Source organism: Isoptericola sp. NPDC055881 (genome assembly GCF_053615895.1).
In genome coordinates, this window is the sequence record NZ_JBSHCR010000006.1 from 1 (window position 1) to 54,982 (window position 54,982).

Sequence of the window (54,982 nt, forward strand, 5' to 3'; positions counted from 1 at the left end):
GCCGGGGCCGCCCCGCGCGACCCGGCCCGACGTCTTTCCTCAGCGCGGGTCGTGGGGGCCGGCGGCGGGCCTCAGCGCCGGACGAGGACCGTGCCGGCGGCGCGGTCGTGCAGGCCGCGGCCGTCGCGGTCCCACACGACGGCGGGGATGACGAGGCACAGCAGCACCGTGCGGACCGCGCCGCGGGCGAACCCGGGCGCCATCCCCTGCGGCGCACCGGGCACGCGCACCTGCATGCCCAGCAGGCGATGACCGATGGTGAACCCGACGGTGCCGACCAGGAGGACGTTCTCCAGCGCGAACACCAGCAGGGTGGCCCACGAGTTCAGCTCGGCGAACGACGCCGGCGTCGTCACCAGGTACGCGATGAGCGTCGCCACCGCCCAGTCGACGACGAGCGCCACGACGCGGCGGCCGAGCCGGGCCTGGGACCCGGGACCGGACTCCGGCAGTCCCAGCCGCCCTGCCGCGTCCGGCGCGTCGTCCCGCCGTCCGCCCTCGAGCCACGACCCCATGTCCTCCCGCGATGCCATGGCTCAAGGCTACGCGGCGGCCCGGAGGCGTCCCCCGTAACCTGTTCGAAACAAAAGCGCCATGCCGGAGAAACGCCGCCGCCATACCGTCGTGGACGCCGAGCGGCGAGCGTGAGCTGGCCGCGCCCCATCCTTCGGAACCGTCCGGCGGCACCATGCGGACGGCACCATCCACGCAAGGAGCGCATGCATGTTCACGAACGCCGAGGAGGCCATCGCCTTCACCCGTCGCGAGGGGGTGGAGTTCATCGACGTCCGGTTCATCGACCTGCCGGGCGTGATGCAGCACTTCAACATCCCCGTGGAGCAGTTCTCGGAGGACTCCTTCACCGAGGGCCTCATGTTCGACGGGTCGTCGATCCGCGGCTTCCAGGCGATCCACGAGTCGGACATGAAGCTGGTCCCGGACGTCACGACGGCGTACCTGGACCCGTTCCGCAAGCGCAAGACGCTCATCGTGAACTTCTCGATCGTCGACCCGTTCACGGACGAGCCGTACGCCCGTGACCCGCGCACGATCGCCGCGAAGGCGGAGGCGTACCTCAAGTCGACCGGCATCGCGGACACGGCGTTCTTCGCCCCCGAGGCCGAGTTCTACATCTTCGACGACGTCCGGTTCTCGACGAACCAGCACGAGAGCTACTACCACCTCGACTCGGTCGAGGCGGCGTGGAACACGGGTCGCGAGGAGGAGGGCGGCAACCTCGGGTACAAGACCCGGTACAAGGGCGGCTACTTCCCCGTCTCCCCCAACGACCAGTTCGCCGACCTGCGCGACGAGATGTGCGCGGTCCTGGCCGAGGTCGGCCTCGACGTCGAGCGCGCGCACCACGAGGTGGGCACCGCCGGCCAGCAGGAGATCAACTACCGGTTCAACACGCTGCTGCACTCGGCCGACGACCTGATGAAGTTCAAGTACGTCATCAAGAACGTCGCCTGGCAGCACGGCAAGACCGTCACCTTCATGCCGAAGCCGATCTTCGGCGACAACGGCTCGGGCATGCACTCCCACCAGTCCCTGTGGCTGAACGGCGAGCCGCTGTTCTACGACGAGAAGGGCTACGGCGGCCTGTCCGACACGGCCCGCTGGTACATCGGCGGCCTGCTCAAGCACGCGCCGTCGCTGCTCGCCTTCACCAACCCGTCGGTGAACTCCTACCGCCGCCTGGTGCCGGGCTACGAGGCCCCCGTCAACCTGGTGTACTCGGCCCGCAACCGTTCCGCGTGCATCCGCATCCCCGTCACCGGCTCGTCGCCGAAGGCGAAGCGCGTCGAGTTCCGCGTGCCGGACCCGACGGCCAACCCGTACCTCGCGTTCGCGGCCCAGCTGCTCGCGGGCATCGACGGCATCAAGAACCGCATCGAGCCGCCGGCGCCCATCGACAAGGACCTGTACGAGCTGCCCCCCGAGGAGCACGCGCAGATCGCCCAGGTCCCCGCGTCCCTCGAGGAGGCTCTCGACAACCTCGAGCGCGACCACGAGTTCCTCACGCAGGGCGACGTCTTCTCCGAGGACCTCATCGCCACCTGGATCGACTACAAGCGCGCCAACGAGATCGACCCGATCCGTCTGCGCCCGCACCCGCACGAGTTCGAGCTCTACTACGACATCTGAGAATCGGTAGAACGGCTGCCTCCGGCAGGTTCGGACTAGTTCCGGAAACATAGCCTGACCTGGCCGTTCACCTTCCGGAAGTCACCGGGCACCAGGCGCTCGAAGTTGGCTGCCATGTGTACCGGATGTGTACCGAGGCCCCGTCACCCTTCATGGGCGGCGGGGCCTCGGTGTTGTAGCGGTTCCCGGTTCCCGACCCTTAGGTGGGAACCGGGAACCGCTGTGCGCGCTGGCCGGGTCACCGGGTGACAAGGATCGCCCTGACCGACCATCGATCCCGCAGCCCCGGAAAGGACCAGGGCGGGGTGACGTTGACGCGCTATCCCCCTGCTCTGGCCAGGGGGACGGTCAGGTGGTGCAGGCGGGCACCGCGGTAGGCCGGGACGGCTGTCCCGCTCGCGCCGTAGTCGGTGCCGTGGAGCTGGAAGATGTCGCCCTCCTGGTGCTCGTAGACGTCCCCGGTCGTGGTCTCGCGGGGGTCCAGGATGAGGCGGAACTCCCGCACGAGGACGAGGGAGCCGCCGAGGTCGGACAGGCCGGTGGTGCCCTGGGTGGGCTGGCACCGGAAGGTGCCTACCGGGGTCTCCGGGTAGTACACGTCGCCGGTGTCGGGGTCCGTGACGGGAGTGTCGCTGCGACGGACGATCGTGACCCGGTCCTTGAGCATCATGCGGTGCGCCTGCGGTACAGGTGCAGGATCGCCAGCTCGGGCAGCGTGAAGCCGTTGAGCACCGCGGGCGTCTCCGAGTAGTCGCCGGCCTGGAACCGCTGGGCCTGCTCCGGGTTGACCACGAGACGGGCGCACGCGGACTTGATGACGTGCCCCAGGTCGACGTTGGGGTCTCCGAGCTCGTCGAAGCCGTTGCCGCGCACGTAGGCCCGCACGAACGCGGTCACGACGGGCAGGTGCTCGCCGGCCAGGGCGACGACGGTGGTGTCCTCGCCCTGGCCGACGTAGGCCGCGACCTGCTCGGCCGTGGGAGCAGCCACGGTCAGCTCGCGGTGACCGGGATCTCGACGACGGCGTCCTCGTTGAGCGGGGCGACGTCGTAGCGGGCGACCACACGGAGGGCCTGCTGGTCATAGTCCGCGTAGCGCTCGGTGAGCACCTTCACGGACGGGGCCAGGTCGCGGGCCACGGCCACCTGGGAGAAGTCCGCCAGGATGATGGACTCCCCGTTGGTCTCGTCGGCCAGGTGCGGGGTGATGATGACCGGAGCGCCCAGGAGGCGGAACACGCCGTCGGCGGTGGGGTCGGGCTGCAGCTGGTAGCGCTGCTGGCCGTCCTTGACCTTGCGCAGGCTCGAGAACGTGGCCGGCGTCATGGCCCACCGCAGGGTGGTCATGTTGACGTTGGCCGCCAGGGCGAGCGCCCAGGCGTCGTGCAGGTCGTCCAGGGTGACCGCGCCGGCGGTGGCCGCGGTGGTCTGCCCGGCGTAGGCGCGGATGCCCTTGGGTTCGGTGCCGGACGCGCCGGTCGAGGCCGACCAGAACACGCGGTCGAGCGTGGTGGCGACGTCGGTCACGAGACGGTCCCGTAGGGCCGCGTCGAGGGCCACGACGGACTGGCGGGCCAGCTCGTTGCTGTAGCGCGTGATGGTCTTCACGGACTTGAGCGTCGAGGGCAGGAGCTCGATCTCGTCGAACGTGGGCGAGACCTCCCCGATCTGGGCGTTCTCCGCGACGAACGCGGGGGCCGTGGGGCCGCCGAGCTTCGGGACGCGCACGGGGCGTCCGGGGGTGTCGAAGATGCGCGGGCCGGCGGCCAGGAACGTGGACGCGGCCTCGAGCGGCTTCACGAGGATGGACTGCACCTGCTCGGTGGTGAGCTCCGGTGCGGTGGTGGTGTCGACTGCCATGGTGGTCTCCAAGCGTGAGGTGGGATGGTTCCCGCCTGGTCGCCTGGACCACGAGCGAAGGGGTCGGGCACCTGGCCCGACCCCTTCACCATACCCCTAGGGGGTGTCCCTCACCACTCTTGCGAGTTCTGGTTCCAGCGCTTGTCCTCGTCCCAGAAGCCCCATTTCGAGGTGGGCGGCTCGAGGCCCTCAACGCGCGCATGCCAGTGGTTGTGGCTCTGGAGAAGCGAACGCTTCACCGTTGCGTGGCAGCGTCCGCAGTCGAGCAGACCGCTCGGGTCGTTGTCGCCGGCCACGGCTAGTCAGCCACCGAGACGCGGTAGACGCGAGCCGTCGGCATCGCGAGCACCTTGGTGCGGTCGGGTGCGGTGAAGACAACGAAGGACCCTTCCTCGTTGTAGTCGGCCGCCTCGACCTCGACACGCTCAGAGAAGCCGTCGTTCACGACGAACTTGGTCATCGGACACCCCTTCCTAGTTCGCCCCGGCCCGGAGCAGACCGGCGAGGCTCACGCCGCCAGCGTCGCCCGATGCGCCCTGTCCGACGTCTCCGGTGACCCTACGGCTGGCCAGGTGGGGCTTGCGAGACAGGAGGTCGGAAATCGCCCGCTCGAGCGCCTCGGGGTCGTCCAGGTGGGCCTCGTTGAACGGCAGGTCGCTCGGGTCCGCGAGACGGCCCGTGGCGGCCACGAGGGCGTCGTGGAGCCTGCCGGCCAGGGCGTCACGGTCCTTGACCTTCACGCGGGCGTCGGCGGCCTCCTTGCGGAGCTTGACGACGTACTCGCGGGGGAAGGTCTCCGCGTCGTCCTCGGGCTCCTGGGCGTCGTCCTGGGGCTCGGTGGGGGCCTGAGGGGTCTCGTCGGGGGTGACGTCCTCGGCGGGCTCCTGGGGCTCGAGCTCGGGGGTCTGGGTCTGCTCGGTCACGTCCATAGCGGGGCGTTCCTCCTTCGTGCGCTGCGGGCCGCCTCGTTGGCGTTCCGCTCGGTCTGGTGGTTCCACGTCGCCTCGTCGACGACGGGGATCTGGGTGCAGGTGCAGCCCTTGTGCCGGGGCATCGGGTGGTCGTCCCGGAAGACGCGACCCTCGCGCCACCACCACGTGCACAGCTGGCACGGGTTGCCGTCCAGCCCGCGACGCCAGCCGCTCACCTGGGGTGCCTGCCGGATCGCTTCGGAGTAGCCGCGGGTGGCGGCCTCGAGGGGCTCCACCCGCCCCAGGCGGGCGACCCGCTCGGGTGTGACGCCGTCGATCGACAGGAGGGTCCGGGCGGCCTTGTCGAGCCGGGCCGGCGTCGACGGGTGGACGGTCAGCCCGTGGGCCGCGACCGGGGTCCGCAGCGTGACCATGAGCGTGGCGGCCAGGGACAGGTCCGCCAGGCTCACCGCGGCCGCGTTGGCCCCGGCCACGACGTTGGCCATGAGCTGCACGGCCTCGTCGGTCGTGAGCTCGCCCGCCTGCCACGCCTCGAAGATCCGCACGACGGCATCCTCGGAGCGCCAGGCGAGTGCCTCGAGCTCGGCCGTGTAGGTCACTGGACCACCCGTGCCAGGTCGATGCCGGCGACGTCGAGCGTGTCCCCACGCCGGGCGGTGCGCACCCGCTCCACCTGGGCCGGGCTCAGTCCCATGGTGTCCTCGAGCACGACCGACAGTGGCACGCCGATGCCCACGAGCTTGGCCGCCGCGTCGGCGGCCTGGGCCGGGGTGCGGGTCTCCGGGCTGGCCCACACGGGCTCGACGTCCAGGGTCGTGGGGTCGACCCCGTCGCGCACAGCCACCACGAGCCGGGCGACGTCGGCCCACGCGGTGCCGAACGTGCGGTGCAGCGCGTAGGCGCGGGACACCAGCGACGCCTCCGCCGAGCGGATCGCGTCCGCGCTGGCGGGCTGGTCGCCATTCAGGCCCAGGTAGTGCGGCGGGAGACCGGTCAGGGCTCCGATCTGCTGGGTGATGAGCGCGGCGGCGTCGGTGTACCCGTTCAGCCCGGCTGCCTTGAACTCCCCGAACTTGGTCTCCGGGGCCTCCGACTGCCAGATGTCGTCCATCGCCACGCTGAACGGCTTGACCGGGTTGCCCTGGTCGTCCTCCACGATCTCGAGGCCGGTCGCCCAGCGCCGCGGGCGGGCATAGTGCTCGGAGGTGACCATCATGTCGGCCACGAGCTTGTTGAGCGCGTCGGTCAGGTCGAGCACGTCGGCCATCTCCGAGACGCCGTCGACGTCCAGCAGCCGGCCGCGGTTCACGATCGGGACCACGGGCACGACGCCCAGCGGGTTGGGGATCGTCTCCACGAGCTCCCAGCCGGTGGCCGGCATCGCGGACGGGTCGGCCTGCCCCTCGGAGCGGAACCGCTGGATCGCCTCGGGGCCGTAGAGCACCGCGTGACCGCGCGTGCCGTCGGTCCACCGCTTGAGCGCGGCCGTGACCTCACGGGTCGCCGGGTCGCGCAGGACGGCCACCTGACGCGGGGACTCGACCGTGACGACGGGGCGGCCCGCCTTGTCGGCCCACACGATGACGAACGACCTGCCGTAGACCAGGGCGTCGGTGTGCGCCTGGGCCGATGCGTCCTCGAGGCCGCCACGCCGCCAGATGCGCCACAGGTCCGCGTCGGGCTCGGAGTCGGGGCCGTCGAGCCGGAAGCCGGTCAGCCGCAGCCGCTCGGCCAGGGACTCCACCGCCAGCCGGGGGAAGTTCACGGCCAGCGCCCGCAGCCGCTCCCCCAGCGCCTCGCGCGCCTCGGGGGCCAGGAACGCGGCGGGCTGCTGGCCGTGCCAGTACCCGTCCAGGCGGACCAGGGCCGGGTAGGTGGTGTCGAGCTTGTCGGAGAGCTGCTTGAGGGTCTCGTTCACGGTTACCTCCGGAAGGCGACGGCGCGCCTCTTGCTGGGTCGGTTGGTGTGCCAGGTCGCTCGGTCGAGCGCCACGATCGCCGCGACCGCGGCGTCGATCTTGCGCGGGGAGCCCCGCTTGTCCTTGCTGACGAGGTCGCCCATGGGCGTGCTCTTGGCGACGCAGTGGGCGACGTGGGACGCGAAGACGGGGTCGCCGTCGTGCGTCAGGGTCTTGGTCAGCACGGCCTGGTAGACGCGGTCGGTCGCCGGGGCCATGCGCGCCGCGTGCGCGGTGTTCCACTCCAGGACGCGCTTCTCGCCGTGCCGCTTGGCCCACGCCTCGATCTCCGAGCGCCAGCCCCACGGGTCCGCGGAGAGCTCGACGACGTCCCACCGCTCGAACGCGGCCAGGACGGCGTTGTCGACGTCGGAGCGCGGCACCCGCCAGCCACGGTCACCGGGGTTGGACCAGATGCCCACGACGAACAGGTGCGGATCCGGGCCGACCGTGCAGCCGACCAGCGCCGTGGAGTCCCCCGACGCCGAGCCGTCGAACGCCAGCGCCACCTTGGTCCCGTCCGGCACCTCGAGCTCCGCGGCCGCGCACGCATCCCACGCGCCCCACGGGAGCCACGTCTCCGACTGCCCCGTCCACTGCCCCAGCTGGTAGCGCCGGAACGCAGGCTCCCTCGTGGTGCGGCGGGTGGCCCGCATCGCGTCGACGAACTTGAAGTCGCCCAGCGCCGGGTTCGCGACCTTCCACGCCGCCTCGTCGTCCAGCGCGCACCCGTCCGGGGCCGCGTACTCCTTGAAGAAGAACGACGGGTCGTCACCCTTGCGGCCGTGCTCCACGAGCTTCCACATGATGCTCTCGGGCGTCTCCGCCGGCGTGGAGATCGCCAGGGTCAGGGACGTGGCCCGCTTGCCGGCCGCGGACGTCACGGCCTCCCACACGTCCTCGGTCACCACGTGCAGCTCGTCGACGATCATGAGCGACGGGTCCCAGCCCTGTAGCGCGTCTACGGCCGCCGGCAGGGGCCGCAGCTCGGAACCGGTGTTCGGGACCACGATCCGGTCCCGGTAGATCTGCACCTGCTCGGCCAGCCGGTCGTCCAGCTCGATCATGCGCTGGGCCGCCTTGAACACGTGCCCCGCCTGCCGCTCGTCGGAGGCGACCACGAGCACCTGGGCCGACTCGACGTCGTCCGCGAACAGCCCGTAGACGCCCAGCACCGCGGCCAGGGCCGTCTTGCCGTTGCCGCGCGGGATGCTCAGCAGACCCTGACGCGGCCGCAGCCCACGAGCCGGGTACAGGCCCCGGATGATGTCCGTCTGCCACTTCCGCAGCCGGAACGGCTCCTTGGCCCCGACACCCTTCGGCACCCGCAGGTACTCCGCCGCGAACGCCTCGATCCGCCGCCAGTCCAGCGGCTCCGGAAGGTCGTCGAACGCCAGCGCCTCGGCCGTCACCGGGGCCTTGGGACCCGCCTTCACGACCCACCGCCAGGGTGAGACCCGGAGTGAGACGCGAAGTCTGCCTTACCCCAGGGGTCCTTAGACCTACCCGTGGGGGGTACCTCCCCTGGTCGTGCTCGGCCTCGCTTGGCATTACAGGATCTACAGACGACGTCGATGTCAGCGAGGCGGATGGGCAGGCCGGCGTTGTACCTCTCCCAGGCCATGCCGGAGTGGTCGCCGGTGAGGTCCTCGGTGGTCCCGCAGTCGGTGCAGAACGGCTGCAGGCGTCGTGCTCGCTGGGAGAGCTTGGACCAGTTGGCGTTGTAGCCGCGCTTGGTGGCTGACCGCTTGGGTCGTGCTGGCAGCTGGTGCTGGTCGCAGCGGGAGCCGTCGGACGGCTCACCGCACACGAGGCATGAGGTCATGGTCACGACGCGCTCCCCTCTGCCTTCATGCGCCGGTAATGCGGGCAGGTGTCGTCGTGCCTCACGAGCATGTAGACCAGGCCGGGCACGTCGGCGTCGGGCTTGAGCTCGGTGTCCGCGTCGCAGTCGGGGCACGCGCCGCTCGAGGGGATATATGCCGCGAAGAGGTCGCCGGTCATGCCGCCACCTCGCAGGTCGGGTGCGTGTCGCCGGCGGCCGGGTCCATCGGCTCGCGGCACACGGGGCAGGTGGAGCGGTCGAGGCGGCGGAACTCTCGCAGGGCGTCGGCCGCCCGCTGCCTCCGCCACGTCATGCGCTGGGCAACGTCCGTGACTGACGATGGGGGCGGGTCCATCTGCCGCAGCTCCGCGACGTCGTCCATCACGTTGGACTCGGCAGGCTCGGACCCGGTCGGTGCGCTGACGGTGTACCGGCTGTCAGGGTGCAGACGGAACATGGCGGCCAACGGCTCGTTGTTCCCGGTCGCAGAGGGCCGGTAGGCCCGGAGGCCCCCGTGACGATCCTTGGCGATCGTGACGCGCGCGGAGCCGCCCTGTCCCTTCACGAACTGGTCGACGACGGCGACGCGAAGACTCACGCCGCCAAAGGAGCGCTTCTTGGCCGCGGTGCCGGTCGCACCCATGGCGCGGGAGTCGGTGTTCTTGGCGAGGTGGTCGATCACGATGACGGCCGCGCCGGAGCGGGCCAGCGGGACCAGGGTCGCGGTGTTGACCTTGGTGTAGTCGTCCGGGGAGTTGGACGACGCTCCGAAGAGCGGCAGGAGCTCGCCCAGGGAGTCGACGACGATGACGTGCGCTCGCCAGCTGGCGAGGTCCGAGACGATCGCCAGCAGATGCCACCTGTCCTCGGGCTCGGCGTACCGGAACCGGGCAGGGTCCGCGAGCGCCTCCTTGGACGCGCCCAGGTCGACCAGGCGGGAGACGGTGGCCGCCATGCCGTTGTGGTCCAGGTCGACGACGGCCGCTCGACGTCCTGCCGCGAGCTCGGAGGCGACGGCCGCGAGGCAGAGCCACGTCTTGCCACTCTCCGGGTCCCCGAACACGTGGTTCACCTGGCCCGTGTAGAAGAGCGCGACGTCGTCAGAGCACGCGAGCACGGCCGGCTCAGGTGGCGCAGGGATGCCACCCGCCAGGAGGGCCGCGACGTCTCCGTAGAGCGGGCGTCCGGCGTCCGGTTCCGGGTTCCTACCTAGGGGTGCGGAACCGGGAACCGCTGCCAGTTCCGTGGTTCCCGACTGGTTCCGGGAACCGGGAACCTCGGCGTCGTAGGTGTCGGCCGCGAAGTAGTCCGGTGCCTCCGTCGTCACGCTGCCTCCGTCGTGTCGTCTCGGACTTCTCCGAGGATTCGCGCCCCGCTACCCATGAGCCGGAGCGTCATCTGAGCTGTCTCGTGGGCCGCTGCCCACACGGCCTCGTACTCGCCCTCTGCTTGGCGTCGCCCCAGCTCGATGCCGGCCATCAGGCCCGCCTCGTATGCCAGGAGCTCCGCCTCGGACATCTCAGGCGGACGCCTTCCGCGCGGCGTCGGTGAACATCTGGTCCAGGGCCTTCTCGACGTCAGCTCGACGCCAGACCCGTCGGCGGCCAAGCTTGACGCTCAGCGCCCCGATCCCCTCGCCGCGGTATACCCAGTCCGTCAGCGTCGCCTCCGACACGCGGAGCATCTCCGCCACCTCTGCCTTGAACATGAGCTCGGACATCCTGACTCCCCTCCGTAGTGCTGGATGACTACGTTTCAGACTCTTCCCGAACCAGTCCGTAGTTGTCAAGCACTCCGGAATGGAGCACCATGGGGTCCATGACCGAGAACGAAGCAACCGGAACCAGCCAGCAGTTCGCGGAGGGTCTCTTCGTCGAGTCGCTGCGTCGGGCGCTCGACGCTGGCAACGGACCGCACGCCGGGCTGACCCAGAACTCGCTGGCCAACGCCATGCGCGCCCGAGGACACAAGTTCCACCAGGCGACGATCTTCAAGATCCTGAAGGGCGATCGGAAGATCACGCTTGGGGAAGCGCTCGACATCGCGTCGATCCTTCAGACGACGGTCGAGAAGATGCTTCAACCAGGAGACCCGGTTGTTCAGCGGGTCGTCCGGGAAGTGGAGAACGTCGACGCAGCCGCCGGCGCAATGGAGCGCTGGCTAGATCAGACCCGCGTCAGCCAGCGAGGCCTTCATGAGGCGATGGCTCAGCTTCACAGCGAGATCCGCAACCTCACGCCCAAGGATGTACTCAACCGCGCTGCCCACTATCAGGCGTGGACACCGTGGCTCTTCTGGGTCAGGAGTGACATCGGCCCCGTTGAGAAGGAGTACCTGGTCAGCGCACTAGCAAAGTGGGTACGTGCAGACTCGCTTCACGAGGAAAGAGACGAGGATGCCGTCACCAGAGACCTACGTTGACCCTCGCAATGGGCGGACGCGCTACCGGGCGCGCTACAGGGACCCCGAGGGCGTGCAGCGCTCCAAGACATTCGATCGGAAGCGCGACGCCCAGGAGTTCCTCGACGACGTCACGGTGTCCGTGCGTCGTGGCGCGTACCTGGCACCGGACGCCGGCCGCGAGACGTTCAAGGCGCACGCGGAGGCATGGCTGGCGATACAGACGTTCAACGCCTCAACGCGCGAGGCCGTGACGCAGCGGCTCACGAAGCACGTCTACCCCGTCCTCGGGTCCAAGCAGCTCCGGCAGATCAAGCCCTCGACGATCAAGGCATGGCTGGCCGGGTTGAAGGTCTCGCCGTCGTACGCCCGGACGATCCACGCCAACGTGTCGTCGATCCTCGCGGCCGCCGTGGAGGACGAGAAGGTCGCCAAGAACGCCGCCAGGACGAAGTCGTCCCGACCAGGGAAGGTTCAGCGCCGGAAGGTCGTGCCGTGGACCGCTGCCCAGGTCGGTGCCGCCCGCGGTGCCATGGCGGAGCGCTACCGGGTCCTCGTCACGCTCGGCGCGGGCCTGGGGCTGCGACAGGGCGAACTCTTCGGCCTCTCCCCCGACGACGTCGACTTCCTCCGCGGCGAGGTGCACGTTCGACGCCAGGTGAAGGTCCTTGCCGGAAACCGCCGCGTGTACGCCCTGCCGAAGGGCGAGAAGGTCCGGGACGTGCCGCTGCCACCGTCAGTGCGCGAGGCGCTGGCACTGCACCTGGCCGCGTTCCCCGCCGTGGACGTCACGCTGCCGTGGAACGGTGCCGGCGGACCTGATGGGGAGCCGGCGACCGTGGCTCTGGTGGTGACCTCGAGGGAGCATGGGGCGTTGAACCGGAACCACTTCAACGGGTACCACTGGAAGGCGGCGGCGGATGCCGCGCAGCTCGAGGACGGCCAGGACACCGGGATGCATAGCCTCAGGCACTTCTACGCCTCGGTGCTGCTCGACGCCGGCGAGTCGATCAAGGTGGTTGCCGAGCACCTGGGGCACTCCGACCCAGGCTTCACGCTGCGGACTTACACGCATCTCATGCCGAGCGCGAGCGACCGGACACGGAACGCCGTGGACGCCGCGCTGGCACGTGTACCGGATGTGTACCCGGAGGCCGCCACGACGCCGTGACCTGGGGAAGCGCCCAGACCTACGACATCTAGATTTCGCGATTCCGGGACCTGCGGCGATGCGTCGAAGTGCCCGTGACCTCCAGAAACGTCCCGCACCGGTTCGCACCGGTGCGGGACGTTTCCCGTTGGCTGAGTAAATCACGAGCACATCGATGCGCGGTGTCGGAGGGGGCTTCAGGCCGCCTCCCACCACCCTCGCCGCCCATGCCAGCGCCTCGACGGGCGCGCGGGCCTGCTCGGGGGTGAGGCGCAGCGCGACGACGGCGTCGACGTCGAGTTGGACGGTGGGCGGTATGGCCGGCCCCGCCTTGGCGACGGCCCCTTCGCAGGCCTCAAGACGGCCGACCGTGAAGCGGCGCCGATGGACGGCGGGCAGGCCAGCACGCTGTAGTACCCGTCGGCGTCGGTGCACCAGGGCTAGCAGGTGATGGGCGCGAGGTCCGCGACCGCGTCCACTTCCTCGAAGGTCGACTCGGTGCCGTGACCGGCCTATGCCCTGGTCCAGGAACCGCCAGTCGCGAGCATCCGGGCAGCTGGCGAGTGCGCAGATGAACAGCTCGCGCTTCTCGCATGCGTTGCGGACGACGTCGAATTACGGATCATGGCGGCATCAGAGGCAGGCGGGAAGCCTTAACACCGGTCCCATGGTGTCGTCCGGGACGCCGTTCGTGCCATGACGTCGTTGACGATGCGCTGGGTGTCTCGATCGAGCACCATTCGATCCCTCCAGCGTCCACCTCGACTGGAGACGGTCCCTCCTGCCCTGGATGTGGGTGAATTTCGCTCGGGCAACGCAATCAGCCTCCCCCGACGCTCGCCGGTTCGCGTGCCCACGCGCCCGCATCGGGGGTACTTTCCAGGGCATGGCCAACGATGCCCAGTGCCGCCAGTGCGGCGCCCCGGTTCGGCTCGTTCCGATCCGACAGCCCTCCCTGGCGAACAACGCCACCCACTCCACCGAACCCGTGCGGCGGTGCACCAACCGCCAGTGCATCTCGAACTCGTCTGAGCGATCGCTCGCCGGCGACGAGCCGTAGACCAGGGCGGAGCCTGCGATAGGTCAGCGCCCCGGCGAGGCAGGCATGCCCTCACGTGTTGTGTCGCACGTGGGTCGCGGGCAGGGTGCGGCGCCCCAAGACAACGTCGAGGCGCCCAGACCTAGGCCCAGATCCTGGCCGACGACGCAGACGACGACTGCATAACCATCGAAGCCCGCAAGACATACCGTGAGCTCGACGCGTTGGGACTCGAGCGAACACCGCTGGCACCGCGCCCGCACGCACGCCGCGCGCGGGCGCCAGTCGGCACCATGGCTGGCCGCGCCCACCGTGGCGAGCCACATACCTCAGGGCACGACCACGGCCCCGGTCTCGGCATCTGATCTGACACCCGCCCGCCACGGGCACGCCACCCGAGTCGATCCTGCGACCCGGATTAGCCCAGCGACGAGCCGTGTTCGCAGATGCACGAACCGGCTAACGGCAAGGACCGTCAGAGGTAGTGGTGCACGGTCTTCCGGATGTGCGCGGCGTGCTCGTAGATCTCGTCGAGCGAGTTGATCGGGTGACGCGTCTCGACCTTGCCCTCGTCGAAGAGCCCGAGATACTTCTGACCGGTGTTGAAGTGCAGGCGGGCGATCGGCTTGCGGTTGTTGTCGTCGAGCAGGATGCCCATATAGCTCTTCGTGTCGCGGTGGATAATTCGCACCGGCGTCACCTCGCTGCAGGCAATGGCGCGCACGATCTGGTATCCCTCAACCTCCTCGAGGGTGGTCTCGATGCCGCGGTCGTCGGCGGCCTTGGCCTCGGCGACGCTCTCTACGGCGGCCTCGGTCCCCGTCAAGGGCGCGGTCGCGTCGGTGTAGGTCTGGCCCCCGAGCGCTGCCTTGAGTCGGTCGTTGACTTGGTCGGCGAGGAACTGCTTCATCGCCTTGGCGACCAGGACGCGGAACTGCTCCTTGACCCTCTGGGTGAACGACCCGTCGTAGACCTGGTTCGTCAGGGCCTTGATCCACTCGTCGTCCGGTTCGCGGAACTGGGCGGCCAAGGCGCGCTTGAGCGCGCCGATGTACTTGAGCTCCTCGGCTGCGCTGACGATCGAGTCGAGGTCGAAGGCGTCCTTGGTGAGCTTCTGCACCTCCGGGATGAGCATCTCGTCCAGGTCGAGCAGGTCCAGCTGGAGGAACGGCTTCTCGTCCATCCGGTTGGGCTTGTCGAGATCGGTGAAGAAGTGAAAGTGCTGCCCGTTGGTCAGGATCGCGATGCGTGCGTTTGTCGTCGCGAAGTAGCGGAACAGCTGCGAGGCATGGTTCAGGCTGAGCGGGGATCCGACGGCCTTCGCCTCGATGAGCATCTGCAGCTCGCCATCCTTGACGATGGCGTAGTCGATCTTCTCGCCCTTCTTCGTCCCGACGTCAGCGGTGAACTCCGGGATCACCTCGCTGGGGTTAAACACGTCGTACCCCAGGACCAGCGAGATGAAGGGCATGACGAACGCGTTCTTCGTCGCTTCCTCTGTGCCGATGGACGCCTTCTGCTGCTCGACCTTCGTCGCCAACGACGCCAGCCGTTCGCCGATCTCCACGTTGATACACACCCCTTGCTCCGGACATCTTTGCCCGGAGCATAGTAGCCTCAACATCGTTGAAACAGGGTCTTCGGGCGCCACAGCGGGTGATTTAGTTCCAGGGTGGCCGCCCGGTCGGCGCTGCCAGAGGTCGTTCACTCGCACATTGGCTACTCGTCGCTACCGGCCGCCGACTCGTCGATCTCGTCGTACGACGACGGCTTGATCCGCTCGCGGTCGAAGCGCCCACGCGGACGCCGATCCGGACGCCGATCCGGTTCAACGGGCGCGGACGGCGCCCGATGCCGAGGATGTAGCGCACGTCAGGCCGTCCGCCAGGATCGGTTTGGTGCCGGTTGGGGCGGTTCGACGCGGCCGCCGGCCAGGTCACGTTCCGGGAGTCCGCGGGCCACGGGGCTCGCCGCCCAGACCTTCGATACCTCCGCCTACGCCGCCGTGGAGCTGCGGCCGCAAGTCTGCGCCATCCCGACGCTCCGCGACAGAGCGAGTAAACGAACGGACCGGGATGCCATCGCCGCCCCGGGCCAGTTGAGGGCGAAACGCGCTACCCCCTCGGCGGCGACTCCCGCAGGTTCGACGCGAACGCCGTGAGCAGTCCTTGCCGCGATCGCCCGGCCGCCTGCGCCCACCGAGGCACGACGGGTGAAGCCCATCGTCAAGGCCCTTCGCGCTCGCCACGAACCGGATACTGTGCGCAGCACACATGGGGCAAACGGCTCCGGTGGGAAGGAGGCGACGAGTGACGTTCGACAGCGAGGACGCGATCAAGGAGGAGCTCGGCCTCGACTCGTGGCGCAACCTCTCCAAGGACAAGGTGATGCGCTTCGCGGCGATGATGCCCGACATGGACACCGAGGTCGCCGTTCGGGTCATCGAGCAGTTCCCGCAGTTCAAAGCGTTCGCGCTCGACGCATTGAGCGTGCTGGAGAGGGAGCACGAGTCCTCTCTCAAGGCCAACACGCACAGTCAGGAAGCGGTCCACCAAGCGTTCCAGGACACGCGCGACATCATCAGAGGTCAGCTCGACAAGGGTGACCCCACTCCGGAGGAGCGTCGCCACCTCATCGAGTGCCTCATGGAGATCGCCAAGCTCGAGTCGGCCATGGACACTGAGAACAAGAAGTTCATCGACGGGCTCCTCGGCAAGGTGCTGACAGGTGTCGGCTTTGCCACGGCCGCAGCAGTCCTTGTGCTCGGAGGCAGGTATATCGCCGAACAAAAAGACGGACCCGTCAACGGCGCGTGACCGCGCCGGCCCACAGCCACACGAAGCCCTCACGGCCGTGGCCGTCCACATAGCGCACGTGCACCTGGCTGTCCGTCCACGCGGTCGCCTCGCCGTCGACGAGCTGCTCGCCGGACTGACGTGACGTGATCCACGCCCGCACGGGGATGCCGCGGTCCGGCCGCGTGACGTGCGCACCCTGGCGGGACTTGCCCGGCGCGCCCTCGGCCGCGTCGCGCAGCGGCACGCGGTCGACCGCACCCGACGGCCGCCCGCTCGGCCGCCCCTCCCTCTGTCCCACGCCACAAGGATAGCCGGGTCTCGAACATGCGTTCGAACAATGGCCGGTGGCGCACCCGAGCCGCCCGCGGACGTGAGGGTTCACCCTGAATTCCCCCTGAACGGCGGCGTCGAGGGGTTCCCGCGGCTGACCTGCGGGGCTACGGTCGGGCTCGTGCCAGTCATCACCACCGATGAGCTCACCAAGCGGTACCCGCGGGTCACGGCGCTCGACCGGCTGTCGATCGAGGTCGGGGACGGCGTCACCGGCCTCGTCGGCGCCAACGGGGCGGGCAAGTCGACACTGATCAAGATCCTCCTGGGCCTCGCCGCGCCGACGTCCGGCACGGCGACCGTCCTCGGGCACGACATCCGCGCAGACGGCGCCGCGCTCCGCTCGCGGGTCGGGTACATGCCCGAGCACGACTGCCTGCCGAGCGACGTGTCGGCCACCGAGATCGTGGTCCACCTCGCCCGCGTGTCAGGGCTCCCCGCGGACGCAGCCCGCGAGCGCGCGGCGGACACGCTGCGGCACGTCGGGCTGTACGAGGAGCGCTATCGCCCGGTCGGCGGGTACTCCACCGGGATGAAGCAGCGCGTGAAGCTCGCGCAGGCCCTGGTGCACGACCCGGACGTCGTCTTCCTCGACGAGCCCACCAACGGCCTCGACCCGGCCGGCCGCGACGAGATGCTCGACCTGGTCCGCCGCATCTACGACGAGTTCGGCATCTCCGTGCTCGTGACCTCGCACCTGCTCGGCGAGCTCGAACGCATCTGCGATCACGTGGTCGTGGTCGATGCGGGCGTGCTGCTGCGCTCGTCCACCGTCGCCGACTTCACCCGCGCCAGCGCGCAGCTCGCCGTCGAGGTGACCGCGGACGCCGACGACGCGGCGGCGGCGCTGACGGCCGCCGGGCTACGGGTCTCGCGCGAGGGCGCGCTGCTCCTCGTCGGGCTTGACGGCGACGCGACCTACGACGTGGTCCGTGACGTCGTCGCGGACCACGGGTACGGGCTGGTCCGGCTGACGCCGCGCCGCCACCACATCTCCGAGGTGTTCGACCAGGAGGTTGACGATGCCGCCGTCTGACCCGCCCGCCGGCGTCATCCATGACATCGGCTACCGCGAGTACCAGGGCCCGCGGCTCGGCCGACGCGGGATCACCCTCGGGCTCTACAGCCACACGCTGCGGGGCGTCTTCGGTCTGGGCCGCGCGCCGCGGTCGAAGGTCGTGCCCATGGGCCTGGTCACCCTGATGCTGCTGCCGGCCGTGATCATCGCCGTCGTCACCGTGGTCCTGGCCGGCCAGGGAGCGATCACCGGCCCGGTGCTGCCGTACACGCGATACGCGATGGTGACGCAGGCCGCCGTCGCCATCTTCCTTGCCGTGGCCGCGCCGCAGGCCGTGTCCCTCGACCTGCGGTTCCACACCCTGCCGCTGTACCTTGCGCGGCCGCTGGAACGGGTGGACTACGCACGCGCGAAGCTCTCGGCGGTCGCGACGGCGGTCTTCCTCCTCCTCGCGGCGCCGCTGCTGGTCATGTACCTCGGCGCGCTCGCCGCGGGCTTCGACGCCGGCCGGCAGACGGTCGACCTGCTCGAGGCGCTGGTCGGCGCCCTCCTGTTCGCGGCGATCCTCTCCGGCGTCGCGGTCCTCATCGCGTCGTGGACGGCGCGCCGCGGGTTCGGCGTGGCCGCCATCGTCACCGTCCTCGCTCTCACCTACGCCGTCGTCACCAGCCTCCAGGCCCTGGTGGCGTTCGACGCCGACGACCCGGCCACCGCCGGGTGGATCGGCCTGTTCTCGCCGATGACGCTCGTGGACGGCGTCCAGGTCTGGGCGTTCGGCGCCGAGCCGTCGTCCCCGGCCGGGCCGTCCGGCGGCGCCGCCGGCGTCGTCTTCCTCGCGGTCACCCTCGGGGTGATCGCGCTCTGCTACGCGGCGGTCGCCGCCCGATACCAGAGGGTGCGGCTCTGATGGCCACGCTGCGGATCGACGCCTGCTCCCGCTGGTTCGGCAACGTCGTCGCCGTCAACGACGTCACGATGTCGGTGGGCCCGGGCATCACCGGACTGCTCGGGCCCAACGGCGCCGGCAAGTCCACACTGATCCACATGCTCGGCGGCTTCCTGCCGCCGTCGGCCGGATCAGTGACGCTCGACGGGGTGCCCACCTGGAAGAACCAGGAGATCTACCGCGCCCTCGGGATCGTCACCGAGCGGGAGGCGACGTACGACTTCCTCACGGGCCACCAGGTCGTGCGCGCGAGCGCCGAGCTGCAGGGCCTGCCCGACCCGGGCGCGGCGACCGACCGTGCCCTCGTCACCGTCGACATGGCGGACGCCCAGGACCGCAAGGTGGGCGAGTACTCCAAAGGCATGAAGCAGCGCGTGAAGATGGCCGCCGCGCTGGTGCACGACCCGGCCGTGCTGCTCCTGGACGAGCCGTTCAACGGCATGGACCCCCGGCAACGCCTGCACCTCATCGGGCTGCTGCGCACCATGGGCGACGAGGGCCGCACCGTGCTGTTCAGCTCGCACATCCTCGAGGAGGTCGAGCAGCTGGCGCACCAGATCGAGGTCGTCGTCTCGGGCCGCCACGCGGCGTCCGGCGACTACCGCGAGATCCGCCGGCTCATGACCGACCGGCCCCACCGCTACACCATCTCCTCGAGCGACGACCGTACGCTCGCCTCCGCCCTGGTGGCCGACGGCTCGACCGCCGGGGTCAGCCTCGACGGCGGCGGGCTGCGGGTGCAGGCGAGCGAGTTCCTGCGGTTCGCCGCGCTCCTGCCCCGCGTCGCGCGCGACGCCGGTGTCCGCCTGTACGAGGTCGCTCCCGCCGACGAGTCGCTGGAGAGCGTGTTCTCCTACCTCGTGGACAGCTCGTCCCGCACCACCTCGACTGCACGGAGGGACCCGTCGTGAACGGCACCGTCGTCCGCCTGACCGCCCGCGGGATGCTGGGCGGCCGGCGCGTGTGGCTGCTCGCGGCCCTCGCCCTGCTCATGGTCGGCATCGCCGTCCTCGCGCGCGTCCTGGTCCCCGTCACCGAGGCCCAGGCGGCGACCCTGCTCCAGGGCGTGACCTTCGGGACGTTCCTGCCGCTGTTCGGCCTCGTCGTCGGCACCGGCGCGATCGCCCCCGAGATCGACGACGGCTCGATCGTGCACCTGCTGGCGAAGCCGGTCTCCCGGCACACGATCGTCCAGAGCAAGCTCGCCGTGGCGCTCGGGGCGGTGCTCGCGTTCGCTGTGGTGCCGACCGTCGTCGCGACCTTCGTGCTCGGCCTCGGCCCGCGGGCCGCGCTCGCGTTCGGCCTGGGGGCGCTCGCTGCCGGCGCGGTGTACGCCGTGCTCTTCCTGCTCCTGTCGGTCCTCACCCGGCACGCGGTGATCATCGGCCTGGTGTACGCCCTGCTCTGGGAGAGCCTCGTGGGCAGCTTCGTACCCGGGGCGCGGAACCTCAGCGTGCAGCAGTGGGCCCTGTCGTTGACGGGGTCGATCGCACCACCCGGCCTGGTCGCGTCCGACGTCGGCACCGGCCTCGCGCTCGCCCTCGTGGTCGGCGGGTTCGCCGCCGCGACCTGGTACGCCGGGCACCGTCTCCGGCTGCTCACCCTCGCGTCCGCCGAATGACCCTCAGCGGGTCCGGTCGTCGCCCTCCGGCGCGTCGTGGCCCGTGGCGTGCTCGGTGTCCGTCGCCGGCGCAGCGTCGTGCCCCTCGTCGTGCCCGTCGTCGTGCGACTTGCCGAACGGCAGCACGTGCATCACCGCGACGACGACGGCCCCGACGATGACGCCGACGAGGGCGGAGAAGAACGTGTTGACCAGCCAGCCGAGGAACCCGCCGATGCCGGGCACCGCGTGCGCGACGGCCTCCTCGAGGTGGTGGACGAACTCGTAGGGCGCGTGCCAGCCGAGCTCGTCGGTGCCGGTCAGGAGGATGTGACCACCCACCCACAGCATCGCCACGGTGCCCACGACGGAGATGACGGCGAGGACCTTGGGCATCCCCGCCACCAGTGCGCGGCCCACCCGCTGGCTGGTGCGGGAGTCGCGGCCCGCGAGCGCGAGCCCCATGTCGTCCATCTTCACGATGAGGCCGACGACGCCGTAGACCACGACGGTGATCACGAGCGCGACGACGAGCAGGATCACGAGCCGGGAGAAGAACGGCTCGTGCGCCACCTCGTTGAGGGCGATCACCATGATCTCGGCGGACAGGATGAGGTCGGTGCGGACGGCGCCAGCGACGAGCGTCTTCTCGGCCTCCGGCCCGACGGTCGCGGCGGGTGCGTCGTGGCCCTCGTGCCCGCGCAGGCGGCCCCAGATCTTCTCGGCACCCTCGAACGCGAGGTACGTGCCACCCACCATGAGGATGGGCGTGAGCAGCCACGGAGCCCACTGGCTGAGGATCAGCGCCACCGGGAGGATGTAGAACACCTTGTTCCGGATCGAGCCCCAGGCGATCTTCTTGACGATGGGGATCTCGCGGCTCGCGGCGACGCCGTGCACGTACTGCGGCGTCACGGCCGTGTCGTCGACGACGACGCCCGCAGCCTTCGCCGTCGCCTTCGCGGCCGCGGCTCCGACGTCGTCCAACGATGCGGCGGCGAGCTTCGCGATCGCGGCGACGTCGTCGAGCAGTCCGAGCAGTCCGGCGCTCACGCGGCCGCCCCCACCCGGTGCTGGCGGGCGGGCGATGCGCCCACGGGCGGCTTCGAAGGCTGGTTCATGGACCTATCGTGCCGTACCTGCGGACCTCCACAGGTCCCCTGTCCGGACCGGTGCGCGCGCAGGTCACACCTCGCCGTAGAAGACGCGCTCCACGACGGCACGGGCGCGCCGCGCGGTGCGCAGGTACAGCTCTTCGAGCTCGCCACCTGTGCCGACGTCCCCGAGCAGTCCGGCCACTCCGGTGAGGTCCCGGGAGTCGTGCGGCAGCTGGTCGACCTGGGTGCCGGTGGTGCGTCCGGACCACAGCACGACGGCGGACCGCAGGCGCGAGGCCAGCACCCAGGCGTCGCGCAGCTGTGCCGCGTCGTCGATGTCGAGCAGGCCGGCCTGCGCCGCCGCGTCGAGGGCCGCCACCGTGCCGGTGGTGCGCAGACCGGGCACGGCCGCGGCGTGCTGGAGCTGGAGCAGCTGCGCGGTCCACTCCACGTCGGCGACCCCGCCCCGGCCGAGCTTGAGGTGCCGCGCCGGGTCGGCGCCGCGGGGCAGGCGCTCCGCCTCGACGCGCGCCTTGATGCGCCGCACCTCGCGCAGGCGGGCGTCGTCGAGCCCGCCGTCCGGGTAGCGCAGCGGGTCGACCATCGCCTCGAACCGAGGCCCGAGGGCGTCCGGGCCGGAGACGTCGCCCGCCACGGGGCGCGCGCGCAGCAACGCCTGCGCCTCCCAGACGCTGGACCAGCGACCGTAGTACTCCGCGTAGGACGCGAGGGTGCGCACCAGGGGCCCTTGCCGGCCCTCCGGCCGGAGGTCTGCGTCGACGGGGAGCGCGGGCTCCGGCCCCACCTCGGACAGCAGCGCCCGCAGCCGCGTGGCCACCCGTGCCGCGAAGTCCTGGGCGAGCTTCGGCTCGGCGTCGGGTTGCGGGTCGTGCACGAACATCACGTCGGCGTCAGATCCGTACCCCATCTCCCGCCCGCCCAGGCGTCCCATCGCGACGACGAGGAGCCGCGTCGGGTTGGCGTCGGGCGAGGCCCCCAGGCCGAGCTCCGCCCGGGCGGTGTGCTCGGCGACCCGCAGGCCCCCGACCAGCACGACGTCGGCGGCGTCGGAGATCGCCGCCGCGGCGTCGACGGGCTCCAGCAGCCCGAGCACCTCCGCCGCACCGGTGCGGGCCAGCTCCCGGCGGCGCAGGGCGCGCAGCCGTTGCGCCGCGGGCTGCGGTTCGTCGGCCCGCGTGAGGAGCGCGTCCACCTCGGCGGCCAGCCGCTGCGGCCCCCGCGGCTCCAGGCCGGAGGTGTCCGCCAGCCAGCGCACCGACTCCGGCGACCGCGCCAGCGCGTCGGCGAGGTAGGTGGACGATGCCAGGAGCTGGGTGAGGTGGTAGGCGGCGTTCTCGGAGTCGCGCAGGAGACGCAGGTACCAGGGCGTGGTGCCGAGCTCCTCGGAGAGCTTGCGGAACGCCAGCAGGCCCGCGTCGGGATCGGCACCCTCCGCGAACCAGCCCAGCAGCACGGGCAGCAGCTGGCGCTGCAGCGCCGCCCGCCGCGACGTGCCGGAGGTGAGCGCCAGCACGTGCCGCATCGCGCCGTCCGGGTCCCGATACCCCACGGCCGCGAAGCGTTCGCGCGCCACGTCGGGCGACAGCGACAGCTCGGCGTCGGACAGCTGCGCCGACGCCGGAAGCAACGGCCGGTAGAAGACCTCCTCGTGCAGGGCGCGCACCTCGCGACGCGTCGCGCGCCACCGCTCCAGCAGCCCCGCCGCGCCCTCGGAGCGCATGTTCAGCGACCGGGCGAGGCGGCGCAGGTCTTCCTCGGCGGTGGGCAGCAGGTGCGTGCGCCGCAGCCGGAACAGCTGCACCCGGTGCTCCAGCGCCCGCAGGAACCGGTAGCAGACCGCCATCCGGGCCGCGTGCTCCCGCCCGACGTACCCCCCGGCCGCGAGCGCCGCCAGCGCGGCCAGCGTGTGCGGCGAGCGGATCTGCGGGTCGGCGCGGCCGTGCACCAGCTGGAGCAGCTGGACGGTGAACTCGACGTCGCGCAGCCCGCCCTTGCCGAGCTTGATCTGCCGGTCCGCCTCCGCGGCCGGCACGTGCGCCTCGACGCGGCGCCGCATCGCGCGGGCGTCCTCGACGAAGTGCTCGCGGTGCACGGCCGACCAGATGAACGGGTCCACCGCGGCGCGGTAGTCGCGGCCCAGGGTCGTGTCGCCGGCGATCGGCCGCGCCTTGAGGAGCGCCTGGAACTCCCAGGTCTCGGCCCACCGCTCGTAGTACGCGACGTGGCTCGCGAGCGTGCGCACCAGGGGGCCCTGGGCGCCCTCGGGTCGCAGCGCGGCGTCGACGGGCCACAGGGCCGGCTCCGCGGACGGCGCGGAGCACACGCGTTGCAGGCGCGTCGCCAGGCGGGTGCCGACGGCGAGCGCCGTCTCCTCGTCGAGGGTGCCGCCGCCGGGCAGCTCGCCCGGCTCGCACACGTAGACGACGTCGACGTCGGAGACGTAGTTGAGCTCGCGGCCGCCGGTCTTGCCCATGCCGATCACGGCGAGCCGGACGCCGCGGCCGTGGTCGGCGAGGTCGGCTCGTGCGACGGCGAGCGCCGCCTCGAGCGCAGCGGAGGCGAGGTCGGCGAGGGCGGCGGCGACGACGGGCAGCCGGGTCAGCGGCTCGCCGGCGGTGAGGTCGTCGGCGGCGAGGGCGAGGAGGCGCTCGCGGTAGGCGCGCCGCAGCGCGTCGGTGGTGGTGGCCGCACCGGCGTCGGGCCACGCGACGCCCGGTGCGCCGTCCGGGTCGGCCGCCACGGGCACGTCGGCCTCGGGGTCGGCGCCGACCGCGCGCAGGAGCGCCTCTCGTACGGCGACGGGGCCGGCGACGGTCCGCGGGCCGGGGTCGCCGTCGGCGGCGGGGCTCTCGCCGTCGCCGTCCGGGTCGTCGGTGGGACTGGCGGCGCCGTCGGGGACGGCGACGACGTCGAGGAGCTCCGGCCGACGGATCACCTCGTCGCCGAGGGCGGACGACGCACCGAGCACCGCGAGGAGGCGGGTCCGGCCGTGCGGCGACGGGGCGTCGAGCAGCTCGCCCAGACGCTCCCGCGCCGCGGGGGTCTCCACGAGGCGGACGAGCTGCAGGAGGGCGAGGTCGGCGTCGGCGCACGCCCCCAGCACGGCCAGCAGGGCGTCCTCGCGGCCCGGCACGCCGAGCACCTCCTGCAGTGCGGCGTCCGCCCAGAGCGTCCCCGACCGCGTGAGGTCGGCGAACCCGGCGTGCAGCAGCCGGCCGGTGAGGGTCGAGCGCCGGGCGGTCACAGGAACTGCAGGAACCGGCGCAGCTCGTAGGGCGTGACCTGGGCGCGGTAGGCGTCCCACTCCTGCCGCTTGTTGCGCAGCACGAAGTCGAAGACGTGCTCGCCCAGCGTCTCGGCCACGAGCTCGGAACGTTCCATGAGCTCGATCGCCTCGTTCAGCGACTGCGGCAGCGGGGCGATGCCGAGCGCGCGGCGCTCCCGGTCGGTCAGCTCCCACACGTCGTCGCCGGTGGCCTCCGGCAGCTCGTAGCCGTCCTCGATCCCCTTGAGGCCTGCGGCCAGGAGCACCGCGAACGCGAGGTAGGGGTTGGTGGCCGAGTCGAGGGCGCGGTACTCCACGCGGGCGGAGTTGCCCTTGCCCGGCTTGTACATCGGCACGCGCACGAGGGCGGAGCGGTTGTTGTGCCCCCAGCAGATGTAGCTCGGCGCCTCGGCGCCGCCCCACAGGCGCTTGTAGGAGTTCACGTACTGGTTCGTCACGGCCGTGATCTCGGCCGCGTGGACGAGGAGGCCGGCGATGAACTGGCGCGCCGTCTTCGAGAGCTCGAACTGTGCGCCCGGCTCGTGGAAGGCGTTGCGGTCGTCCTCGAACAGGGACAGGTGCGTGTGCATGCCCGAGCCCGGCTGGTCGACCATCGGCTTGGGCATGAACGACGCGAAGACGCCCTGCTCGAGCGCCACCTCCTTGACCACCGTGCGGAAGGTCATGAGGTTGTCCGCCGTGGTGAGCGCGTCCGCGTACCGGAGGTCGATCTCGTTCTGGCCCGGCCCTGCCTCGTGGTGGGAGAACTCCACCGAGATGCCCATGGACTCGAGCATCGTGATCGCGGCCCGGCGGAAGTCGTGCGTGCTCCCGCGCGCCAGGTGGTCGAAGTAGCCGCCGTTGTCGACCGGGACGAGGGGCTCCTCCGGGGAGGAGACCTGGTTGAACAGGTAGAACTCGACCTCGGGGTGCGTGTAGAAGGTGAAGCCCCGGTCGCTCGCGCGTGCGAGCGCGCGCTTGAGCACGTTGCGCGAGTCCGCGAGCGACGGCTCCCCGTCCGGCGTGAGGATGTCGCAGAACATGCGGCCCGTGCCGTGCCGGTCACCGCGCCACGGCAGCACCTGGAACGTCGTCGGGTCGGGCTTGGCGATCATGTCCGCCTCGTAGACCCGCGTCAGCCCCTCGATGGAGCTGCCGTCGAACCCGATGCCCTCCGTGAACGCCTGCTCGAGCTCGGCCGGGGCGACCGCCACCGACTTCAGCACCCCGAGCACGTCGGTGAACCAGAGCCGGATGAAGCGGATGTCGCGCTCCTCGACCGTGCGGAGCACGAACTCCTGCTGCCTGTCCATGAACCCATCCTGCCCGAGAAGTGTTAACGGCGGATGTCGTGCGCCCCGGTCCGGGCCTGCGGACCCCCGACCTCGGCGGATACCCGGTACCGCCGGTCGGAGGCATAGGCTGACCGCCATGTCGAACCCCGGTCACGACGCCGCCGCCGACGCCGCCGCGCCCTCCCCTGCCGCCGACCTGACCCGCCGCCGCCGCGTGCGGGTCCACCACCTGGCCGAGGCCAAGGAGCGCGGCGAGAAGCTCACGATGCTCACGGCGTACGACGCCGTCACGGCGCGGCTCTTCGACGCCGCGGGCCTGGACCTGCTCCTCGTCGGCGACTCGATCGGCAACACCATGCACGGGCACTCCACGACGCTGCCCGTCACGCTCGACGACATGATCCCGCCGGCCCGGGCCGTGGCCCGCGCGGCCGAGCACGCGCTCGTCGTCGTCGACCTGCCCTTCGGGTCGTACGAGGCGGGAGCCGAGCAGGCGCTCGCGTCCGCCGTGCGGATCATGAAGGAGACGGGCGCCGCGGCGGTCAAGCTCGAGGGCGGACGGCGTTCTGCCGCCCAGATCCGGGCGCTCACCGACGCCGGCATCCCCGTCGTCGGGCACCTCGGCTTCACGCCCCAGTCCGAGAACCTCCTCGGCGGCCCGCGCGTGCAGGGCCGGGGCGACGAGGCGGCCGAGGCGCTGTGCGAGGACGCGCTGGCCGTGCAGGAGGCGGGCGCCGTCGCGGTGGTGCTCGAGATGGTGCCGGTGGAGGTCGCGGCACGCGCCACCGAGATCCTGCGCATCCCGACCATCGGCATCGGCGCGGGGCCGCGCGTGGACGGGCAGGTCCTCGTCTGGACCGACATGGCGGGCATGACCGACTGGTCGCCGCGGTTCGCGCGCCGGTTCGCCGAGGTCGGCAACCTGCTGCGCCAGGCTGCCCAGGACTACGCCGACGAGGTCCGCAAGGGCAGCTTCCCCGACGCCGCGCACTCCTTCGAGCGCTAGTCCCGTCGGGGCGCGGTCGCCGACCGCGCGGCGGTACGTGATGCTGGCGTGATGAGCGGAGCCTTCCTGCTGGTGGTCGTGGCGGTGGTGGCCGTCCCCGGTGCCGACTTCGTGGTGACGCTGCGCAACACCGTCGTCAACGGCCGTGGCCGCGGCGTGGCGACGGCCTTCGGGATCGGGGCGGCCTCCCTGATCCAGGGCACGCTGGCGTCGATCGGCGTGGGTGCCCTGATCGTCCGGTCGCAGCCGCTGTTCACGGCGCTGCGGTGGGTCGGTCTCGCCTACCTCTGTTACCTGGGAGCGCAGGCGCTCTGGTCGGCCTGGCGCGGGGAGTACGGCCCGCCACCGGCAACCTCGCCGGCCAGAGGCCGCGTCCGGTCGTTCCGCGAGGGGTTCCTGACCAACATCACCAACCCCAAGATGCTCGTGTTCTACCTGTCCCTGCTGCCCCAGTTCGTCGGCGCCCACGCCGCCGTCGGGGCCTGGCTCGTGCATGCCTGGACGCTGCCGGCCATCGGGACCGCGTGGCTCCTCGTCGTCGTCCTCCTCGGGAGCGCGCTGCGAGAAAAGCTGCTCCTGCCGACGGTCCGCCGCATCACGGACGCCGTCTCCGGCCTGGCGCTGGTCGGGTTCGGGGCCAGGCTCGCCCTGCAACGCCCGTAGCATCTCCCCCGGGGGGCGGGGCGCACCGCCCGGAGCGCGACGGCACCGGACCGGTGCGCGCGTCCTACGACGCGCCCCGCAGGTCGAGCATCGCCGCCGCGACCCGGCCGACGTCCCGCTCGGGGATCGCGGTCGACGCGTCCTCGAGGACCAGCAGGCGCGCTCCCGGGATCTCGCGGGCCAGAGTCTCCCCGTTGCCGACGGGGAAGAACGGGTCGCGGCGCCCGTGCACGACCAGGGCCGGGACCGCGATCTCGGCCAGGCGCGCGCGCCAGCGCGGCGCGCAGTCGAGCCGGGCGAAGACCGTGCCGAGCTGGTTGGCCAGGTGCACGGCGGGCGTCGTCGCCGGCGTGCGGTCCCACACGCGCCCCGCGAGGGTGCGCGCGGCGTCGGGGTCGTCACCGAGGATCTCGGCGCCCCGGGCGGCGTGCTCCGCGACGGCCTCACGATCGGCCCAGTCCGGCATCGGCAGCGCGAAGGCCCGGCCCATCGTCGCCCCGTCGTGGTCGGGCAGGTCGTCGTCGACCGGGCCTGGCGCGACGGCGCGCGTGCCCACGAGGGTCAGCGCGGCGAACGCCTCCGGGTGATCGAGCACGGCGACCTGGGCGACCATCCCGCCGACGCCGATGCCCGCCAGGTGTGCGGGACGGTCGTCGAGCACCCGCGCCAGGGCTGCGGCGTCGGCGGCGAGGTCGCGCAACGTGTAGGCCGGGTCCTCAGGGTCGCGGGTGGTGGACGCGCCGGAGTCGCGCAGGTCGTAGCGCACCACGTGGCGCCCACCGCGCGCGAGGGCGTCGCACAGGGCGTCCGGCCAGGACAGCATCGTCGTGCCGCCCGCGCAGAGGACCAGCGGCGCCGCCTCGTCGCCGAGGTGCTCCACGCCGAGCGTGACGCCGTTCGCCTCGACCGTCGCCGTCCGCGGCACGCCCGCACCCCTGCCGGCGGGGTCCTCGCCGCGCTGCGAGGTCACTTGCCGCCGCGCCAGTCGGCGTCCTCTTCCTCCCACGTCTCGTTCCGGCGCTGCGCCGAGTCCAGGGCGTTGCGCGCGGCCTCTCGCGAGGGGTAAGGGCCCATGCGGTTGCTCCAGCTGGAGCGGTCGCGGCTCTCCTCGACCTCGCCTGTCTTGGTGTTGTACCAGTACTGCACCGGGCTTGTGTCGCTCATAGGACGATCCTGCATCAAGATGGGGCACATGGTGGAGGCAACGCAGCCGGTCGCGTTCGGCATCGACATCGGCGGGTCCGGGATCAAGGGGGCGCCGGTCGACCTCACGACCGGCGAGTTCGCCGCGGAACGACGTCGCATCCCGACGCCGGACAAGTCCACCCCGGACGCCGTGGCGAAGGTGCTCGCCGAGCTCGTGGACTCGTTCGAGCTGCCCCGGCACGTGCCGGTGGGCGTGGCGTTCCCCGCCCCGATGGACCACGGCGTCGTCCGGTTCATCGCGAACCTCGACCAGTCGTGGAAGGGCGTCGACCTGCCCGCTCTCGTGCGGGACGCCACGGGCCGCGAGGTGATGGCCGTCAACGACGCCGACGCCGCGGGCGTCGGCGAGCAGCGGTACGGCGCAGCCCAGGGGCGCGACGGCGTCGTCCTGGTCGTGACGCTGGGCACCGGCATCGGGTCGGCCCTGCTCGTGGACGGCGTGCTCGTGCCCAACACCGAGCTGGGCCACCTGGAGATCGACGGGCACGACGCCGAGTCCCGGGCGGCGGAGTCCGCCCGCGAACGCGACGACCTATCCTGGGAGCACTGGGCGCGACGGCTGCAGCGCTACTTCGAGACCGTCGAGATGCTGCTCTCCCCCGAGCTGATCGTCGTCGGCGGTGGCGTGAGCAAGCACCACGAGAAGTTCCTGCCGCTGCTCGACCTGCACGCCCCGATCATCCCGGCCACGCTGCGCAACCGGGCCGGCATCGTGGGGGCGGCAGCGCTCGCGGCGAGCGGCCGCGACCACTGAGGCGGTCAGCCCGCCAGGCTGTGCGGCGCCGTCGGCATCGGTGCCGTCGGCGTGCGGCCCCAGTCGACCGGCGTGTCCGGCGGCACGTCGAGGTCGAGCATCCGGAGCACGTCCAGCACGGCCGCCGGCGGCCGGTGCAGCGAGACCCGCAGGCCCTCGTCCCTGCCGATGCGGCAGAGCTGGACGAGGAAGGCCACGCCGGCAGAGTCGATGAAGGTCACCCGCGAGGTGTCGACCACCACGGGAAGGTCACGCTCGAAGGCCCGCGCGAGGGCCGCGCTCGCCTCGTTCCGCAGGGCGATGTCGATCTCGCCCCACATGTCCACCACGCTCACGTCGGTGCGCTCCACGAGGGCGATGCCCCCGGCCTGAGCCTCGTCGGTGAAAGTCACTGCCACACCTTCGTCCCACGTCCCACGTCCTGCGCGCCTCGGGCTCGAGCGCTGCACTGCGGACCCGCGACCTCGTCGTCGCGACGCCCGTAACGCTACACCTCCGCCAACCAATGGCGGAACCTCGGCATAGAGATTCTTTACGTACCGTTCACACTCGATGAAGCCCCTTGTCGCGCCTTCGGCAGGTGTCCGCCGAGGTCAGCCGTCCGGGTCCACGGTGAACGGTAGCCGGAGCGACAGTCGCCCGCCTCCGGAGGGATTGACACCCAGTTCGAGGGAGCCGCCCCGGTGCTCGGCACGCTCCCGGTGGCGGCGCAGCCCGTGCAGGGCGGGCATGGGCTGCGCGGGGCCCGTGCCGTCGTCGTCGACCTGGGTCACGAACACCCAGCGGTCGGGATCGTCGGTCGGCTCCGCGTCCGCACGGACCCGGACCGTGCTCGCCCGGCCGTGCTTGAGGGCGTTCGTCACAGCCTCCTCGACGGTGTAGATCACCACGAGGCGCTCGGCCATCGGCATCCGCAGCCCGTCGTGCGAGACGAGTCGCCGGTAGTTGTCTCCCAGCTCGATCGAGGCGTCGATCTGCGGGGGCAGTCGTCGCAGGAGCAGCTGGATCGCCTGCTGCGTGCCCAGGTCGGCCCCGGAGGGAAAGACGGAGTGGCTGAGGGAGCGGACGTCCTGCTCGCGGATCTCCTCCAGGGTCTCCGCCCAGTGCCGCAGGTCCGAGGCCCGGGCCGCGTCCCCCGCGTCCTGGAGCTGCTCGGCCACCCGGTCGAGCCCGGCGGTCACGGTGACGAGGTGGAACTGCAGCGTGCCGTGCAGCTGGTCGAAGACGTGCCGGCGTACCCGGATCTCCTCGTCCTGCAGCTCCTCCACCGCCCGCGCCGCGCGTCGAGCCTCTTCCTCGCGCCGGTGCTGCTCGGTCCGCGCGCGGTCGACGAGCGACGCCGACAGCAGGCCGGCGGACATCCCCACCACGCCCGCCAGCAGTCCCAGCGTCCCGACCGCCACCACGTACGCACCGCCGGAGGGCGTGCTGCTGAGCGCCGCGAGCGCCAGGATCCGGGGCACCGAGGCCACCGCGGCCACGCAGAAGACCACGAGGACCCGTGCCGGCCACGGGCGCGACAGGGGGTGCAGGGCGAGCGTGCCGGCGATGACGACGGCACCGAAGACGAGGTTCACCAGGAGCACGACGACGCCGTCGATCGCCACGCCGACGACGCCGCGCTCGTGCGTGATCGCGGCCTGCAGGCCGCCCCACCCGGCCCAGCCGGCCAACGAGACCAGCGAGTACAGCACGAAGTTCGTGCCGCTGACCAGGATCGCGACCCGCGTCGGCTCGCGGGCGCGCAGCACCGCCCCTGGCTCCTGGGGGGCGGGGCCCGGGTCCCGCGCGGTCCCGGCGCTCATGCGCGCCAGGACCGTCCCGTCTGCTCGAGGAACGCGAGCACCGCGGCGACCCGTCTGTTGTGGTCGCCGCCCTCGACGCCCAGCCGCTGGTAGATCGACTTGAGGTGGCTCTCCACGGAGCGCTCGTTGATGCCGAGGCGTTCGGCCGCCGCGTGGTTCGACAGCCCCTCGGCCACGAGCCGCAGCACCCCGAACTGCGCGGGGGTGAGCTCCGCGACGGCCGAGCCGGGACGCGGCGTGGAGCGCTGGACGAGGTACGGGTCGAGCACCACCTGCCCGTGCGCCGTCGCCGCGATCGCACGGACCAGGACGTCGCGCGCGAAGCTCGACCGCTTGGACAGGTAGCTCCACGGCCGGGTGGCCTCGTCCTGGACGGTGGTGAACATGCCCATGACGTCCTCGCTCGACAGGAGCATGATCGCCAGCCGGGGGTCGGCGCGCTGCAGCGTCAGGCCGAGCGCCACCCCGTTGCCGTCGGGCAGGTTCACGTCCAGCACCGCCACGTCGCAGGACCCGGGGGTGAAGACCAGCCGCGCTTCTGTGACGCCGGGCACCGAGTGCACGACGCGCAACGACTCCTCGGCCGACAGCGTCTGCTCGAGCATGCCCCGCATCAGCGCCTCGTCCTCGACGATGCCGACCCGTGTGACAGGGGCCACCATGTCGCGATCCTAGGCAGGGGGGACGCGATCCCGCCCGTGCACGCCGCGGTCCGCCGTCCCGCCCGACGGGCGGCTCAGCGACGCGGGACGAGGACGGGGCAGTGCGAGCGGCGCAGCACCGCCTGGCTCGTCGAGCCGAGGACGAGCCCTCGGATGCCGCCCCGGCCGCGCGAGCCCACGACGAGGAGGTCGGCCTCCTGGGAGGCGGCGACCAGGACGTCGACGGCGTGCCCCTCCACCACGTCGGTGGTGGTCACGACGTCGGGATAGGTCGTGGCGAGACGCGCGCGCAACCGGTCGGTCTCGTCGCGCGCCGAGGACATGACGCTCTCCCGGAAGCCGGTGTCGAGCCACGGCGAGTGGCTCCAGCCGACCATCGTGACGGCCCGCACGACGGCGACCTCCGCACCCCAGGCCTGCGCCTGTGCGACGGCGGTCTCGACCGCGGCCTCCGAGGGGCGCGACCCGTCCACGCCGACGACGATCCGGCGCGTGCGACGCGTGTCCGTCGCGTCGCCGTCGCCGTCGGCGTCCTTCGCGTGCAGCGGGACGACCACGGTCGGGCACTGCGCCCGGACGGGCAGGTTGGCGGAGACGGTGCCGAGGAGCCGCTCGACGAACCCGCCGGCCCCGCGGGCGCCGATGACGACGAACCGGCGGCCGGCTGACCGTTCCGCGAGCACGGACGTCGCCTCGCCGGTCGTCACCTCGGTGGTGGCCGGGACGCCGACCTCGACGACGCGCTTGTGCGCCCGGACCAGCAGGTCCTCGACGTAGCGCCGCGCGTACGGGTCGTCGACCATCGGGATGTCGTGGGCGAAGGAGTAGCTGCCCGTGAAGCCGGGAAGCATGAAGCTGCTGACGAGGTGCAGCGTGCACCCGGTCTCCCGGGCGTACGCGGCGGCCCACTCCATGGCGTGGAGGCTCTCGGCGGAGCCGTCGACGCCCACCAGGATGCTCTGCTGTTCGGTCATCTCTCGTTCCTCCGTGTCAGGGTCGCGGGCATGTCGCCCGCGGTGCGGTCCTTGCTGCGTCCACGGTCCCCCGGCACCAGCCGGGGACGGGCGGGGTCTGCGTGGTACCTCGCATGCCGGGTCCGGGTGGCCCGGTCGTGTGCGTGCCGGGTCAGGCGCGGTCGTCGCGGGTGCGGACGACCGGCACGGCGTCCTCGAGGCCGACGAGACGGAGCACCGTCATGACGGCCGGCGCAGGATCGAGCAGCGCCAGCGGCGCACCCGTCGCGCGGCACACGCCCCGAACACGCTCCAGGAGGGCGATGCCCGAGGAGTCCATGAAGGTCACGTCCTGCGTGTCGAGGAGGACGGGCAGACGCCGGTCCGCGGCGTCGAGCACCGCGAGCACGCCCGGCAGGTCGGCGAGGCATGCGGCGTCGACCTCGCCCGTGAGCCGGACCAGCACACCCGTCGCGGAGGACGTGGCGAACATCCGGGCGCGTGCGCCGGCGAGCGCCTCGCCCAGGGGATCGTCCAGGAGGTTGTCCAGGACGTCGTGGAACGTGTCCTGGAAGGGGATGCCGGGCAGTGCTCGAGGTTCGGCGGCGGGGCGGGCAGGCAGGACGGCGGTCACGGTGGGTCCCTCCGGGGCACGGTGAGGTGGACGTCCTTCATCCCAGACGACGGCCGCCCGCCACGGCCGGGCACGTGCGTGGTACCACGCACGTCCGGTCCGGGAACCCGCGGCGTGCGGCGTCCGACCCGCGCATACTGGCCGAGATCCCGTCCCGCGCGACGCCCCGGAGGTCACCGTGCAGCCACAGCCCGAACCTGTCGCCGGTGGTCCCGCGCGCATCGCCGTCGTCGTGACGCTCGGGCTCGCGCTCGCCGGTTTCGCCGCTGCGGCCGTGCTGCCGGTCTACGCTGGCACCACGACCGAGAGCACGACCAGCGGCTCGGTCACCGGCGCGGTCACCACGACGACGACGGACGCCACCGCCACGCTGGCGCAGGTGAACGGGCCGGGCGTGCTCGTCGTCCTCGCCGTCCCGGTGCTCGTCGCCGCACTGCCCCTGCTCGCTCGCCGCGCGAGCGCGTTCCGGGCCCTGCGCGTGACCACGGCGGTGCTGCTGCCCGTGCTCACGCTGGTCGGGGCCATGTCCGTCGGCGTCTTCTTCGCCCCGGCCGCCCTGGCTGCCGTCGTGGCCGCCGCCCTGCCCGGCCGGAGCGCAGCATCCTCCGCGCCGCCTCCCCCCACCACGCAGCCGGCGTGACCCGCAGTCCGACCTGAGGCACCCGCGGGGTGCGGCAGCATGTCGGTGTGCGCATCACGACGACGGACGACGACGAGACCTGGTTCACCTTGGCCGACGGCGCCGACCGGTCGACGGTCGAAGCGACGGTCCGCGCCGCCCTGGTGGCACAGCGCGACCGGCTGGACCGGGTCGAGATCGACATCGTCTCCGACGACGACTGGCCCGTGGCCGTCCTCGACGCCGTCCGGGCCGCCGAGGCTCGCCTGTCCGCCCTCCGCAGCCGCGGGATCTCGCTCACCCTCGATCCCCGCCGCGACGCCGACTTCGGGCTGGCGCTGACGCTCGCGCCGTTCAGCATCGGCTGCTCGGGGTACGACGACGGCGGCGGGGGGCCCGTGTGGAGCGTGAATGACACCGGTACCAGCGCGACCTTCCGGCTGACCGCCGCCGAGGCGTCGGCGGTACGCCGCGCCGTCCACGGAGGCGGGGGCGACACGGAACGCCTGGTTCCCCTGGCCACCCACCACCTGGGCCGTCGGGACCTCAGCTACGACGTCGTCGGCGGCACCGCTCCCTCGGACGAGCGGTGGCGTCCGCCCGACGGCTGGCGCGCACACGAGCGCACGGTCCGGCTGGGCGACGGAGCCGACCTGTGGGAGGACGCGTCGAGGGCGGTGCTCTCCTGGGGAGTCAAGACCCGCAGCGGGTTCGCCGTCGACCCGCCGCTCGAGCCCGGGCAGGTGGTGCGCGACGGCGAGCGCTTCTGGCTCGTCGCACGGCTGGGTCCGCTCCGGGTCCGTGAGCCGGTCCAGGTCGTCGAGGTGGTCACCACCGGACGCCGGGCGGCGCTCGCCTACGGCACGCTGGAGGGCCATCCCGTCGCGGGCGAGGAGGCGTTCATCGTGAGTCGCAGCGACGACGGAACCGTGAGCCTGACGCTGCGTTCCCTCACACGCGCAGGCAGCGGCCGCTGGCGCGCGCTCTTCCCGCTGGTGCTGCTGCTCCAGCGGCACTACCGCCGCCGGTACCTCCGAGCGCTCACCCTGGGCGCGCGCTGACGGCGCCGGACCTCAGGCGCTCTCGCGCTGCTCCGCGGCCAGCTCCAGCTCGGCCACCGTGCCCGACATGATCGTGCGGACGTGCCGGGTGACGTGCTCGAGCGGCCAGTCCCACCACGCGACGGAGAGAAGGCGTGCGACGTCCTCCGCGTCATAGCGGGTCCGCAGGAGCCGGGCGGGATTGCCACCGACGACGCCGTAGTCCGGGACGTCCTTGGTGACCACGGAACCGGCGGCGACGATCGCGCCGTGACCGATCCGGACACCGGGCAGGACCGTCGCACCGTGACCGAACCACACGTCGTTGCCCACCACCGTGTCGCCCCGACCGGGCAGCCCGGTGATCAGGTCGAAGTGCTCGGCCCAGGCGCCGCCCATCGTCGGGAACGGGAACGTGGAAGGCCCGCTCATGCGGTGGTTGGCGCCGTTCATGATGAACCGGGTGCCCGTCCCGAGGGCGCAGTAGCGGCCGATCACGAGACGCTCCGGACCGTAGTGGTACAGCACGTTGCGTGTCTCGAACGACGTCGGTTCGTCCGGGTCGTCGTAGTACGAGAAGTCGCCGACGTCGATCAGCGGGGAGGTCACCAACGGTCGGAGCAGCACCACCCGCGGATGCTCGGGCATCGGGTGCAGCACGGTGGGGTCGGCGGGACCAGGCGTCATCGCGGCGGCTTCCTCTCGGAGGGTCAGGAGTCGACTGGCGCCAGGGTGCGCAGGACACAGAACTCGTTGCCCTCGAGGTCGGCCATGACCACCCAGCTGCGGCCGTCACCCTGCCCGACGTCCACGCGGGTGGCGCCGAGCCCGAGCAGCCGGGCGACCTCGTCGGCGGTGCTGCGGTCGACGGGGCTGACGTCCAGGTGCAGCCGGTTCTTCACGGCCTTGCCCTCCGGCACCTGGACGAGCACCACCGTGGGCGGCATCTGGCGGGCACGGACGTCCTCGACGATCGGTTCCCAGGAGGCGATCTCCACCTTGCCCTCGCTCCGGTCGATCACGGTGAAGTCCAGGACCGCGCACCAGAACGCCGCGAGGCGCTCCGGGTCGTGACAGTCGACGACCAGCTCGGTGAACCTGCTTGCCATGACTCTCCTTCGAGGTGGGGGCGCGCGCGAGCGGGTGAATTTGGTGACCTGCCGCGCCCGACGGTGCGCGCCTTTCTATCGTGTCTGCTGGCGCTCGTCGACTCTTGAGAGGACCCCGGCCATGAGCTCGGAAACCCCCGCCAGCACGAAGCCCGACCCCAAGCCCGACCCCAAGCCCGACACCGTCGTCCTGATCCACGGCCTCTGGATGACGCCCCGCAGCTGGGAGGGCTGGGTCCAGCACTTCCAGCAGAAGGGCCTGACCGTCGTGACCCCGGCATATCCGGGGTTCGAGGTCGAGGTCGAGGCCCTGCGGGAGAACCCGCAGATCATCGCGGACCTGACCGTGCCCGAGACGGTCGAGCACCTGGCCGGCGTCATCACCGCCCTCGACCGCCCGCCGATCCTCATGGGCCACTCGTTCGGGGGCGCCCTCACCCAGATCCTCCTGGCACGCGGGCTCGGCGCTGCCGGAGTCGTCATCGACTCGGCGCCCACCGAAGGAGTCCGGGTCACCCCGCCCTCCCAGGCGAAGTCCCTCTTCCCCGCGCTCAAGAACCCCGCCAACCGGCACCGTCCCGTCGGGTTCACGCCGGAGGAGTTCCACTACGCGTTCACGAACACGCTCTCCGCCGAGGAGTCCCGCGCGGTCTGGGACCGCTACGCGATCCCCGCGCCCGGCAGCTGGGTCTGGGACTACGGCCTCATCGCCAACTTCAAGCCGGGCCATCAGGAGACCTGGGTGGACTTCGGCACCGACCGGGCACCGCTGCTGTTCATCGCCGGCGAGAAGGACCACATCATGCCGCCGTCGGTGAACCGGTCGAACGCCAAGCACTGGGAGAAGTCGCCCGCGCTCACCGAGTACTACGAGTTCGAGGGCCGCGACCACTGGACGTGCGCCGCGCCTGGATGGGAGAAGGTCGCCGACCACGCCCTCACCTGGGCGCTGGAGCACGCGAGCGACGCGGAGCCCGCCACCGCCTGACGGAAGCCCGACGCTTGGCCGATCGGAGGCAAGGGCGGACGAGCCGGTCTGTACGCCGGGTTCTGTTCCCGCGCCTGGTCACCCCGGCACGGGCGACGGTCATCCATCTAGGCCCTGCGTTGCCGCAGGGCTCGAGCGGTCTACCCGACTGTGCTTCTCCGAGGAGAATCGGGCGGGCCGCCCTCCAACACAGTCTGTCTGACCTTGCTCCAGGTGGGGTTTACCTAGCCGCGACCGTCACCGGCCGCGCTGGTGGTCTCTTACACCACCGTTTCACCCTGACCGCCACCGGTCGCCCGGCGACGGCGGTCTGTTTTCTGTGGCACTGTCCCGCGGGTCACCCCGGGTGGCCGTTAGCCACCACCTTGCCCTTCGGAGCCCGGACGTTCCTCGGCGACGACGCCCGAGGGCACCGCCGACGCGACCGTCCGACCGACTCGTCCGCGTCGCACAGTCTAAGCGGTCCAGGGGGCTTCCCGACCCATGCCTCAGACGTCGACGCGGTAGCTCAGCGCCAGCTCGTCCCCCGACCGGCCGCGGATGCCCCAGCTCTCCGCGGGCGACTCGATGACGACGAGCTCGACGTCGTCGGCCGAGACCCCGAGCGCGGGTGCCACGTCGTCGTAGAGGCGGCGGACCAGCTCACGCTTCGCCTCCCGCGAGCGCCCGGCGAACGCGACGACCTCGATCATCAGGTAGTCGTCCGAGCGGGGCGCCACGAGATCCCCGTCATCCAGCAGCAGGAACCGGTGGAACCGCTTGTCCTCGGGGATCTGCCAGGCGCCGACCAGCGCCGCGTGCAGCGCGTCGGAGACCTCCGCGCGCCGCTGACCCCACACCCGACGGTTGCCGTAGACCTTCACCTGGACCATGCCCGGCGACGCTAGCGGTGACCGACCGCACCGTCGCCCCGGGTTCCGCGTGCCGAGACCCGCCGTAGGGTGTCCGGGTGCTGATCTGCCTGCCGCCCTCCGAGGGCAAGACCCCCGCGCCCGACGGCGCCGCCCCGGTCGACCTCGCGCGGCTCACGGCGGCAGAGCACCTGACAGCGCAGCGCCGTGCGGTGCTGGAGGCGCTCGCGGCCGCGAGCGCCCGACCGGACGCCACGGACCTGCTGGGTGTGGGCGCCTCGCTCGGCGCAGAGGTCGCCCGCAACACCGAGCTCAAGGCGGCCCCCGCCGCTCCGGCGTCCCGCGTGTACACGGGCGTCCTGTACGCCGCGGCCGGCCTGGGCGACCTGCCCACCGAGGCGGCGGACCGCGCCGCACGCGACGTGCGGGTCTTCTCCGGCCTGTGGGGCGCGGTCTCCCCGGCCGACGTCATCCCCGCCTACCGGCTGTCCATGGGTGTGGACCTGCCCGGCGTCGGCAAGCTCGCCACGTCCTGGCGGCCGCACCTCGCATCGGCCCTGGACGCGCGGGCTGCGGGCGACGTCGTCGTCGACTGCCGCTCCGCCGCCTACCTGGCCGCCTGGAAGCCGGCCACCACCGGCGACGCCGCGACCGACTGGGTCACGGTGCGTGTGGTGCGCGAGTCGGACGGGAGGCGCACAGTGGTGTCCCACAACGCGAAGCACACGCGGGGCGTGCTCACCGGGCACCTGCTGCGCCGCTCCGGCCCGGCCCCGACCAGCGGCGCTCAGCTGCTGGACGCCGCCCGCGAGCTCGACGGGCAGGTCATCGGCACCGAGGTCGGGACCGGCCTGTCGTACCGCATGGTCGAGGCGACCCTGCACGACGCCGCGACGCGCCGCGGGCCGCGCACGCTCGAGGTCGTCATCGCCTGACCGGGCGGGACGCCGGTCGTACGGCGCACACTGGCCGCGTGGCCTACGACGAGGATCTCGCCGCGCGGGTGCGCGACGCCGTCGGCGAGCGCGCCGACTTCACCGAGCAGAAGATGTTCGGCGGGCTCGCGATCATGGTGCACACCCACATGGCCGTCGGGGTCACGCGCGACGAGCTGATGGTGCACGTCGGCACGGACGGGTACGACGCCGCCCTCGCCGCCGGCGCGCACGAGCTGCGGATGGGCGAGCGGATCATGCGGGGCATGGTCGGGGTGCCGGCGACGGTCACGGCCGACGAGGACGCGCTCCGTGCGTGGGTGCACCGCGGCGTCGACCTCGCGCTCGCGTCTCCCCCGAAGCCCGCAAAGCCCGCGAAGCACTAGACGTACCGACCCTGCGGGCGGTCTCAGACGTCGGTCGGGAACCCCGCCACCGTGATCTCCGCCAGAGCGGGCTCGCCGCCGTCGACGTCGGTGCCGAACCGCAGGACGGTGAGCGAGCACGGCGGCACGCGCAGCCGCGGCCACGAGGCGGGCGGCGCGCCGAGCGCACGGCCCGTCAGCGCACGGATGGTCACGGTGTGCGCGACGACGACGGTAGAGGCCTCCGGATCTGTCGCGGCCACGACGTCCCGCAGCCCGGGCCAGGCGCGCTCCCCCACCTGCACGTACGACTCCCCGCCCGGGGCTGGCGCGGTGCCGGTCGCGGTCCAGGCGGCGAGCTCGTCCGGCCAACCCTCGGCGATGCGCTCGGGTGTCAGGCCTTCCCAGGCACCGAACCGGCACTCGGCGAACCGGTCGTCCGTGCGCACGTGCTGCCCGATCCGGCGCCCGACGGCGGCCGCCGTCTCGACGGTGCGCACCAGGGGCGACGCGACGAGCGCGCCCGCGCGCGGCAGGTCAGGCCACAGGTCCTTGCCGATCCGGAAGACGGCGTCGGCGGCCCGTGCCGCCTGGGTGCGGCCGCGCGGGCTGAGGGCCGGGCCGGGGACGCTGCCGCCCGAGTAGGCCCGGGCCTCGGTCAGCGCGGTCATGCCGTGCCGGACGAGGACGACGGTGCGGGTGGCGGCGGGGTCCAGCGGGCTCGCGCCGGACGGGCGGACCATCAGGCCGGGACGCCCTCGTCGGGCAGGCGGACGAGGATGCGGCCGCACTCCTCGCAGCGCACCACCTGGTCCGCCGGCGCCCGCTTCGCGGCCGCGAGGTCGCCCGGGTTGAGCTCGAGGCGGCACCCCTCGCAGCGGCTACCGCGCAGGGCGGCGGCACCCGTGCCGCCGAGCTGTGCCCGCAGCTTGTCGTAGAGGGCCAGCAGCCCCGCGTCCAGGCCGGCGGCGGCAGCCTCGCGCTCGGCCTTGACCTTCGAGCCGATGCCGTCGATCTCCGCCCAGGCGGCGTCGCGCTCCGCCGTGGCCGCCGCCTTGGCCGCCGCGAGCTCGGCGTGGGCGGCCTCGACCTCGGCCAGCGCGCCCTGGTGCGCCTCGAGGCGCTCCATGACCTCCAGCTCGGCGTCCTCCAGCACGGACTGCCGGCGGGCGAGGGACTCGAGCTCGCTCACCAGGGCCTGGGAGTCCTTCGCGGACAGGGCACCGGAGTCGAGCCGCTGCTGGTCGCGCTCCGCGCGCGTGCGCACCTGGGCGACGTCGCCCTCGGCCTTGGCCACCTCCCGCTCCAGGTCACCCACAGCCGTGCGGGAGTCGACGAGCGAGGTGTGCAGGTCGCCCATGCGGCCGTCGAGCTCCGCGATCGTCGCGAGCGACGGGTGGTGGCGCCGCTGGTGAACGAGCTGCTGCAGCCGCGTGTCGAGGGCCTGGACCTCGAGCAGTCGGCGCTGGTCCTCGGACGGTGCAGTGGCCACGGGCAGGTCCTCTCGCGTGTGTTCAGCTGGTCGGGCGGGCGCCGCCGTCAGCGAGCCGCGCTCGCCACCCGCAAGGTCCACGGGTCGGTGCCGGTCGTGCTCACCCTGGTGGTCACCGTACCCTCTGGCAGCCGCGCCAAAAGATCCTCGGCGGCGTACCGCAACCAGGGCCACTCGCTGGCGAAGTGCGCCACGTCCACGAGGTACGGCGTCGCGGCCGCACCGCCCGTGCCGCGGGCCTCGAACGCGGCGCGCTCCCGCAGCTCGGACGCCGGGTGGTGCCGCAGGTCGGCGGTCACGTACACGTCGACGGCGGCCGCGCGGACGGCGTCGAACAACGAGTCCCCGGAACCGCCGACCACGGCGGCCGTCGCGACCTGCGCCTCCAGGTCGCCCGCCACCCGCACGCCCTGCGCGGTGGCCGGCAGCACCGCGGCGACGTGCTCGGCGAACGCCCGCAGCGTGGTCGGCTCGGCAAGCCGCCCCACGCGCCCGATGCCGCGCTCCACGCCGTCGGCGTCGTCCCCGGCCACGAGCGGCCGACGGTCGGTGATGCCGACCAGGTCCGCCAGCGCGTCCGCCACGCCCCGCGGCGCCGCGTCGGCGTTGGTGTGCGCGACGTACAGGCCGCAGCCGGCCGTCAGCAGTCGGTGCACGACGTCGCCCTTGAACGTCGTCGCTGCCACCGAGTGCACGGCCCGCAAGAACAGGGGGTGGTGCGTGACCAGCAGGTCGGCGCCCCAGGCGATCGCCTCGTCGACGACCTCGGCCACCGGGTCGACGGAGAGCAGCACCTTGCGCACCGGCGTGGCCGGGTCGCCGAGGACGAGCCCGACGGCGTCCCAGCTCTCCGCCGTACCCGGCGGGTACAGGTCCTCGAGGACGGCGACGACGTCGCGCAGGGCGGGGGTGCTCGGCCTGTCGGTGGTCATGGCCCGACCCTAGAGGCCCCGGACCTCGTCGGCGGGCGCCTACTTGGCGTCGGCGTACGAGTCGACCGCCGCGACGGTGAGGGGGAAGTCCACCGGGAAGCCTCCGAACAGCAGCTGCCCCGCCTCCTCGGCCGCGGCGCGCACCTCGGCCGCGACGACGTCGGCCAGCTCGCGCGGGGCGTGCACCACCACCTCGTCGTGCAGGAAGAAGGCGAGGTGCGGGCGGTCCGCGAACGGGGCGGGCGCGAGGCCCGGCGCGCCCGACGTCGTCCCGAGCGCCCAGAGCCGGCGACGGATCGACGCCATCCAGCACAGCGCCCACTCGGCCGCCGTGCCCTGGACCACGAAGTTGCGTGTGAACCTCCCCCACGACCGTGTCACCGACCGGGCGCGCGCCGCCGCGTCCGCACCGGCGTCGTCCGCGAAGGCGCCCGCCTGCGCCTCGTCCCACGCCGAGCCGGGCGCCGGGGAGGACCGGCCGAGCCAGGTGGTCACGACGCCCCCGCGCTCGCCGGTGCGTGCCGCCTCCTCGACCAGGGCGATGGCACGCGGGTACTCGCGCCCCAGCCGCGGCAGCACCTGGGCGCTGGCTCCCGTCGTGCCCCCGTACATCGCGCCGAGCATGCCCACCTTGGCCAGCTCGCGCGTCGGTACCGCGCCCGAGGCGACGATGCCGGCGTAGAGGTCACCGGCGCGGCCCGCACGGGCCATCGACTCGTCCCCGGCCATGCCGGCCAGGACGCGCGGCTCGAGCTGCGCGACGTCCGCGACCACGAGGCACCACCCCGGGTCGGCCACGACCGCGCGCCGCACTCCCTTGGGCAGCTGCAGCGCACCGCCGCCCGTCGACGCCCAGCGACCGGTCACCACGCCGCCCACCACGTACTCGGTGCGGAACCGCCCGTCCGTCACCCACTCGTCCAGCCAGTGCCAGCCGTTGGCGGTGAGCAGCCGGTAGAGGTTCTTGTACTCGAGCAGCGGCGCGACCACGGGGTGGTCGAGCTTCTCCAGCTCCCATTTGCGCAGGCTGCGCGCCCCGACGCCCGCGTACTGCATCGCCTTGAGCAGGTCGGGGTGCGAGTCGGGGTTGAGCGACGGGGGCGCGTCCAGCGCGGCCCTGATCTGCCGCACGAGCGCCTCGAGCCGGGCAGGCCGCTGCCCCTCCGGCGGCCGCGGGCCCAAGGCCTCGGTGAGGATCGCGTCGTGCACGTCCCCCCGCCACGGCAGCCCGGCGTGGTGCATCTCTGCGGCCACCAGGGCCCCCGCCGACTCCCCCGCGGCGAGCAGGCGGAGACGGCCCGGGGTGGCCGACCCGCGGACCGCCTCGTCCTGGCGCGTCAGCTCCGACACCGGGTCCAGACCTCCCGCCGCCTCCACGGCGGGGGCCGCGGGCGTCGGCGCGGCGAGGTCGAAGAGAGCGTCGCCCTGCGGGGGCCGGCGGGCTCCCGCAGCCGGCACCGGCCCCGCCGGGGTGGGCGCCATCGTGTCCCAGGGGCCGGGCGGCGCGGTCGCGAGCGCCGCGCCCGCGGCGGGCTCGGAGTGCCGCAGGATCCGGTGCACGAGCCGCAGGTCGTGCGACCGCTCCACCCGGACGCCGGCGCGCAGCAACCCGGGGTACCACCGGTTCGTGTCGTCCCAGGTCCAGCGCAGCGGCGGCGCGTCGTCGCGCGCCGCGGCCTCGCCCTGGGCCACGACGGCGGGCAGGTCGGCGGCCGGCACGGCGCGCGGCGGGTCGTCGTGCACGCGGACCGTGCCGCCGGGCTCTCGGGTCAGGACGACGTGCACCCCGCCATCGTGCCCTGCACCACCGACGACCCTGTACCACCGACGACCTGTGCCACCGACGACCCGGCGCGCGCCGAGCGCGCCGATATGGTGCGCTTGTCGAGGCCGTGCCTGTCCCGGCCGTCCCACCGCAGCCCGCGAGCACCAGGAGCACCGATGACCGCCACACCCTCCAGCGAGCCGTCCGTCGAGACGGTCGACGTCGTCGTGATCGGCACCGGCCCCGGGGGCGAGGACGCGACCGGACGCCTCGCGCGCGCCGGGCTGGACGTGGTGGCCGTCGAGGCCCGGCTCGTGGGCGGTGAGTGCCCCTACTTCGGGTGCATCCCGACCAAGATGATGGTGCGCGCCGCGGACGCGCTCGCCGAGGCGCGGCGGGCGAGCACGCTCGCCGGCAGCGTGGACGTCACGCCCGACTGGGCTCCCGTCGCACGGCGCGTGCGCGACGAGGCCACCGCGGACTGGGACGACACGGCCGCGGTCGAGCGGCTGGAGAAGGCGGGCGCGCGGCTGGTGCGGGGCCGCGGACGCCTTGTCGGGCCGGGCGAGGTCGTCGTCGCCACCCCCGACGGCGAGCGCCGGTTCCGCGCCACCCGCGGCGTGCTGCTCAACCCGGGCACCGAGCCCGCGGTGCCGCCGGTGGAGGGCCTGGCCGACACCCCGTACTGGACCAACCGCGACGCGGTGCGCGCCACGGAGGCGCCGGAGTCGCTCACCGTGCTCGGCGGCGGGGCCATCGGCTGCGAGCTCGCCCAGGTGTTCGCGCGGTTCGGCACCGCGGTCGAGGTGGTCGAGGCGGCGCCGCGCCTGATCGCCCTCGACGAGCCGGAGGCGAGCGCGCTGCTCGCCGAGCGGTTCGCCGCCGAGGGCATCGGCGTCCGCACGGGGGCGAAGGTGTCGAGCGTGCGTCACGACGGCTCCGGGTTCACTCTCACCTTCGAGGACGGCACGCAGCTCACCTCCGAGCGCCTGCTCGTGGCCGCGGGGCGCCGCACCGACCTGCGCGCGCTGGGCGTCGCCACCGTCGGCATCGACGACACCGGCCGCACGATCGCCGTCGACGACCGTCTCCGCGCGGCCGACGGCGTGTGGGTGATCGGCGACGTGACGGGCAAGGGCGCCTTCACCCACGTGTCGATGTACCACGCGCGCATCGCGGCGGCCGACATCCTCGCGTCGGACGGCGAGGGCGGCACGGAGCGGGCCGACCACCACGCCGTCCCGCACGTCACGTTCACGGACCCCGAGATCGGCGGTGTCGGGCTGACGGAGGCCGCGGCGCGCGAGGCCGGGCTGAACGTCCGCACCGGCAGCACCGACCTCGCGGCCTCGTCGCGCGGGTTCGTGCACGGTCCGGGCAACGAGGGCCTGGTCAAGCTGGTGGAGGACGCCGATGCCGGCGTGCTGGTCGGTGCGACGGTCGCCGGCCCGGCGGGCGGCGAGATCCTTGCCGTGCTCACCCTGGCCGTGCAGGCGCGGGTCCCCGTGGCCGAGCTGCGCCGCATGATCTACGCCTACCCGACGTTCCACCGTGCGATCGAGAGCGCGCTGGCCGACCTTGCCGACGGGTGAGCGACCGACGGGTGAGCGAGCGGGGCGGGCCGGTGTCGGTGCCCCGGTCTACCGTCGCGGCGTGACGACCCCTGCCGCGCAGCCCCGCGCCACCGCCCGCCTCGACCTCTCGCCCGTCTCCCCCGGCGACCTGGACGTGCTGCACGACCTCCACGCCGACCCACGCGTGTGGGAGCACTTCCCGAGCGGACGGCACACGAGCCGCGAGCAGACCGCACGCCAGGTCGAGGGCTTCGCGGCCGACTGGGAGCGGGACGGGATCGGGTACTGGACAGCACGCCGGCGCGACGACGGCGCGTTCGTCGGGATCGGCGGAGTGCGGTGGCGCCCCGCCGGCGTGCTCAACCTCTACTACCGGCTCTCCCCCGACCAGCAGGGCCGCGGGTTCGCGACGGAGCTCTCCGGGGCGGCGCTGGCCCTCGCCGCGGAACGACGTCCGGAGATCCCGGTCACCGCCTTCCTGCTGGAGCACAACGTCGCGTCGCGCGCGACGGCCGAGAAGGCGGGCCTGCGGCTCGTGTGGCGCGGGCCGGACGCCGGCAACCCCGACCCCGCCGCGGTGCGCCTCGTGCTCGCGGACAGGGCGCTCGACCCCGGCGTCCTCGCGGCGGTCGTCGCTGCGTAGAGCGTCGTCCGTGCCGCCGCTGCGGAAGGTCGGTCGAGCGGCTGCGGCGTGAGCGAAGGGAGCGGAGGGGGCCCACCGTCCCGCGGTGCGCGCGACCCGTGCACCACCTCCCCGCACCCCATATCCTGTGAAGGCCCATGACTGAAATGACCGAGATCGCCGCACCGACGCCGCCGCGCGCGGCACGCCCCCTCCACGCCCGACCCTGGCAGCGGTGAGCGCATGACACCCAAGGAACCGACCGAGGAGTCGGCAGGCGGCCACGTGGTGCTCGGCGGGAAGTACGTCCTCGGCGACATCCTCGGCACCGGGGGCACCTACACCGTCTACGAGGCCTCTCGCGTGCCCGCCGCCGACACGGGACAGGACGACGAGGGCACCGCGGAAGACGGCCCGGAGGTCGCACCGGACGAGCCCGGGCTCCTCGTGAAGGTCCTCCACCCGCACCTGGTCGACGACGAGGCGGCACGCGCCGCGCTCGCGCGCGAGATCGCGGCCTCGGCCCAGGTGGACCACCCGAGCGTGGTCAAGGTCCTCGACACCGGCGAGGACGAGGTCGCGGGCGCGAACGTCCCCTGGATCCTGACCCGACGCCTGCCGGGCATCCCCCTGTCCGACCTGGCGGCGCTCGACGGCCTGCCGTGGCAGGAGGCGCTCGCGGTGGTGGCGGGGCTGCTCGACGGGCTCGGGGCCGTGCACGCGGCAGGGCTGGTGCACCGCGACGTCGGGCCCCGCAACGTCGTCGTCGACCGGCACGAGGACGGGACGACGAGCGTCGGCCTGCTCGACCTGGGGCTCACCGAGCCCGGCGGTGGAGACGGCGACGGCGACCTGGTGACCGGCTCGGCGGCGTACATGTCCCCCGAGCAGGCCCAGGGCAAGCCGCTCGACGCGCGCAGCGACCTGTACTCCGCGGGTGCGCTGGCGTACTTCGCCCTCACGGGACACCCGCCGTTCGAGCGCGCCGAGCCGGCGGACGTGCTGCGCGCCCACGTCCAGGCACCGGTACCCGCGCCGTCCGCACGGCAGCCCGCCGTCCCCGTCGACGTGGATCGGTTCGTCGCGCGGGCGATGGCCAAGAACCCGGACCGGAGGTTCGCGTCCGCGGCCGCGATGGAGGGCGCCGTGGCGACCCTGCTCGGCACGGACGCGACCGCGGTCCTGGGCAGCGCGGCCGGTCCCGGCGGGCCCGACGGCGACCAGACCCTCACGCTCGACCAGGTCGCGACCGACGACCCCCACCGCACGGCGGTCCTCGGGGCCGCGGGCGCGGCAGCGGGAGCCGCGGTGGCGGCAGCAGCGGCCGAGGCCGAGGTCCAGCGCACCCGGCAGTTCGGCGCCGTGCCGCCCTCCGAGCTTCCGCCCGAGCCGTCCCCGCAGGAGACCGAACCCGCGCCGGAAGCCGGCGAAGGCGGCGACGAGCCGGACCGGCGCGGCTTCTTCACCGGCCGCCGGCGCATCGTGGCCGTGGTGCTGCTGGTGCTCCTGCTCGCGGCGGGAGCGTTCGCGTTCTGGTCCTTGCAGGACCGGGACGCCGAGACACCGGTGGTCCCCGCGACCCACAGCCCGTCGCCGTCGCCCACCAGGTCGAAGCCGCAGCCCACGACCGCCCCGCCCACGCAGCCCACGGCCCGGCCGACGTCGAGGCCGACGCCGACGGAGACGAGCACGGCCACCGAGAAGCCGACGCCGACACCGACGCCCACCCCCACGCCGACCCCCACCCCCACGCCGACGCCGACGCCCACCCCCACGCCGACGCCGACCGAGGAGCCGACGCCGACGGACGAGCCGACCACGTCGGAACCGACGCCTACCGAGACGACGCCCGACCCGGAGCCCACCGAGACCGCGCCCGAGGAGACGAGCCCGCCGCCCACGCCGGGCGCCGGCGGAGGCACGGGGACCGGCGACCCCGGGACGACGACCTGAGCGGGCAGCCTCCGGAAGCCTGACCGGCCGCGAGGTGGCGAGCATCGGTCCCCGGCCCGACGGTGGACGGGTGCCCCGGGCCCGGGGAGCGCAGCGAGCGACTCGAGAGGCAGCCATGAGCCACGCACCCCGCGACGACCGACCGACCGACGAGCGTGGCGGGCTGCCGCAGCCGCGCACCTCAGCCCCGGCGGACCGAGGTCCCACCGGGTGCCCGTGGCACCCCGGCGGAGACGACGCCGGCCGGAGCCCGCGGGCACAGAGCGGCGACCGGCTGACCACGGCCCAGGGGCTCCGGGTGGACGACACGGACCATTCGCTCACCGCCGGCCCGCGCGGGCCCGTCCTGCTCGAGGACCACCACCTGCGCGAGAAGATCACGCACTTCGACCACGAGCGGATCCCGGAGCGCGTCGTGCACGCGCGCGGCGCCGGCGCGCACGGCACGTTCCGCGCCTACGGCAACGCCGCGAGCGTGACGAGGGCCGCGTTCCTGGCCGAGGAGGGCCGGGAGACCGACGTCTTCGTGCGTTTCTCCACCGTGCTGGGGTCGCGCGGCTCCCCCGACACCGTCCGCGACGTGCGCGGCTTCGCGACGAAGTTCTACACCGCCGAGGGCACCTTCGACCTGGTCGGCAACAACTTCCCCGTCTTCTTCATCCAGGACGCTGTGAAGTTCCCCGACATCATCCACGCGGGCAAGCCGCACCCGGACCGCGAGATCCCGCAGGCGCAGAGCGCGCACGACACCTTCTGGGACTTCATCTCCTCGCACACCGAGTCCACGCACATGGCGATGTGGGCCATGTCGGACCGGGCGATCCCCCGCAGCTACCGCACCATGGAGGGCTTCGGCGTCCACACGTTCCGCCTGCAGGCGGCCGACGGCACGACGTCGCTGGTGAAGTTCCACTGGAAGCCCGCGCTCGGGGTGCATTCCCTGGTGTGGGAGGAGGCGCAGATCGCCCAGGGCGCCGACCCTGACTTCCACCGCCGCGACCTGGCCGACGCCATCGACGCCGGCGCGTTCCCCCAGTGGGAGCTGGGCCTGCAGGTCATGCCGGACACGCCGGACGAGACCTTCGAGGGCATCGACCTGCTCGACCCGACGAAGATCGTGCCCGAGGAGCTGTGCCCCGTGCAGCGCGTGGGCGTGATGACGCTGCACGCCAACCCGACGAACTACTTCGCGGAGACCGAGCAGGTCGCGTTCCACGTCGACCACCTCGTGCCGGGCATCCACGTGACGAACGACCCGCTCATGCAGGGCCGGCTCTTCTCCTACCTCGACACCCAGCTCACCCGCCTGGGTGGCCCGAACTTCGCGCAGCTTCCCGTGAACCGCCCGCACGCCCCCGTGAACGACATGCTGCGCGACGGCATGCACCAGACCGCGGTGCACGAGGGCGTCGTCGCGTACAAGCCGAACGCTCTCGACGGAGACCTGCCCACGGCCTCGCCCGAGGACGGCTTCGTCACGGTCGCCACGCCGGTCGAGGGGACCAAGGGCCGCCACCACCCCGTGTCGTTCACGGACCACTTCACCCAGGCGCGGCTGTTCTGGCTGTCGATGACGCCCGTGGAGAAGGCGCACCTCGCCGAGGCGTACACGTTCGAGCTCGGCAAGTGCGCGTCCGAAGGGGTGCGGCAGGCGATGGTCGCGAACCTCGCCCGGGTGGACGGCGGCCTCGCGGAGCAGGTCGCGACCGGCCTCGGGCTCCCCGCGCCGCAGGCCGACGTCCCGGACGACGTGGTGCCCTCGCCCGCGCTGTCGCAGGTCCCCGCCGAGCCGGGTCGTCGCGACGGCCGGGTCGTGGGCGTCCTCGTCGCCGACGGCGGCGACCTCGGGGCGGTCGCGCACCTGCGCGAGGCCCTGGGCGACGACGGCGTCGTCGTGCGGGTCGTCGCCGCGCACGGCGGTCAGGTCGCCACGGGCGGCGAGCACGAGACGGTCGACCGCACCCTCCTGACCACGCGTTCCATCGAGTACGACGCCGTCGTCGTGGCTGACGGGACGGCCGGGAACCCGCTCGCGATGGACGGGCGCACCCACGTGCTGCTCCAGGAGGCCTACCGCCACGGCAAGGCGATCGCGGCGGTCGGCGACGGCGCCCAGGTGCTCCAGCAGGCCGGGATCCCGACCGGCGCACCCGGCGTGCACGTCCTCGAGGCCGGCGCCGAGAGCCTGGGCGACACGCTCCAGGCGGACCTGGGGATGCACCGGTCCTGGGAGCGGCTGGCCGCCCTCGCGGGGGTCCGGCCGTGAGCGGCCCACGAACGGCACGAGAAGGGCAGGTCCGACGATGACACGTTTCGGCTACACGTTGATGACCGAGCAGGCCGGGCCGCGCGCGCTCGTGGACTACGCCCGGCGGGCGGAGGACGTCGGTTTCGACTTCGAGGTCTCGAGCGACCACTACTTCCCGTGGCTCGACACGCAGGGGCACTCCCCCTACGCCTGGTCCGTCCTCGGCGCGGTCTCGCAGGTGACGAGCCGGGTCGACCTCATGACCTACGTGACCTGCCCCACCATCCGGTACCACCCGGCGGTGGTCGCGCAGAAGGCCGCGACGGTGGCGCTGCTCTCCGAGGGCCGCTTCACGCTCGGGCTCGGCTCCGGGGAGAACCTGAACGAGCACGTCGTCGGGGCCCGGTGGCCCGCGGTGGCCGAGCGGCACGACATGCTCGACGAGGCGCTGCGCATCATCCGCACCCTGCTGGACGGCGAGGGCTACACGAGCCAGGAGGGCGACCACTTCCGGGTCGACTCGGCACGCATCTGGGACCTGCCGGAGGGCGGGGTGGACCTCGCGGTCGCCGTCTCCGGCGATGCGTCCGTCGCCCGGTTCGCGCCGCTCGCGGACCACCTCGTCGCGGTCGTCCCGGACGCGGACCTGGTCAGCTCGTGGGCGGACGCGCGGCAGGGCTCGGGGCTCGGGAGCTCGCGCGTCGTCGGGCAGATCCCGATCTCCTGGGACCCCGACCGCGACACCGCGGTGCGGCGCGCGCACGACCAGTTCCGGTGGTTCGGCCTGGGGTGGGCGGTCAACGCGAACCTTCCCACCACCGAGGCGTTCGCGGGGGCGACCCAGTTCGTCCGCCCCGAGGACGTCGCGGAGGCGATCCCGTGCGGCCCTGACCTCGGCCCGATCGTCGACGCGGTCTCCGCCTACTGGGAGGCCGGGTTCACGGACGTCGCCCTGGTGCAGATCGGCGACGAGAAGCAGCAGGAGTTCCTCGACGTCGCGGCGGGGCCGCTGCTGGAGGCGCTGCGGTCCGCCGCCCCCGCGCAGGAGCCGGGTAGGCCCTAGCCGGCGAGCACCGTCCCGGCCATGACGCTCACGGCGAGACGGAGTCGTGCTCCGGTGCCACCGAGCGAAGGACGTGGTCGACGAGGGTGCGCAGCTCGTCCGCGCTCTGGAGCTCGCCCTGGTGGAGCAGGAGTCGGTAGTACACCGGTCCGTACAAGAGCTCGATCACCAGGTCCAGGTCCGCGTCCGGGCGCATCTGCCCGGCGGCACGGGCACGGGCGAGGCGCTCTCGCGCGTCCTCGACGCGCGGGCGGAAAAGGTCGTCGACGAGACCGCGGGCGAGCTGCGCGTCGTGCTGGGTGTCGGCGATGAGCCCGATGAGCGCACTGCCGAACCGCGCGTCGGACAGCAGGCCTCGAAGCAGTCCCTCCATCTGCGCGACGAGGTCGGCTCGCAGATCACCGGTGTCGGGAAAGTCGACGGAGGGGTTGGCCGCGTCGTCCAGAGCCTCGAGGACCACTGCGCCCTTGGACGGCCACCAGCGATAGATCGTCTTCTTGCTGACCCCGGCGCGCGCGGCGATCGCCTCGACCGTCACCGGGCCGTACCCGTGCGTCTCGCACAGGTCCAGGCTCGCGTCGAGGATGGCACGGCGGCTCGCCTCGCTCCGCCGTCGGGCTGCGGGTTGCGTGCGTGCAGGGGCGTCAGGCATGCACCCACCCTAGAGGAAACGACACGGAGCGTGTTGACACTCCTGACTGTCATGCGCAGACTTCTCGCAACGGAAACGGTACGTGTCGTGCACTGCCGTTCGAGGACACCAACCTGCGAAGGAGCATGGAGATGACCGATCAGGCACCGGCGACGCACCCCCACGACAGCGAGGTCGCTCAGGATCACCCCGCCCTCCGGCACGCGCTGCAGGAGATCGTGGACTCCGGGTTCACGGGCATCCAGGTCCGCGTGAACGACGCCCGGGGCGAATGGGTGCACAGCGCCGGCCGGAGCACTCTCGACGACCCCGAGCCGCCACCGACCGACGGCTACGTCCGCATCGGATCCAACACGAAGACCTTCGTCGCGGCGACCGTGCTGCAGCTGGTCGCCGAAGGCGCGATCGCGCTCGACGCTCCGGCGGCCGCCTACCTGACCGAGCTTCCGGTCGACCCTCGGGTCACCGTGCGCATGCTGCTGCAGCACACCAGCGGGATCTTCAACTTCACCGGCGAGATCTACGGTCCGGACGTCGCCGTCGAGGGCGGCATCCCCTGGAACGGGGCGACGTTGGTGCCGGGTATCCCCTGGCAGGGCAGGCAGTGGGTGGACTCCCGGTTCACCCGTTACACGACGGAAGAGCTGGTCCGCCTGGCGCTGTCCAGGCGGCCTCGGTTCGAGCCGGGCGCGGACTGGAGCTACTCGAACACCAACTACGCTCTCGCCCGCCTGATCGTCGAGGCCGTGAGCGGCCGCTCGCTCGCCGAGGAGATGCACCGGCTGGTCCTCGACCCGCTGGGGCTGGAGCAGACATCGGTGCCGGACACGGCCGAGCTCCCGCAGCCGCACGCGCACGCGTACTACCGCTACGAGGACGGCGGGCGGGAGACGACCGTCGACGTCACCGCCCAGGACCCGTCCTGGATCTCCAGCGGCGGCGACATGATCTCGACGACCCGCGACCTGCACCTGTTCATCTCGGGTCTGACGAGCGGCCGGCTCCTGCCGGCTCCGTTGCTCGCGGAGATGCTGACCCCGTGCCCGCCGGCCGGTTACGGGCTCGGCGTGTTCGTGCAGGACACCGCCCACGGCACCGTGATCACGCACAACGGCGGCATGGGCGGGCACGGCGCCCTCATGTACTCGACACCCGACGGCACCACGACCCTCACCGCGGGCATCAACTACGTGGACGACGCCGACCAGTCCTTGGGGGCAGCGTTCCAGACCGCGCTGCAGCGGCTCGTCGACGTCGTGTTCGCGGCGGCACCCGCACCCGCACCGAAGGCCGGCTGAGCCCGAGGGCACCGACCTCGGCACCGGGACACGTCCTGACCCCGGCCGTCCGTGCGCGACGCACGGCCGCCTCCGCCGCCCGGGAACTCCCCGGGCGGCGGGGGCGGCCGGCCGAGTCAGCCGTCGAGCGCGTCCTTGAGGAACGCCACCGCCTGGGCGACAGCGGCCTTCGCCGCGTGGGTGTCGTGCATCGAGTTCACCATGACGAAGTCGTGGATGATCGCGGCGTACCGGACCTGCGTCACCGGCACGCCCGCGTCGCGCAGCTTGCCCGCGAAAGCCTCGCCCTCGTCCCGGAGCACGTCGGCCTCCGCGTTGATGACGAGCGCCGGGGGGAGGCCCGCGAGCTGCTCGGTCGTCGCCCGGAGCGGCGACGCCGTGATCTCGGCCCGCTCGGCCTCGTCGGTCGTGTACTGGTCCCAGAACCACTGCATGCCGGTGCGCGAGAGGAAGTAGCCGTCCGCGAACTCCTCGTACGACGGCGTGTCGAACGCCGCGTTCGTCACCGGGTAGAACAGCACCTGACCCCGGAACGCGACGTCGCCGCGCTCCTTCGCCATGAGCGTCAGGGCGATCGCCATGTTCCCGCCGACCGAGTCGCCGGCGATCGCGACGCGCGAGCCGTCGAGGTCCTTCTCCGCGCCGGAGCGCGCCACCCAGGACGCCACCGCGTAGGACTGCTCGTTGGCGACCGGGTAGCGGACGTCGGGCGAGCGGTCGTACTCGGGGAACACGACGGCCGCGCCGGTCCCGACCGCCAGGTCGCGCACGAGCCGGTCGTGCGTGTGCGCGTCGCCGAACACCCAGCCCGCACCGTGCGTGTAGACGATGACCGGCAGGACGCCGGTCGCGCCGCGCGGCCGCACGATCCGTACCCGCACCGAGCCGGTGGGGCCGCCGTCGACGGTGATCCACTCCTCGTCGACATCGGGCTTCCAGATCTCCGCGTCCTGCACGGAGTCGACGGCCTTGCGGCCCTCCTCGGGTCCGAGGTCGTAGAGGTAGGGCGGGTTCGCCGTGGCGTCGACGAACTCCTGCGCAGCCTGCTCGAGAGAGATGTTCCGGGGGTTGCCCTGCATGGGACGGCCTTCCTGGTCGGGGGTGGTGCTGATGGTGGGGTGGGACACGGGGTCGTCAGCCGAGCTCGGCGAGGGCGTCGGTGATGACGCGCGCGACGTCGGCGGGGTGCGACTGCATGACGAGGTGCGGGGCGTCGAGCTCGACGACCGAGCGCAGGCCCGCGCGCTCGTACCCGAACCGCTCGACGTCGGGGTTGATGGTGTGGTCGGCGGCGGAGACGATGCCCCACGCCGGCGTCGTCCGCCACGCGGCGACGGACGCCGGCTCGCCGAAGGCCGCGGCCGCCAGCGGGCGCTGCGAGACGGCGAGCACCTCCGCGACACGGGGGTCGACGCCCGCGGCGAAGACGGACGGGAACGCGTCGATCCGCACCGAGACGTCCGTCCCGTCGGTGCCGTCGGGCAGCGTGTACGGCGTGTAGACGAGGTTGGCCGCGAGGTCGGAGTCGGGGAACCCGCCCTGGAGCTGGCCGAGGCTCTCGCCCTCGTCCAGCGCGTACCCGGCGACGTAGACCAGCCCGACGACGTTCTCGGCCGCACCCGCGACGGTGATCACGGCGCCGCCGTAGGAGTGCCCGGCGAGCAGCACGGGCCCGTCGAGCTGCTCGACCAGGCGCCGGAGGTACGCGGCGTCACCGGTCAGCGAGCGGTTGGGGACCGGCGGCACGAGGACCGTGCACCCCTGATCGAGCAGGAGGCGGGTCACCGGCCCCCAGCTCGCGGCGTCGGCGAACGCGCCGTGGACGAGGACGACCGTGGTGTCGGTGGACATGTGCGGCCCTTCTGAGCGGTCGGACAGGCTGAGTGCTCTCATCACACCGGCCAGGGACCGCTTGCACCACGCAGAACGCACGCAGAACGGGGAGCCGAGTCCTGCGCCTGTTCTTCGTGGCGCGCGACGGCGCGGCGCCGATGGACTGGCAGCTCCGACACCCATCTCTGGCACCCATCTCCGAGGAGCTCCCATGTCTGCAGTCCCCACGGTCGTCCTGGTCCACGGCGCGTTCGCCGAGTCGGCCAGCTGGTCCGGTGTG

The 54,982-nt window shown here is 72.6% G+C and carries 58 protein-coding genes and 1 other RNA gene (1 of these 59 cut by a window edge); 23 read left to right on the forward strand and 36 right to left on the reverse strand.

What is annotated here, in order from left to right:
- Window positions 1-71: 71 nt before the first annotated feature.
- Window positions 72-533: an RDD family protein gene (locus tag ACWGKI_RS03040; protein ID WP_452184579.1), complete on the reverse strand. Its 462-nt coding sequence runs from the start codon at window positions 531-533 to the stop codon at window positions 72-74.
- A gap of 190 nt (window positions 534-723) precedes the next feature.
- Between ACWGKI_RS03040 and glnA (ACWGKI_RS03045) the strand changes: the two genes are divergently transcribed.
- On the forward strand, window positions 724-2,148 hold the full coding sequence (gene glnA / locus ACWGKI_RS03045; protein WP_380241031.1) for a type I glutamate--ammonia ligase: 1,425 nt from the start codon (window positions 724-726) through the stop codon (window positions 2,146-2,148).
- A gap of 319 nt (window positions 2,149-2,467) precedes the next feature.
- Here glnA (ACWGKI_RS03045) and ACWGKI_RS03050 read toward each other — a convergent pair whose 3' ends face one another.
- The 12 genes from ACWGKI_RS03050 to ACWGKI_RS03105 form a co-directional block, all read right to left on the reverse strand.
- Complete coding sequence (locus ACWGKI_RS03050; RefSeq protein WP_452184581.1) at window positions 2,468-2,818, reverse strand: hypothetical protein; 351 nt, start codon at window positions 2,816-2,818, stop codon at window positions 2,468-2,470.
- Window positions 2,815-3,138 carry a hypothetical protein gene (locus ACWGKI_RS03055; protein WP_452184583.1) on the reverse strand — a complete coding sequence of 108 codons (324 nt, stop codon included), beginning with the start codon at window positions 3,136-3,138 and terminating at the stop codon, window positions 2,815-2,817. Before ACWGKI_RS03055 ends, ACWGKI_RS03050 begins: the two co-directional genes overlap by 4 nt.
- A gap of 2 nt (window positions 3,139-3,140) precedes the next feature.
- Window positions 3,141-4,019, reverse strand: coding sequence for a phage major capsid protein (locus tag ACWGKI_RS03060; protein WP_452184585.1), 879 nt, complete (start codon window positions 4,017-4,019; stop codon window positions 3,141-3,143).
- Between the two features lie 98 nt (window positions 4,020-4,117).
- Complete coding sequence (locus ACWGKI_RS03065; protein WP_452184587.1) at window positions 4,118-4,303, reverse strand: hypothetical protein; 186 nt, start codon at window positions 4,301-4,303, stop codon at window positions 4,118-4,120.
- Window positions 4,304-4,305: 2 nt separating this feature from the next.
- Complete coding sequence (locus ACWGKI_RS03070) at window positions 4,306-4,467, reverse strand: hypothetical protein (RefSeq protein ID WP_452184588.1); 162 nt, start codon at window positions 4,465-4,467, stop codon at window positions 4,306-4,308.
- Window positions 4,468-4,480: 13 nt separating this feature from the next.
- A complete protein-coding gene (locus tag ACWGKI_RS03075) occupies window positions 4,481-4,936 on the reverse strand; it encodes a hypothetical protein (protein ID WP_452184590.1) in 456 nt (151 codons plus the stop codon).
- On the reverse strand, window positions 4,927-5,538 hold the full coding sequence (locus tag ACWGKI_RS03080) for a hypothetical protein (protein WP_452184592.1): 612 nt from the start codon (window positions 5,536-5,538) through the stop codon (window positions 4,927-4,929). The genes ACWGKI_RS03075 and ACWGKI_RS03080 overlap by 10 nt, the downstream gene beginning before the upstream one ends.
- Window positions 5,535-6,857 carry a phage portal protein gene (locus ACWGKI_RS03085; protein ID WP_452184594.1) on the reverse strand — a complete coding sequence of 441 codons (1,323 nt, stop codon included), beginning with the start codon at window positions 6,855-6,857 and terminating at the stop codon, window positions 5,535-5,537. The genes ACWGKI_RS03080 and ACWGKI_RS03085 overlap by 4 nt, the downstream gene beginning before the upstream one ends.
- A 2-nt stretch (window positions 6,858-6,859) precedes the next feature.
- Window positions 6,860-8,332, reverse strand: a complete 1,473-nt coding sequence (locus ACWGKI_RS03090) for a terminase large subunit domain-containing protein (protein ID WP_452184596.1) — start codon at window positions 8,330-8,332, stop codon at window positions 6,860-6,862.
- Window positions 8,333-8,723: 391 nt separating this feature from the next.
- Entirely contained in the window at window positions 8,724-8,900 is a 177-nt protein-coding gene (locus ACWGKI_RS03095; protein WP_452184598.1) for a hypothetical protein, read from the reverse strand.
- On the reverse strand, window positions 8,897-10,048 hold the full coding sequence (locus tag ACWGKI_RS03100; RefSeq protein WP_452184600.1) for a hypothetical protein: 1,152 nt from the start codon (window positions 10,046-10,048) through the stop codon (window positions 8,897-8,899). Before ACWGKI_RS03100 ends, ACWGKI_RS03095 begins: the two co-directional genes overlap by 4 nt.
- A gap of 192 nt (window positions 10,049-10,240) precedes the next feature.
- On the reverse strand, window positions 10,241-10,441 hold the full coding sequence (locus tag ACWGKI_RS03105) for a helix-turn-helix transcriptional regulator (protein WP_452184602.1): 201 nt from the start codon (window positions 10,439-10,441) through the stop codon (window positions 10,241-10,243).
- Window positions 10,442-10,539: 98 nt separating this feature from the next.
- On the opposite strand from ACWGKI_RS03105, the gene ACWGKI_RS03110 reads away from it, so the two are divergent.
- Together ACWGKI_RS03110 and ACWGKI_RS03115 are read left to right on the forward strand one after the other, a co-directional pair.
- Window positions 10,540-11,142: a hypothetical protein gene (locus ACWGKI_RS03110; RefSeq protein ID WP_452184604.1), complete on the forward strand. Its 603-nt coding sequence runs from the start codon at window positions 10,540-10,542 to the stop codon at window positions 11,140-11,142.
- A 52-nt stretch (window positions 11,143-11,194) separates the two neighbouring features.
- Window positions 11,195-12,292: a tyrosine-type recombinase/integrase gene (locus ACWGKI_RS03115; RefSeq protein WP_452184606.1), complete on the forward strand. Its 1,098-nt coding sequence runs from the start codon at window positions 11,195-11,197 to the stop codon at window positions 12,290-12,292.
- Window positions 12,293-13,785: 1,493 nt separating this feature from the next.
- Here the strand turns inward: ACWGKI_RS03115 and ACWGKI_RS03120 are convergent.
- Complete coding sequence (locus ACWGKI_RS03120) at window positions 13,786-14,877, reverse strand: type I restriction endonuclease (protein WP_452184727.1); 1,092 nt, start codon at window positions 14,875-14,877, stop codon at window positions 13,786-13,788.
- Between the two features lie 742 nt (window positions 14,878-15,619).
- On the opposite strand from ACWGKI_RS03120, the gene ACWGKI_RS03125 reads away from it, so the two are divergent.
- Window positions 15,620-16,126 carry a hypothetical protein gene (locus tag ACWGKI_RS03125; protein ID WP_452184608.1) on the forward strand — a complete coding sequence of 169 codons (507 nt, stop codon included), beginning with the start codon at window positions 15,620-15,622 and terminating at the stop codon, window positions 16,124-16,126.
- On the opposite strand, the gene ACWGKI_RS03130 is transcribed toward ACWGKI_RS03125, so the two are convergent.
- Window positions 16,113-16,406 carry a hypothetical protein gene (locus tag ACWGKI_RS03130; RefSeq protein WP_380241056.1) on the reverse strand — a complete coding sequence of 98 codons (294 nt, stop codon included), beginning with the start codon at window positions 16,404-16,406 and terminating at the stop codon, window positions 16,113-16,115. The genes ACWGKI_RS03125 and ACWGKI_RS03130 overlap by 14 nt on opposite strands.
- Window positions 16,407-16,559: 153 nt before the next feature.
- Here ACWGKI_RS03130 and ACWGKI_RS03135 point away from each other — a divergent pair, with 153 nt between their 5' ends.
- The 4 genes from ACWGKI_RS03135 to ACWGKI_RS03150 are packed head-to-tail and all read left to right on the forward strand — an operon-like array spanning window position 16,560 to window position 20,023.
- Entirely contained in the window at window positions 16,560-17,474 is a 915-nt protein-coding gene (locus ACWGKI_RS03135) for an ABC transporter ATP-binding protein (protein ID WP_380241058.1), read from the forward strand.
- Window positions 17,461-18,363 carry an ABC transporter permease gene (locus ACWGKI_RS03140; RefSeq protein WP_452184610.1) on the forward strand — a complete coding sequence of 301 codons (903 nt, stop codon included), beginning with the start codon at window positions 17,461-17,463 and terminating at the stop codon, window positions 18,361-18,363. Before ACWGKI_RS03135 ends, ACWGKI_RS03140 begins: the two co-directional genes overlap by 14 nt.
- Window positions 18,363-19,313 carry an ABC transporter ATP-binding protein gene (locus ACWGKI_RS03145; RefSeq protein ID WP_380241063.1) on the forward strand — a complete coding sequence of 317 codons (951 nt, stop codon included), beginning with the start codon at window positions 18,363-18,365 and terminating at the stop codon, window positions 19,311-19,313. Before ACWGKI_RS03140 ends, ACWGKI_RS03145 begins: the two co-directional genes overlap by 1 nt.
- The gene (locus tag ACWGKI_RS03150) at window positions 19,310-20,023 is read left to right on the forward strand and encodes an ABC transporter permease (RefSeq protein ID WP_452184613.1); all 714 of its coding nucleotides are present in this window, start codon (window positions 19,310-19,312) and stop codon (window positions 20,021-20,023) included. The genes ACWGKI_RS03145 and ACWGKI_RS03150 overlap by 4 nt, the downstream gene beginning before the upstream one ends.
- A 3-nt stretch (window positions 20,024-20,026) precedes the next feature.
- Here the strand turns inward: ACWGKI_RS03150 and ACWGKI_RS03155 are convergent, their stop codons facing one another.
- The 3 genes from ACWGKI_RS03155 to glnA (ACWGKI_RS03165) all read right to left on the reverse strand — a co-directional run bounded on the left by ACWGKI_RS03155 (window position 20,027) and on the right by glnA (ACWGKI_RS03165) (window position 25,698).
- A complete protein-coding gene (locus ACWGKI_RS03155) occupies window positions 20,027-21,055 on the reverse strand; it encodes a DUF808 domain-containing protein (RefSeq protein WP_452184615.1) in 1,029 nt (342 codons plus the stop codon).
- A 132-nt stretch (window positions 21,056-21,187) separates the two neighbouring features.
- Window positions 21,188-24,364 carry a bifunctional [glutamine synthetase] adenylyltransferase/[glutamine synthetase]-adenylyl-L-tyrosine phosphorylase gene (locus tag ACWGKI_RS03160; protein ID WP_452184617.1) on the reverse strand — a complete coding sequence of 1,059 codons (3,177 nt, stop codon included), beginning with the start codon at window positions 24,362-24,364 and terminating at the stop codon, window positions 21,188-21,190.
- Window positions 24,361-25,698, reverse strand: coding sequence for a type I glutamate--ammonia ligase (gene glnA, locus ACWGKI_RS03165; RefSeq protein WP_380241072.1), 1,338 nt, complete (start codon window positions 25,696-25,698; stop codon window positions 24,361-24,363). Before glnA (ACWGKI_RS03165) ends, ACWGKI_RS03160 begins: the two co-directional genes overlap by 4 nt.
- A 118-nt stretch (window positions 25,699-25,816) precedes the next feature.
- Here glnA (ACWGKI_RS03165) and panB point away from each other — a divergent pair, with 118 nt between their 5' ends.
- Both panB and ACWGKI_RS03175 read left to right on the forward strand, forming a co-directional pair.
- On the forward strand, window positions 25,817-26,686 hold the full coding sequence (gene panB / locus ACWGKI_RS03170) for a 3-methyl-2-oxobutanoate hydroxymethyltransferase (RefSeq protein ID WP_380241075.1): 870 nt from the start codon (window positions 25,817-25,819) through the stop codon (window positions 26,684-26,686).
- Between the two features lie 51 nt (window positions 26,687-26,737).
- Window positions 26,738-27,349 (forward strand): LysE family translocator, encoded by a 612-nt coding sequence (locus tag ACWGKI_RS03175; protein WP_452184619.1) that lies wholly within the window; start codon window positions 26,738-26,740, stop codon window positions 27,347-27,349.
- 64 nt (window positions 27,350-27,413) lie between these two features.
- Here the strand turns inward: ACWGKI_RS03175 and ACWGKI_RS03180 are convergent, their stop codons facing one another.
- Both ACWGKI_RS03180 and ACWGKI_RS03185 read right to left on the reverse strand, forming a co-directional pair.
- Complete coding sequence (locus ACWGKI_RS03180; RefSeq protein ID WP_452184621.1) at window positions 27,414-28,319, reverse strand: alpha/beta fold hydrolase; 906 nt, start codon at window positions 28,317-28,319, stop codon at window positions 27,414-27,416.
- On the reverse strand, window positions 28,316-28,513 hold the full coding sequence (locus ACWGKI_RS03185) for an SPOR domain-containing protein (protein ID WP_380241081.1): 198 nt from the start codon (window positions 28,511-28,513) through the stop codon (window positions 28,316-28,318). The genes ACWGKI_RS03180 and ACWGKI_RS03185 overlap by 4 nt, the downstream gene beginning before the upstream one ends.
- Before the next feature lie 28 nt (window positions 28,514-28,541).
- Here ACWGKI_RS03185 and ppgK point away from each other — a divergent pair, with 28 nt between their 5' ends.
- Complete coding sequence (ppgK, locus tag ACWGKI_RS03190) at window positions 28,542-29,309, forward strand: polyphosphate--glucose phosphotransferase (protein WP_380241083.1); 768 nt, start codon at window positions 28,542-28,544, stop codon at window positions 29,307-29,309.
- Window positions 29,310-29,314: 5 nt separating this feature from the next.
- Here ppgK and ACWGKI_RS03195 read toward each other — a convergent pair whose 3' ends face one another.
- The 5 genes from ACWGKI_RS03195 to ACWGKI_RS03215 form a co-directional block, all read right to left on the reverse strand.
- Complete coding sequence (locus ACWGKI_RS03195; RefSeq protein ID WP_452184623.1) at window positions 29,315-29,701, reverse strand: STAS domain-containing protein; 387 nt, start codon at window positions 29,699-29,701, stop codon at window positions 29,315-29,317.
- A 201-nt stretch (window positions 29,702-29,902) separates the two neighbouring features.
- Window positions 29,903-31,114 (reverse strand): sensor histidine kinase, encoded by a 1,212-nt coding sequence (locus tag ACWGKI_RS03200; protein ID WP_452184625.1) that lies wholly within the window; start codon window positions 31,112-31,114, stop codon window positions 29,903-29,905.
- Window positions 31,111-31,776 (reverse strand): response regulator transcription factor, encoded by a 666-nt coding sequence (locus tag ACWGKI_RS03205; protein ID WP_380241089.1) that lies wholly within the window; start codon window positions 31,774-31,776, stop codon window positions 31,111-31,113. Before ACWGKI_RS03205 ends, ACWGKI_RS03200 begins: the two co-directional genes overlap by 4 nt.
- Before the next feature lie 74 nt (window positions 31,777-31,850).
- The gene (locus ACWGKI_RS03210; protein ID WP_452184628.1) at window positions 31,851-32,750 is read right to left on the reverse strand and encodes a universal stress protein; all 900 of its coding nucleotides are present in this window, start codon (window positions 32,748-32,750) and stop codon (window positions 31,851-31,853) included.
- Between the two features lie 151 nt (window positions 32,751-32,901).
- On the reverse strand, window positions 32,902-33,363 hold the full coding sequence (locus ACWGKI_RS03215; RefSeq protein ID WP_452184630.1) for an STAS domain-containing protein: 462 nt from the start codon (window positions 33,361-33,363) through the stop codon (window positions 32,902-32,904).
- A 178-nt stretch (window positions 33,364-33,541) separates the two neighbouring features.
- Between ACWGKI_RS03215 and ACWGKI_RS03220 the strand changes: the two genes are divergently transcribed.
- Entirely contained in the window at window positions 33,542-34,003 is a 462-nt protein-coding gene (locus ACWGKI_RS03220; protein ID WP_380241095.1) for a hypothetical protein, read from the forward strand.
- 47 nt (window positions 34,004-34,050) lie between these two features.
- Window positions 34,051-35,043 (forward strand): DUF1990 family protein, encoded by a 993-nt coding sequence (locus tag ACWGKI_RS03225; RefSeq protein WP_452184632.1) that lies wholly within the window; start codon window positions 34,051-34,053, stop codon window positions 35,041-35,043.
- Window positions 35,044-35,055: 12 nt separating this feature from the next.
- Here the strand turns inward: ACWGKI_RS03225 and ACWGKI_RS03230 are convergent, their stop codons facing one another.
- Window positions 35,056-35,709, reverse strand: coding sequence for a CatB-related O-acetyltransferase (locus ACWGKI_RS03230; protein ID WP_452184634.1), 654 nt, complete (start codon window positions 35,707-35,709; stop codon window positions 35,056-35,058).
- Between the two features lie 23 nt (window positions 35,710-35,732).
- On the reverse strand, window positions 35,733-36,131 hold the full coding sequence (locus tag ACWGKI_RS03235) for a VOC family protein (RefSeq protein WP_452184636.1): 399 nt from the start codon (window positions 36,129-36,131) through the stop codon (window positions 35,733-35,735).
- 121 nt (window positions 36,132-36,252) lie between these two features.
- Between ACWGKI_RS03235 and ACWGKI_RS03240 the strand changes: the two genes are divergently transcribed.
- Complete coding sequence (locus tag ACWGKI_RS03240; RefSeq protein ID WP_452184638.1) at window positions 36,253-37,119, forward strand: alpha/beta hydrolase; 867 nt, start codon at window positions 36,253-36,255, stop codon at window positions 37,117-37,119.
- A gap of 35 nt (window positions 37,120-37,154) precedes the next feature.
- On the opposite strand, the gene rnpB is transcribed toward ACWGKI_RS03240, so the two are convergent.
- Both rnpB and ACWGKI_RS03250 read right to left on the reverse strand, forming a co-directional pair.
- Window positions 37,155-37,559, reverse strand: an RNA gene (gene rnpB, locus ACWGKI_RS03245) — RNase P RNA component class A.
- A 48-nt stretch (window positions 37,560-37,607) separates the two neighbouring features.
- Window positions 37,608-37,991 (reverse strand): tautomerase family protein, encoded by a 384-nt coding sequence (locus ACWGKI_RS03250; RefSeq protein ID WP_452184640.1) that lies wholly within the window; start codon window positions 37,989-37,991, stop codon window positions 37,608-37,610.
- A gap of 77 nt (window positions 37,992-38,068) precedes the next feature.
- On the opposite strand from ACWGKI_RS03250, the gene ACWGKI_RS03255 reads away from it, so the two are divergent.
- Both ACWGKI_RS03255 and ACWGKI_RS03260 read left to right on the forward strand, forming a co-directional pair.
- Window positions 38,069-38,905 (forward strand): YaaA family protein, encoded by an 837-nt coding sequence (locus ACWGKI_RS03255; protein WP_452184642.1) that lies wholly within the window; start codon window positions 38,069-38,071, stop codon window positions 38,903-38,905.
- Window positions 38,906-38,943: 38 nt separating this feature from the next.
- Window positions 38,944-39,291 (forward strand): TfoX/Sxy family protein, encoded by a 348-nt coding sequence (locus tag ACWGKI_RS03260; RefSeq protein WP_452184644.1) that lies wholly within the window; start codon window positions 38,944-38,946, stop codon window positions 39,289-39,291.
- Window positions 39,292-39,314: 23 nt separating this feature from the next.
- On the opposite strand, the gene ACWGKI_RS03265 is transcribed toward ACWGKI_RS03260, so the two are convergent.
- From ACWGKI_RS03265 to ACWGKI_RS03280, 4 genes are read right to left on the reverse strand one after another with little or no spacing between them, the layout of a single operon-like run.
- Window positions 39,315-40,013 carry a histidine phosphatase family protein gene (locus ACWGKI_RS03265; protein ID WP_380241112.1) on the reverse strand — a complete coding sequence of 233 codons (699 nt, stop codon included), beginning with the start codon at window positions 40,011-40,013 and terminating at the stop codon, window positions 39,315-39,317.
- On the reverse strand, window positions 40,013-40,762 hold the full coding sequence (locus ACWGKI_RS03270) for a zinc ribbon domain-containing protein (RefSeq protein ID WP_452184646.1): 750 nt from the start codon (window positions 40,760-40,762) through the stop codon (window positions 40,013-40,015). Before ACWGKI_RS03270 ends, ACWGKI_RS03265 begins: the two co-directional genes overlap by 1 nt.
- Before the next feature lie 47 nt (window positions 40,763-40,809).
- Complete coding sequence (locus ACWGKI_RS03275; protein ID WP_452184648.1) at window positions 40,810-41,694, reverse strand: Nif3-like dinuclear metal center hexameric protein; 885 nt, start codon at window positions 41,692-41,694, stop codon at window positions 40,810-40,812.
- Between the two features lie 39 nt (window positions 41,695-41,733).
- Entirely contained in the window at window positions 41,734-43,479 is a 1,746-nt protein-coding gene (locus tag ACWGKI_RS03280) for a bifunctional 3'-5' exonuclease/DNA polymerase (RefSeq protein WP_452184650.1), read from the reverse strand.
- A gap of 156 nt (window positions 43,480-43,635) precedes the next feature.
- On the opposite strand from ACWGKI_RS03280, the gene ACWGKI_RS03285 reads away from it, so the two are divergent.
- The 5 genes from ACWGKI_RS03285 to ACWGKI_RS03305 all read left to right on the forward strand — a co-directional run bounded on the left by ACWGKI_RS03285 (window position 43,636) and on the right by ACWGKI_RS03305 (window position 50,919).
- Window positions 43,636-45,051, forward strand: coding sequence for a dihydrolipoyl dehydrogenase family protein (locus ACWGKI_RS03285; RefSeq protein WP_452184652.1), 1,416 nt, complete (start codon window positions 43,636-43,638; stop codon window positions 45,049-45,051).
- Window positions 45,052-45,112: 61 nt separating this feature from the next.
- Window positions 45,113-45,676 carry a GNAT family N-acetyltransferase gene (locus ACWGKI_RS03290; RefSeq protein ID WP_452184655.1) on the forward strand — a complete coding sequence of 188 codons (564 nt, stop codon included), beginning with the start codon at window positions 45,113-45,115 and terminating at the stop codon, window positions 45,674-45,676.
- 222 nt (window positions 45,677-45,898) lie between these two features.
- Entirely contained in the window at window positions 45,899-47,608 is a 1,710-nt protein-coding gene (locus ACWGKI_RS03295; RefSeq protein ID WP_452184657.1) for a serine/threonine-protein kinase, read from the forward strand.
- 115 nt (window positions 47,609-47,723) lie between these two features.
- Window positions 47,724-49,874: a catalase gene (locus ACWGKI_RS03300; protein ID WP_452184659.1), complete on the forward strand. Its 2,151-nt coding sequence runs from the start codon at window positions 47,724-47,726 to the stop codon at window positions 49,872-49,874.
- A 37-nt stretch (window positions 49,875-49,911) separates the two neighbouring features.
- Window positions 49,912-50,919: a TIGR03557 family F420-dependent LLM class oxidoreductase gene (locus ACWGKI_RS03305; protein WP_380241128.1), complete on the forward strand. Its 1,008-nt coding sequence runs from the start codon at window positions 49,912-49,914 to the stop codon at window positions 50,917-50,919.
- A gap of 28 nt (window positions 50,920-50,947) precedes the next feature.
- Here ACWGKI_RS03305 and ACWGKI_RS03310 read toward each other — a convergent pair whose 3' ends face one another.
- Window positions 50,948-51,571 carry a TetR/AcrR family transcriptional regulator gene (locus ACWGKI_RS03310; RefSeq protein WP_380241130.1) on the reverse strand — a complete coding sequence of 208 codons (624 nt, stop codon included), beginning with the start codon at window positions 51,569-51,571 and terminating at the stop codon, window positions 50,948-50,950.
- Window positions 51,572-51,702: 131 nt separating this feature from the next.
- On the opposite strand from ACWGKI_RS03310, the gene ACWGKI_RS03315 reads away from it, so the two are divergent.
- Window positions 51,703-52,869, forward strand: a complete 1,167-nt coding sequence (locus tag ACWGKI_RS03315) for a serine hydrolase domain-containing protein (protein WP_452184661.1) — start codon at window positions 51,703-51,705, stop codon at window positions 52,867-52,869.
- A gap of 116 nt (window positions 52,870-52,985) precedes the next feature.
- On the opposite strand, the gene ACWGKI_RS03320 is transcribed toward ACWGKI_RS03315, so the two are convergent.
- Both ACWGKI_RS03320 and ACWGKI_RS03325 read right to left on the reverse strand, forming a co-directional pair.
- Window positions 52,986-53,996, reverse strand: a complete 1,011-nt coding sequence (locus ACWGKI_RS03320) for an alpha/beta hydrolase (protein WP_452184663.1) — start codon at window positions 53,994-53,996, stop codon at window positions 52,986-52,988.
- Window positions 53,997-54,003: 7 nt separating this feature from the next.
- Entirely contained in the window at window positions 54,004-54,720 is a 717-nt protein-coding gene (locus ACWGKI_RS03325; RefSeq protein WP_452184665.1) for an alpha/beta fold hydrolase, read from the reverse strand.
- A gap of 193 nt (window positions 54,721-54,913) precedes the next feature.
- On the opposite strand from ACWGKI_RS03325, the gene ACWGKI_RS03330 reads away from it, so the two are divergent.
- On the forward strand, window positions 54,914-54,982 hold the start of the coding sequence (locus tag ACWGKI_RS03330) for an alpha/beta fold hydrolase (protein ID WP_452184667.1). Its footprint extends 648 nt past the window's final position; 69 of the gene's 717 nt are visible here — the first part of the coding sequence; its start codon is at window positions 54,914-54,916; its stop codon lies beyond the right edge, outside the window.

Bases quoted from the DNA above. Each gene is read 5' to 3' on its own strand.
- ACWGKI_RS03105 (WP_452184602.1), bottom strand. From the start codon at position 10,441: ATGTCCGAGCTCATGTTCAAGGCAGAGGTGGCGGAGATGCTCCGCGTG.
- ACWGKI_RS03210 (WP_452184628.1), bottom strand. From the start codon at position 32,750: ATGACCGAACAGCAGAGCATCCTGGTGGGCGTCGACGGCTCCGCCGAG.
- ACWGKI_RS03140 (WP_452184610.1), top strand. From the start codon at position 17,461: ATGCCGCCGTCTGACCCGCCCGCCGGCGTCATCCATGACATCGGCTAC.
- ACWGKI_RS03240 (WP_452184638.1), top strand. From the start codon at position 36,253: ATGAGCTCGGAAACCCCCGCCAGCACGAAGCCCGACCCCAAGCCCGAC.
- ACWGKI_RS03285 (WP_452184652.1), top strand. From the start codon at position 43,636: ATGACCGCCACACCCTCCAGCGAGCCGTCCGTCGAGACGGTCGACGTC.
- glnA (WP_380241072.1), bottom strand. From the start codon at position 25,698: ATGGACAGGCAGCAGGAGTTCGTGCTCCGCACGGTCGAGGAGCGCGAC.
- ACWGKI_RS03185 (WP_380241081.1), bottom strand. From the start codon at position 28,513: ATGAGCGACACAAGCCCGGTGCAGTACTGGTACAACACCAAGACAGGC.
- ACWGKI_RS03325 (WP_452184665.1), bottom strand. From the start codon at position 54,720: ATGTCCACCGACACCACGGTCGTCCTCGTCCACGGCGCGTTCGCCGAC.
- ACWGKI_RS03300 (WP_452184659.1), top strand. From the start codon at position 47,724: ATGAGCCACGCACCCCGCGACGACCGACCGACCGACGAGCGTGGCGGG.
- ACWGKI_RS03250 (WP_452184640.1), bottom strand. From the start codon at position 37,991: ATGGTCCAGGTGAAGGTCTACGGCAACCGTCGGGTGTGGGGTCAGCGG.
- ACWGKI_RS03200 (WP_452184625.1), bottom strand. From the start codon at position 31,114: ATGAGCGCCGGGACCGCGCGGGACCCGGGCCCCGCCCCCCAGGAGCCA.
- ACWGKI_RS03175 (WP_452184619.1), top strand. From the start codon at position 26,738: ATGAGCGGAGCCTTCCTGCTGGTGGTCGTGGCGGTGGTGGCCGTCCCC.
- glnA (WP_380241031.1), top strand. From the start codon at position 724: ATGTTCACGAACGCCGAGGAGGCCATCGCCTTCACCCGTCGCGAGGGG.
- ACWGKI_RS03110 (WP_452184604.1), top strand. From the start codon at position 10,540: ATGACCGAGAACGAAGCAACCGGAACCAGCCAGCAGTTCGCGGAGGGT.
- ACWGKI_RS03205 (WP_380241089.1), bottom strand. From the start codon at position 31,776: ATGGTGGCCCCTGTCACACGGGTCGGCATCGTCGAGGACGAGGCGCTG.
- ACWGKI_RS03040 (WP_452184579.1), bottom strand. From the start codon at position 533: ATGGCATCGCGGGAGGACATGGGGTCGTGGCTCGAGGGCGGACGGCGG.
- ACWGKI_RS03075 (WP_452184590.1), bottom strand. From the start codon at position 4,936: ATGGACGTGACCGAGCAGACCCAGACCCCCGAGCTCGAGCCCCAGGAG.
- ppgK (WP_380241083.1), top strand. From the start codon at position 28,542: ATGGTGGAGGCAACGCAGCCGGTCGCGTTCGGCATCGACATCGGCGGG.
- ACWGKI_RS03070 (WP_452184588.1), bottom strand. From the start codon at position 4,467: ATGACCAAGTTCGTCGTGAACGACGGCTTCTCTGAGCGTGTCGAGGTC.
- ACWGKI_RS03230 (WP_452184634.1), bottom strand. From the start codon at position 35,709: ATGACGCCTGGTCCCGCCGACCCCACCGTGCTGCACCCGATGCCCGAG.
- ACWGKI_RS03295 (WP_452184657.1), top strand. From the start codon at position 45,899: ATGACACCCAAGGAACCGACCGAGGAGTCGGCAGGCGGCCACGTGGTG.
- ACWGKI_RS03235 (WP_452184636.1), bottom strand. From the start codon at position 36,131: ATGGCAAGCAGGTTCACCGAGCTGGTCGTCGACTGTCACGACCCGGAG.
- ACWGKI_RS03145 (WP_380241063.1), top strand. From the start codon at position 18,363: ATGGCCACGCTGCGGATCGACGCCTGCTCCCGCTGGTTCGGCAACGTC.
- ACWGKI_RS03275 (WP_452184648.1), bottom strand. From the start codon at position 41,694: ATGACCACCGACAGGCCGAGCACCCCCGCCCTGCGCGACGTCGTCGCC.
- ACWGKI_RS03050 (WP_452184581.1), bottom strand. From the start codon at position 2,818: ATGATGCTCAAGGACCGGGTCACGATCGTCCGTCGCAGCGACACTCCC.
- ACWGKI_RS03265 (WP_380241112.1), bottom strand. From the start codon at position 40,013: ATGGTCCGCCCGTCCGGCGCGAGCCCGCTGGACCCCGCCGCCACCCGC.
- ACWGKI_RS03305 (WP_380241128.1), top strand. From the start codon at position 49,912: ATGACACGTTTCGGCTACACGTTGATGACCGAGCAGGCCGGGCCGCGC.
- ACWGKI_RS03095 (WP_452184598.1), bottom strand. From the start codon at position 8,900: ATGACCGGCGACCTCTTCGCGGCATATATCCCCTCGAGCGGCGCGTGC.
- ACWGKI_RS03315 (WP_452184661.1), top strand. From the start codon at position 51,703: ATGACCGATCAGGCACCGGCGACGCACCCCCACGACAGCGAGGTCGCT.
- ACWGKI_RS03310 (WP_380241130.1), bottom strand. From the start codon at position 51,571: ATGCCTGACGCCCCTGCACGCACGCAACCCGCAGCCCGACGGCGGAGC.
- panB (WP_380241075.1), top strand. From the start codon at position 25,817: ATGTCGAACCCCGGTCACGACGCCGCCGCCGACGCCGCCGCGCCCTCC.